This window comes from Streptomyces sp. NPDC029164, from assembly GCF_055563995.1.
Window position 1 is genome coordinate 1 of record NZ_JBVHWW010000047.1, and the last position, 46822, is coordinate 46822.

Below are 46822 nucleotides of genomic sequence, written 5' to 3' on the forward strand. Positions count from 1 at the left end.
ACCCGCGCCTACGTCGAACAAGACCTCCACGAAATCTACGAAGGCGAAGTCCGCTACGCCCGCGACGCCTTCGAAGGCCTGCGCCTCATGGACGCCCTCATCGCCGTCAAGCGCGGCGTCCCCGGCGCCTCCCTCCCCGAGCTCAAGCAGCGCCGCGTCGCCAAGCGCGACACGCCCGTCCTCCAGGTGGAGGAGCCCGAGGAGCCGGGCGGCCGGTCCGACGTGTCCGTCGACAACCCGGTCCCCACCCCGCCGTTCTGGGGCACCCGCGTCGTCAAGGGCATCCCGCTCAAGGACTACGCCTCCTGGCTCGACGAGGGCGCCCTCTTCAAGGGCCAGTGGGGCCTCAAGCAGGCCCGCGCGGGCGGGGCCACGTACGAGGAGCTCGTCGAGAGCGAGGGCCGCCCGCGGCTGCGCGGTCTCCTGGACAAGCTGCACACCGAGAACCTCCTCGAGGCTGCGGTCGTCTACGGGTACTTCCCCTGCGTGTCCAAGGGCGAGGACCTGATCATCCTCGACGACGACGGCAACGAGCGGACCCGCTTCACCTTCCCGCGCCAGCGCCGCGGCCGCCGCCTGTGCCTCGCGGACTTCTTCCGTCCGGAGGAGTCAGGCGAGACCGACGTCGTCGGCCTCCAGGTCGTCACCGTCGGCTCGAAGATCGGCGAGGCCACGGCCAAGCTCTTCGAGTCCGACTCCTACCGCGAGTACCTGGAGCTGCACGGCCTCTCCGTCCAGCTCGCCGAGGCCATGGCCGAGTACTGGCACGCCCGCGTCCGTGCCGAGCTCGGATTCGGCGGCGAGGACCCGGCCCAGGTCGAGGACATGTTCGACCTCAAGTACCGCGGCGCCCGCTTCTCGCTCGGTTACGGCGCCTGCCCCGACCTGGAGGACCGCGCCAAGATCGCCGACCTCCTGCAGCCGGAGCGGATCGGCGTCCACCTCTCGGAGGAGTTCCAGCTCCACCCGGAGCAGTCCACCGACGCGATCGTGATTCACCACCCCGAAGCGAAGTATTTCAACGCACGCTGAGGTCAACCGACGTACACTTGTCGGTCCCATACAGGCCGGTCGCCTGTTCCCAGGGGAATGCCCCGCGGGAAGAGGTGACCGGCCTTCTCGTCCCTTCCGAGAGGTACGCGCATGACGAGCACCATTCCCGCCCCCGTCGCCCGTACGGCCGACGGTTCGGCCCTGCAGGCGGTACTGCTCGACATGGACGGCACCCTGGTCGACACCGAGGGCTTCTGGTGGGAGATCGAGGCGGAGATCTTCCAGGAGCTCGGCCACCGGCTCGAGGACTCCTGGCGGGACGTGGTCGTCGGCGGCCCGATGAGCCGCAGCGCGACCTTCCTGATCGAGGCGACCGGCGCCGTCATCGGCCTCGCCGAGCTGAGCGTGCTCCTCAACGAGCGCTTCGAGGCCCGCATCGCCGACCGGGTGCCGCTGATGCCCGGCGCCGAGCGGCTGCTGGCGGAACTGGCCCGGCACAACGTGCCCACCGCCCTCGTCTCCGCCTCGCACCGCCGGGTCATCGACCAGGTCCTGCTCACCCTGGGCCGCGACCGCTTCACGATGACGGTCGCCGGGGACGAGGTCGCCCGTACCAAGCCGCACCCCGACCCGTACCTGCTCGCGGCGCGGACGCTGGGCGCCCACCCGTCGCGCTGCGCGGTCATCGAGGACACCAGGACCGGGGTGGCGGCCGCCGAGGCCGCCGGCTGCCGGGTCGTGGCGATCCCCTCGGTGGGCATGATCGAACCCGCTCCGGGGCGTACGGTCGTGCGCTCGCTGGAGGACGTGGACCTGGCGTTCCTGCGCTCCCTCATCGCCCCGCTGAACTGAGCGGGCACCCCCCGCCGCCCGCCCCACCTCCCGGTTACCCACGGCAACCTCGGCACGCACGGCCGCGCGCCGATACGCACCGGCATGCCCTGAGCACACTCCGTACCGAACGGAACGCCTGTGGGATCGAGATTCAGCGGAAGGATCTTCCGTCACGGGCCCCGGAGGCTGAAATTCCATCCCGCTCCGGTCAGTTGCTCAGAGTGAGCTTGGTCACCCATCACACCCCCTATGGGCCTGTCCCAGGACCCCTGCGCCTTCCCTTGTGTCCGGATTGATCAGTCCCTGACCGAATCTGCGCACCCCTGCGCATGAACAGGCAGTTCGCTCCCATCACGGTGCGATTACACCCCAAGTCCGGCCAGTTCCAGCCATCCCGTCCCGGGCCACTAGTGTCAGCGCGGGCACTACGCCGCACCTCTGCCGTCCCGGACGCACACCCCTGCGCCGGGACCGCGTGGACCGATCGTCACTACACCGGCCCGATCGTTCCGCCCTGAACGGGCGACCGCCGCGAAGTGCCCTTTACGCCGCTTTGAGCAAGTGCCGGTTACAGGGAGTACTTCCAGCATGAACCGCAAGACCTTGGTGCTGACGGCCGCGGCCGGACTGCTCACCCCCGTGCTCGCCGCATGCGGCAGCGCGAGCGGCGGAGGAGCAGGATCCGGAGCGATCGTCGTCGGGACCACCGACCGGTTCGAGGCCGCAGACTTCGCTCCCGCCCCCTTCGACCCGGCCTACGCCTACGACGCCGGCGCCTGGAACGTCCTGCGCCAGACCGTCCAGACGCTGATGCACACCCCGCGCGGCGGCGGCCAGCCCGTCCCCGAAGCGGCCTCCGCCTGCCGCTTCACCGACGCCGGCAACGAGAGCTACCGCTGCACCCTGCGCCCCGGGCTGAAGTTCGCCGACGGCGAGCCGCTCACCGCCAAGGACGTCAAGTTCTCCATCGACCGCGTCCGCGCCATCAAGGACGAGAACGGCCCGTCCTCGCTGCTCTCCACCCTCGACAACGTCGAGGTCAAGGGCGCCGACACCGTCGTCTTCCACCTGAAGACCCCGGACGCGACCTTCCCGTTCAAGCTCTCCACCCCCGCCGCCGGCATCGTCAGCGCGAAGAACTACGACGCCAAGAAGCTCCGCGAGGGCTTCGCCGTGGACGGCTCCGGCCCGTACACGATGAAGGCCGAGGTCAAGGGCGACCAGCTGGTCCGCGCCGTCTTCACCAAGAACCCGCACTACAAGGGCGACCTCAAGCTGCAGAACGACAAGGTCGAACTGCGCACGTTCGCGGACTCCCCGGCCATGGGCAAGGCACTCACCGACGGGAAGATCCACATGGTCTCCCGCACCCTGTCGCCCGCCCAGATCGCCGAGTTCTCCGCGCAGCCGCCCAAGGGCGTCAAGCTCGTCCCCATGCCCGGCCTGGAGATCCGCTACATCGGCTTCAACACCGACGCGCCCGTCGTCAAGGACAAGGCCGTACGCCAGGCGCTCGCCGCCGCCGTCGACCGCGGCGCCCTGATCTCCAAGGTCTACGGCAAGTCCGCGCAGCCGCTGTACTCGCTGGTCCCCACCACCGTGACCGGCCACGTCAACTCGTTCTACAACAAGTACGGCGAGGCCAACACGGCCAAGGCCGCCGCGCTGCTGAAGGACGCCGGAATCAAGACCCCGGTCAAGCTGACGCTGCACTACACCAACGACCACTACGGCGACGGCACGGCCGCCGAGTTCGAGGCCCTCAAGGCCCAGCTCAACTCCACCCAGCTCTTCGACATCACCGTCCAGGGCAGCGAGTGGGCCGACTTCCGTCCCGCGCAGAAGAAGGGCGACCACGCCGCCTACGGGCTCGGCTGGTTCCCCGACTACGCGGACGCCGACAACTTCCTCGCCCCGTTCCTGGAGCAGGACAACTTCCTGGGCACGCCGTACGCCAACAACACGGTGCGCACCAGGCTCATCCCCGAATCGCGGCGCGCGGCCGACCGAGGCGTCGCCGTCCCCGCGATCACGGAGATGCAGGACATCGTCGCCGACGACGTGCCCGTCCTGCCCCTGTGGCAGGGCAAGCAGTACGTCGCCGCACGCGACGGGATCACCGGAGTGGAGTGGTCGGTCAACGCCATCTCCGACCTCCAGCTGTGGGAGCTCGGCCGCGGCGTAAGCGGCTGAGCAAGGCAACGACCGGCAGCGGGTGTCGCGAGCCGGGCAACGAAACAGTTCGACTGTGAAGGACGTTCGCGTGAATCGACGTAACCAGTGGCTGGCGGCCCCGCTCGGCGCAGCCACCGCCGCCGCGCTGCTCAGCGGTTGCGGTTCGACCGATGGCTCCAATGCCGGCAGCGGCAAGGGCGTGGTCATGGGCATATCAGACAAGGTGAAGTCCACCGACCCCGCCTCCGGCTACGACCCGGGCTCCTGGCTCCTCTTCAACAACGTCTTCCAGTCGCTGCTGAGCTTCCCCAAGGGCGGTACCACCCCCGAGCCCGACGCCGCACAGTCCTGCGCCTTCGAGGGCGGCGACAGCAAGCTCTACAAGTGCACCCTGCGCGACGGCCTGAAGTTCAGCAACGGCCACAGCCTCACCTCGAAGGACGTCAAGTTCTCCTTCGAGCGCACGCTGAAGATCAACGACGAGAACGGCCCGGCCGTGATGCTCTCGTCCATCGCCGGCATCGACGCCCCCGACGACAAGACCGTCGTCTTCCGCCTCAAGACCTCCGACGCGACCTTCCCGAGCAAGATCGCCTCCGGTGCGGGCTCCATCGTCGACCACAGCGAGTACCCGGCGGACAAGCTGCGTACGGACAACAAGGCGATCGGCTCCGGCGTCTACAAGCTCGACTCGTTCAGCGAGAAGAGCGCCACCTTCTCCGTCAACGAGTCCTACAGCGGCAAGGCCAAGGCCAAGAACACCGGCGTCACGCTGAAGTTCTTCAACGGCGACCAGAGCGGCCTGAAGAAGGTCCTCGAGAGCGGGGACGTGGACTTCGCGTTCCGCGGCCTCGCCGCCAAGGACATCGCCGCCCTCGCCTCGACCAAGACCGGCGACAACAAGGTCGACGTCGTCCAGGGCACCGGCGCCGAGGTCGAGCACATGGTCTTCAACGTCAACGACCCCGTCGTCGGCAAGCTGCCCGTCCGCAAGGCCATCGCCTACCTCGTGGACCGCGAAGCCCTCGTCCGGGACGTGTACGCGGGCACCGCCACCGCGCTCTACTCCATCGTCCCCACCGGCATCGCCGGACACACCACCCCGTTCTTCGACCGCTACGGCGGCACCCCGCAGCCCGAGAAGGCCAAGGCCGTCCTCAAGGCCGCCGGCATCAACGGCAAGGTCAAGCTGACCCTGTACTCCACCCCGTCCCGCTACGGCCCCTCCACGGACCAGCAGTTCGAGGTCATCGCCAAGCAGCTCAACGAGAGCGGCCTGTTCGACGCCGACGTCAAGTCCGTCGAGTTCGAGCAGTACGAGAAGGACATCCAGGACGGCAAGTACGGCGTCTACGTGAAGGGCTGGGTCCCCGACTACCCGGACGCCGACAACTTCACGCAGCCGTTCTTCGGCCCGGACAACGTCCTGCACAACAACTACGACAACAAGGAGATCACCGGGACGATCATCCCGTCGACCTCCGCGAAGTCCGACCGCACCGCGGCCAACACCGACTACAACCGGCTCCAGGACATCGTCGCCGACGAACTCCCGATCCTCCCGCTCTGGCAGGGCAAGCAGTACGCCGTCACCCGCCAGAACGTGAACGGCCTCCAGTGGTCCCTCGACGCCTCGACCGTCTTCCGCTTCTGGGAGATCAGCAAGGGCTGACCCCGACCGGGCCACGCACAACGGGCCGGCAGCCGCACCACGCGGCTGCCGGCCCGTTCCGCTTCCCTGGGCCCCTACTGGGCGCCGGGACGCACCAGACCGCTCTCGTACGCGTACACGGCCGCCTGTACCCGGTCGCGCAGCCCCAGCTTCGTCAGCACGTGCCCCACATGCGTCTTGACCGTCGTCTCGCTCACGAACAGGTCCGCCGCGATCTCCGCGTTCGACAGCCCCCGGGCCACCAGCTTCAGCACCTCGACCTCGCGCTCGGTCAGGGTCCCCAGCGTGTCCGGGACGCTCTCCTCACCCGACGGCAGATGCCCCGCGTACTTGTCCAGCAGCCGCCGCGTGATGCTCGGCGCGAGCATCGCCTCCCCGCCCGCCACCACCCGGATCGCCTGCACCAGCTCCGCCGCCGGCGCGTCCTTCAGCAGGAACCCGCTCGCCCCCGCCCGCAGCGCCTCCACCACGTACTCGTCCAGATCGAACGTGGTCAGCACCAGCACCTTCGCCGGACCGTCCCGGCCCGGACCGGTGATCTGCCGGGTCGCCTCCACCCCGTCCATCCGCGGCATCCGGATGTCCATCAGCACCACATCGGGCTGCAACGCCCGCACCTGGTCCAGCGCCTGCAGACCGTCCCCGGCCTCACCGACCACCGCCAGATCCTCCTCGGCCTCCAGGATCATCCGGAAGCCGGTGCGCAGAAGTGGCTGGTCGTCGACCAGCAGGACGCGGATGGCCACGGGGTCTACCTCGTATTCGTCGGACGGCTACGGCGGGCCCGTCCATTCTGCCCTGATCCGACGATCATGATTCCGCCGGGCGCTCCGACCCCGGCCGGGGCACGATGACCAGCGGATACGGCGGGGGAGTCCCCCCGAACTCCGGACACACCGCCTGATGATCACACCAGCCGCACAGCTTCGTCGGCCGCGGCCGCCACTCACCCGACTCCGTCGCCTCCCGGATCGCCTCCCACAGCGCCAGCAGCTTCCGCTCCACCCGCTCCAGGTCCGCCACCACCGGGTCGTACGTCAACACGTCGCCACTGCCCAGATACACCAGCTGCAGCCGCCGCGGCACCACCTGCTTCAGCCGCCACACCACCAGCGCGTAGAACTTCATCTGGAACAGCGCACCCTCGGCGTACTCCGGCCGCGGCGCCTTGCCCGTCTTGTAGTCGACGATCCGCACCTCACCCGTCGGCGCCACGTCCACCCGGTCGATGATCCCCCGCAGCCGGAGCCCCGACTCCAGCTCCGTCTCCACGAAGAACTCCCGCTCCACCGGCTCCAGCCGCGTCGGGTCCTCCAGCGTGAACCAGCGCTCGACCAGCGCCTCCGCCTCCGTCAGCCACCGCGCCAGCCCCGCCCCCTCATCACCCTCCGGGAACAGCCCCGTCAGCTCCGGCTTCGCCTCCAGCAACCGGTCCCACTGCCCCGGGACCAGCGCCTTCGCCCGCGGAGCCGTCCGCTCCGACGCCGGATGATCGAAGAGCCGCTCCAGCACCGCATGCACCAGCGTCCCGCGGGTAGCAGCAGCACTGGGCTTCTCCGGCAACTTGTCGATCACCCGGAACCGGTACAGCAAGGGGCACTGCATGAAATCGCTCGCCCGCGAAGGGGAGAGCGAAGCGGGCGCCACAGCGCTCGGCGTCGCGGCATCGGGTGCGTCAGGCACGGCACCGGGGCTCGTCGTCATGGACAAAACCCTACGACCCGCCACCGACAGCACGCGCATACCATCGACGCCGGACCCCCTCGCACTGCATGATCGGAGCATCACAGCCCGCTTACGCACTGCGGACCACACTGGAAACACCGATCCCCGGGACTCCGTCCGGGGGAACCCCGAGGAACGAAGGACAGCCGTGGCAGACACCGACGAAACCGGCGAGCGCGCGGGCCGGCGCTCAGGACCGGGCGGCGGACTCCTCATGGGCCGCCCCTTCGGCGTGCCCGTCTACGTCTCGCCCAGCTGGTTCCTCGTCGCCGCCCTCATCACCTGGGTCTTCGGCGACCAGCTCGACCGCATCCTGCCCGACCTCGGACCCGTCCGCTACCTCGTCTCCCTCTTCTTCGCCGTCGCCTTCTACGCCTCCGTCCTGGTCCACGAACTCGCGCACACCGTCGCCGCCCTCCGCTTCAAACTCCCCGTGCGCCGCATCCAGCTCCAGTTCTTCGGCGGAGTCTCCGAGATCGAAAAGGAATCCGAGACCCCCGGCCGCGAATTCGTCCTCGCCTTCGTCGGCCCCCTCCTCTCCCTCCTCCTCGCCGGCGCCTTCCACCTCGGCATGAAAACCGTCGAACCGGCCAGCGTCCCCGGCGTCCTCCTCGCCGGCCTGATGATCTCCAACCTCCTCGTCGCCGCCTTCAACCTGCTCCCCGGCCTCCCCCTCGACGGCGGCCGCATGCTCCGCGCCGTCATCTGGGGCATCACCGGCAAACCCATGGCCGGCACCATCGCCGCCGCCTGGGTCGGCCGCGCCCTCGCCATCGCCGTCCTCCTCGGCCTGCCCCTGCTCACCCACACCGGACTCCTCGGCAACCGCACCCAGGACATCGGCGGCATGAACACCGTCATGGACGCCCTGCTCGCCGCCATCCTCGCCGCCATCATCTGGACCGGAGCCGGCAACAGCCTCCGCATGGCCCGCCTGCGCGCCCACCTCCCCGAACTGCGCGCCCGCACCCTCACCCGGCGCGCCATCCCCGTGGAGAACGCCACCCCCCTCTCCGAAGCCCTCCGCCGCGCCAACGAAGCCGGAGCCCGCGCCCTCGTCGTCGTCGACGGCCACGGCGAAGCCACCGCCATCGTCCGCGAGAGCGCCATCGCCTCCGTCCCCGAACACCGCCGCCCCTGGGTCGCCGTCAGCACCCTCGCCCAGGACCTCACCGACGGCATGAAGGTTTCCGCGGAACTCACCGGCGAAGAACTCCTCGAGCGCCTCCGCGCCACCCCCGCCACCGAGTACCTCGTCCTCGAACCAGGCGGCGCCATCTACGGCGTCCTGTCCACCCTCGACGTCGAAAAGGCCTTCGTGAAGGCCATGGCACGGCCCCAGTCCTGAAGCCAATACACTGGTCACATGTCCGAACCGACCGGTGCCGCCCGCCGACGCGGGCCCTTCGAGGTCGGGGACCAGGTTCAGCTCACCGACCCCAAGGGCCGCCACTACACGTTCACGCTCGAAGCCGGGAAGAATTTCCACACCCACAAGGGTTCCTTCCCCCACGACGAGCTGATCGGTGCCCCCGAGGGCAGTGTTGTCCGCACCACGGGCAACGTCGCCTACCTCGCGCTGCGTCCCCTGCTCCCCGACTATGTCCTGTCCATGCCCCGCGGCGCCGCCGTGGTCTACCCCAAGGACGCCGGCCAGATCCTGGCCTTCGCCGACATCTTCCCCGGCGCCCGCGTCGTGGAAGCAGGTGTCGGTTCCGGCTCCCTGAGCAGCTTCCTGCTGCGCGCCATCGGCGACCAGGGCATGCTCCACAGCTACGAGCGCCGCGCGGACTTCGCCGAGATCGCCACCGCCAACGTGGAACGCTACTTCGGCGGCCCCCACCCGGCGTGGAAGCTGACCGTGGGCGACCTCCAGGACAACCTGGACGAGACCGACGTCGACCGCGTCATCCTCGACATGCTCGCCCCCTGGGAGTGCCTGGACGCGGTCAAGAAGGCCCTCGTCCCCGGCGGCATCCTCTGCTGCTACGTGGCCACCACCACCCAGCTGTCCAAGACCGTCGAGTCCATCCGCGAGATCGGCTGCTTCGCCGAACCGCAGCCCTGGGAATCGATGATCCGCAACTGGCACGTCGAAGGTCTGGCCGTCCGCCCGGACCACCGCATGATCGGCCACACCGGCTTCCTCGTCACCGCCCGCCGCCTCGCGGACGGCGTCGAGCCCCCCATGCGCCGCCGCCGCCCCGCCAAGGGCGCCTACGGCGAGGACTACGACGGCCCCGGCAGCGACCGCTCCGCGTAACCGCACCGCCGACCCAACACGACGGCGCTGTGGCGCAGTTCCCCGGACCGACCGGGAACTGCGCCACAGCGCCTTTTCGTTGTCCCCGTGCCGACCCCGTCCCGCCCGGGCCGCACGCGGTCACCCGCCCCGGACCCAACAGCACCGGACCCGGCCGTTCCACCTCCGTGTGAGGTATGGCACGATGCTGGCTCCCCGTCACCCTTCGCACAGGAGACACCCCGCGTGCTGCACAGCCCCGCCGAGCTGACGCCGACCCCGGACACCCTGGCGCACAGCATGGCCAGGCCCCTCCACTGGCTCGCCACGGCCACCGCCATGGCCGCCGTCATAGCCACAGCGGGACTCGTACAGCCGGCCACCGGCACCCCCGCCGCCACGCCGGGCCCCACCGCGAACGGTCCCCAGGCAGCCGCTCCCGACGCCGCGGCCGCCACCTACCCCCTCGACTGCAACGGCGCCCCGCAGACCGTCACGGCCACCGCCCAGGGCGACCTCGACGGCGACGCCCGCCCCGAGACCGTCGCCGCCGTCCGCTGCGAAGCAGGCTCCGGCACCCCGCCCCACGCGGTCTACGTCCTCACCCAGGACCCCGCCGAAGGCGCCCGCCCCCGCGTCGTCGCCACCCTCCTCGACACCGGAAAGCGACAGACCGCCACGGAACTGACCGTGCGCGACCGCGTCGTCACCGCCACCCTCCTCGGCTACTCCGCACCCGGCGTACCGCGCTGCTGCCCCGACACCAAGCAGCTCGCCAAGTGGCGCTGGAGCGACGGAAAATTCCGCCAGGAGCTGACGGACTCAGCCTCCAGGAGTGTTTGAAACGTCACTCGGCGTCAGGACCGAAGACTTCCACCCTGTCCGAAACGCGCCTTACGTGAATGCAGTCCCCCGGGCATTCCTTCGCCGAGTCGACCACGTCCTGGAGCAGCGTCAGCGGAACCGGAGCGGTCGCCCCCGCGTCCTGCAGCAGCTCGTCCTCCGGGCTCTTCACGTACGCCAGACCATCGATGTCCAGCTCGAACACCTCGGGGGCGTACTGCGCACAGATGCCGTCCCCGGTGCAGAGGTCCTGGTCGATCCAGACCTCAAGCGGCTCGCCGGCCTCACCGGCCGCGCCCGTCGGAGCCTCGTGCTGCACGGTCATATCTCCTGCCGTTCCCTGCGCTGAGTGATCCATCCCGGTCACAACCCGCAGCAAGTCGCGCGAGCCCTGACGGGTGTTGAACAGTTCGACCTTACAACCGGCCGCTTCCCGAGTTTGATGGGTGGGTATTTCCTTGGCGTGAGGGAGTACGCAAGGGTGAAGATCGGACACACCTCTACCGTCTTTGTGATCTAGGGGTTTCAATCACCACCAGCCCAGGTAGGGTCAGGAAGCGTCCAGCTCCCCTTGGAGGAGGTGAGGACCGTGGCAGCCCACGACGACGACATCAACCGCGGCATCCGGCCCGGGCGAGGGTCTGAGGACCCCGCCGGCCAGGTTGCCTATCTCGAGCAGGAAATCGCCGTCCTGCGACGTAAGCTCGCCGACTCTCCGCGACACACGAGGATTCTCGAAGAGCGGATCGTCGAGCTGCAGACAAATCTTGCCGGCGTATCCGCACAGAACGAACGACTCGCGAATACCCTCCGTGAGGCCCGGGACCAGATCGTGGCCCTCAAGGAAGAAGTCGACCGGCTCGCCCAGCCGCCGGCCGGTTTCGGTGTCTTCCTGCAGGCCAACGAGGACGGCACCGTCGACATCTTCACCGGAGGCCGAAAGCTCCGCGTGAACGTCAGCCCCAGCGTCGACCCGGAAGACCTCCGGCGCGGCCAGGAGGTCATGCTCAACGAGGCCCTCAACGTGGTCGAGGCCATGGAATTCGAGCGGGCCGGGGACATCGTCACCCTCAAGGAGATCCTCGAGGACGGCGAGCGCGCCCTGGTCGTCGGGCACACCGACGAGGAGAGGGTGGTGAGGCTCGCCGAGCCGCTCCTGGACATCACCATCCGCCCCGGCGACGCCCTCCTGCTCGAACCCCGCTCCGGCTACGTCTACGAGGTCGTCCCCAAGAGCGAGGTCGAAGAACTCGTCCTCGAAGAGGTCCCCGACATCGACTACGACAAGATCGGCGGCCTGGGCGACCAGATCGAGCTGATCCGCGACGCGGTCGAGCTCCCGTACCTCTACCCGGACCTCTTCAAGGAACACGAACTGCGGCCCCCGAAGGGCATCCTGCTCTACGGCCCGCCCGGCTGCGGCAAGACGCTCATCGCCAAGGCCGTCGCCAACTCCCTTGCCAAGAAGGTCGCCGAGGTCACCGGCCAGCCCGCCGGGAAGTCCTACTTCCTGAACATCAAGGGCCCCGAACTCCTCAACAAGTACGTCGGCGAGACCGAGCGGCACATCCGCCTCGTCTTCCAGCGTGCCCGGGAGAAGGCGAGCGAGGGCACCCCCGTCATCGTCTTCTTCGACGAGATGGAATCCCTCTTCCGCACCCGCGGATCCGGAGTCAGCTCGGACGTGGAGAACACCATCGTCCCCCAGCTGCTCGCCGAGATCGACGGCGTGGAAGGCCTGGAGAACGTCATCGTCATCGGCGCCTCCAACCGCGAGGACATGATCGACCCGGCCATCCTGCGCCCCGGCCGGCTCGACGTGAAGATCAAGATCGAGCGCCCGGACGCCGAGGCCGCGAAGGACATCTTCGCGAAGTACCTCAAGGCCTCGCTGCCCCTGCACACGGACGACCTGTCCGAACACCAGGGCTCCAAGGACGGCACCGTCCACAGCATGATCCAGACCGTCGTCGAGCAGATGTACGCCGAAACCGAGGAGAACCGCTTCCTCGAGGTCACGTACGCCAACGGCGACAAGGAAGTCCTCTACTTCAAGGACTTCAACTCGGGCGCCATGATCCAGAACATCGTGGACCGTGCGAAGAAGATGGCGATCAAGGCCTTCCTCGAGCACAACCAGAAGGGCCTCCGGGTCTCCCACCTCCTCCAGGCGTGCGTGGACGAGTTCAAGGAGAACGAGGACCTGCCCAACACCACCAACCCGGACGACTGGGCCCGAATCTCCGGAAAGAAGGGAGAGCGGATCGTATTCATCCGCACCCTCGTCACCGGAAAGCAAGGCGCGGACACCGGACGCTCCATCGACACGGTGGCGAACACCGGCCAGTACCTCTGAAGCGGAGCGGCTGCGGATGCCCTCCCCGGGCATCCGCAGCCGACTGCTTTACCCGACCGCTTTACCGGCCGCTTTTCAGCCGGTGAAAGGGCGGATTCAATGACGGAAATGATCTCCCCACGAGCGCGCAGTGGTTCTAGGCTCTTCCGTACCGCCGGACGCGCAGTGCGGGGACGGGCACCGCACAGTCACACGCACCGGAGCACCAGCGGTACTTGAGCGCCGCTCCCGAAGGGGAGCGCCGCCGGGCAAGGAGGGCCGCATGACCGTACGGCGAGTAATGGGGATCGAGACGGAGTACGGGATCTCCGTCCCGGGGCACCCGAACGCCAATGCCATGCTCACCTCGTCCCAGATCGTCAACGCCTACGCGGCGGCGATGCACCGGGCGCGACGCGCCCGCTGGGACTTCGAGGAGGAGAATCCGCTGCGGGACGCCCGCGGCTTCGACCTCGCCCGCGAGGCCGCCGACAACAGCCAGCTGACCGACGAGGACATCGGCCTCGCCAACGTCATCCTCACCAACGGCGCACGGCTCTACGTCGACCACGCGCACCCCGAATACAGCTCGCCGGAGATCACCAACCCGCTCGACGCCGTGCTCTGGGACAAGGCCGGCGAGCGGATCATGGCCGAGGCCGCCGTACGGGCGGCCCAGCTGCCCGGCGCCCAGCCGATCCACCTCTACAAGAACAACACCGACAACAAGGGCGCCTCCTACGGCACGCACGAGAACTACCTGATGAAGCGGGAGACCCCCTTCTCGGAGATCGTGCGCCACCTGACCCCCTTCTTCGTCTCCCGGCAGGTGGTGACCGGCGCCGGCCGCGTCGGCATCGGCCAGGACGGCCGCGAGCACGGCTTCCAGATCAGCCAGCGAGCGGACTACTTCGAGGTCGAGGTCGGCCTGGAGACCACCCTCAAGCGGCCCATCATCAACACCCGGGACGAGCCGCACTCCGACGCCGAGAAGTACCGCCGGCTGCACGTGATCATCGGCGACGCGAACCTCTCCGAGATCTCCACGTACCTGAAACTCGGCACGACCGCACTTGTCCTGTCCATGATCGAGGACGGGTTCATCAACGTCGACCTCGCCGTCGACCAGCCCGTACGCACCCTCCACCAGGTCTCCCACGACCCCGACCTGAAGCACCTCATCACGCTGCGCAGCGGCCGGACACTCACCGCGGTGCAACTGCAGATGGAGTACTTCGAGCTGGCCCGCAAGTACGTGGAGGAGCGTTTCGGTTCCGACGCGGACGAGCAGACCAAGGACGTGCTGGTCCGCTGGGAGGACGTGCTGGGCCGGCTGGAGAGCGACCCGATGAGCCTGTCGGGGGAGCTGGACTGGATCGCCAAGCGGGAGATCCTGGAGGGCTACCGGCGCCGGGACGGGCTGGGCTGGGACGCGGCGCGGCTGCACCTGGTGGACCTCCAGTACTCGGACGTACGGCCCGAGAAGGGCCTCTACAACCGCCTGGTGGCCCGGGGCAAGATGAAGCGACTGGTGGAGGAGCCGGCCGTCGAGCGGGCCCAGAGCAAGCCTCCGGAGGACACCCGGGCCTATTTCCGCGGCCGCTGCCTGGAGCAGTACGCGGACGACGTGGCCGCGGCCTCCTGGGACTCGGTGATCTTCGACCTTCCCGGCCGGGACTCGCTCCAGCGGGTCCCGACGCTGGAACCCCTGCGGGGGACCCGCAACCACGTCAAGGAGCTCCTGGACCGCTGCCGCACGGCGGAGGACCTGGTGCGGGTGCTTTCGGGGCAGTGAGCGGTGCCATCGGGGCCTGAAAGGGCCCCGGTCCGGGAATCATGTGGAGAACCGGACGTTGTGAAAGTGCGGGGACGAATGTCGGACCCTCCTAGTAAGGTCCGACATAGGGTCTGATCTTGAGAGATCCCGAGTCCCGGGGTCTCTCGACGTGAGCGTGCGAACCGAGCGGGGTGAGGTAGACATGGCGACCAAGGACACCGGCGGCGGACAGCAGAAGGCGACGCGCTCGACCGAGGAGGTCGAGGAGGCGGCGGTCGAAGAATCGACCGACCTCAAGGAGCGCCAGGAAAAGCTCTCCGACGACGTCGACTCCGTACTTGACGAGATTGACGATGTCTTGGAGGAGAACGCCGAGGATTTCGTGAGGTCATTCGTGCAAAAGGGCGGCCAGTAGGGATCGTCGAGGCCATTGAACCTTCGAATCGAAGGTCGGGGGCGCGGTGGCCGAGGTGGCACCTGAGGGCATGAAGCGTTGCTCGCGATGCAGGCGCGTTCAGTTATGTGAGGCCTTCGCTAGTAACCGCGCAATGCGGGATGGTCTCCAGGCGTATTGCCGTGAATGCCAGGCTGAGCATTACAAGCGGAAGCAAGAGGCGCAGGGGCGGACGGTGCGGGTGAAGGTTCCCGTGCCGTCCGGGCACAAGCGATGTCCCCAGTGTGGGGAGATCAAGCCCCACTCGCAGTGGGAGCGGAACAAGACGAGTTCGGACGGCTGGGCCAGCTACTGCAAAGAGTGCCGGGCCCAGCGGAACCGGGCCTCGTACTTCAAGCGCCACTACGGCATCACCGAAGACGAACGCGACGCCATGATCGAGGCCCAAGGCGGGACCTGCCTGCTCTGTCGGAATGCTCCAGCGGAACATGTGGATCACGATCATCAGACGGGTAAGGTCCGAGGCGTACTGTGCTTCAGCTGTAACGCAGCCCTGGGGCAGTTCAAGGATCGGCCGGACGTCATGAGGCGTGCAGCCGCTTACGTGGAAGGAAACCTGTGGAACCCAACACTCGTAGCACAGGGCGTCTACCGGCAGCCTTCCTGACGCCGGGGTCGTCGTCCTTCATGGACTTCCTGGGCGCGCACTCGCCCGAGATGCTGCCCGGCAACCGCAGGCTGCCGGAGGGCGTGGTCGAGGCGCCGCACGGGACGACCATCGTGGCCGCCACCTTCCCCGGCGGGGTGGTCCTCGCCGGTGACCGGCGGGCGACCATGGGGAACATGATCGCGCAGCGGGACATCGAGAAGGTGTTCCCGGCGGACGAGTACTCCGCCGTCGGCATCGCCGGTACGGCCGGCCTGGCCGTGGAGATGGTCAAGCTGTTCCAGCTGGAGCTGGAGCACTTCGAGAAGGTGGAGGGGACGACCCTCTCCCTGGAGGGCAAGGCCAACCGGCTGTCCACCATGATCCGGAGCAACCTGGGCATGGCGATGCAGGGGCTGGCCGTCGTGCCGCTGTTCGCGGGGTACGACGAGGCCAAGGAGAAGGGCCGGATCTTCTCCTACGACGTGACCGGCGGCCGCTCCGAGGAGCACGGCTTCGCCGCCACCGGGTCGGGTTCGATCTTCGCCCGGGGTTCGATGAAGAAGCTCTTCCGCCCCGATCTGACGGAGGAGCAGGCCACCACGCTGGTCGTGCAGGCGCTGTACGACGCCGCCGACGACGACTCGGCGACCGGTGGGCCGGACCTGTACCGCCACATCTATCCGATCGTCACCGTCATCACCGACGAGGGATTCCGCAGGCTGACGGACGCAGAGTCGCAGGAGCTCGCCCGTACGGTCACCAACCGTCGTCTGGAGCAGCCCGACGGCCCGCGCGCCGCCCTGCTCTGACCGTTCGTCGCCCTGTAGGAGCCCAGAAGAAAGGGACGGAAAGCCGGTGTCGACTCCGTTCTATGTGTCACCCCAGCAGGCCATGGCCGACCGGGCGGAATACGCCCGGAAGGGCATCGCCCGCGGTCGCAGCCTTGTCGTGCTGCAGTACGCCGACGGCATCGTGTTCGTCGGTGAGAACCCGTCCCGTGCGCTGCACAAGTTCAGCGAGATCTACGACCGGATCGGCTTCGCGGCCGCCGGCAAGTACAACGAGTACGAGAACCTGCGGATCGGTGGTGTGCGGTACGCGGATCTGCGCGGGTACACCTATGACCGTGACGATGTGACGGCCCGTGGGCTGGCGAACGTGTACGCGCAGACGCTCGGCACGATCTTCTCCAGTGCGGGTGAGAAGCCGTACGAGGTGGAGCTGGTCGTCGCCGAGGTCGGTGCGACGGCGGCGGGGGACCAGATCTACCGGTTGCCGCACGACGGGTCGATCGTGGACGAGCACGGTTCGGTCGCGGTCGGTGGCAATGCCGAGCAGATCAGTACGTTCCTGGACCAGCGTCACCAGGACGGGATGACGTTGTCCGAGGCGCTGAAGCTGGCGGTGCAGGCGCTGTCGAGCCAGGCGAACGGTGCGGACAAGGCGATTCCGGCCGAGCGGCTGGAGGTGGCGGTGCTGGACCGTACGCGGGCGCAGCAGCGCAAGTTCAAGCGGATCCGGGGCCGGCAGCTGTCGCGGTTGCTGGAGGCGGATGTGCCGGCGGCCGCGCAGGCGGATGCCGTGTCGAATGACGAGGCGCCGGAGGACGACGCCGAGTAGGAGCTTGATGTCCGGAGCCCCGGTTCGCCGTTTTCGGTGGGCCGGGGCTTCGTCGTGTCCGGTTCCGGGGTGGTCAGGGGGTGGGGGCGGGGCCGGTGGAGTCGCGGACGACGAGGCGGACGGGGATGTCGGGGGCGGTCCAGGGGGTGCCTTCGAGGACGGCGAGGAGTGCGGTCATGCCTTGTTCGCCGACGTGTTCGGCGGGGAGGTGGACGGTGGTGAGTTCGGGTTCGACGGCGGTGGCGAGGGCGAGGTCGTCGAAGCCGGTGACGGAGAGGTCCTCGGGGACGCGCAGGCCGAGGCGGCGGGCGGCCTTGCAGGCGCCTGCGGCGAGGATGTCGTCGTCGCAGACGATGGCGGTGGGCCTGTCCTGGGGGGTGGCGAGGGCGGCTTCCGTGGCCGTACGGGCGCCGTGGACGGTGAGGGGGGACCGTACGGTGCGCAGTTCGCTGTCGGGGCCGAGGAGGGCGGCCAGGGCTTCGGCGCGGGTGTCGAAGGTCCAGGAGTCGACGGCGGAGGCGAGGTGGAGGTAGCGGCGGTGGCCGAGGGCGAGGAGGTGTGCGGTGATCTGGCGCATGCCGTCGGCCATGGCGAGGTTGACGTGGGCGGCGGCGGTGCCGGCGGTGGGGTCGCTGTCGAGCATGACGAGGGGGAGGGTGTTGCCGCCGATGGCGTCGAGGGCGTCGGCGGCCATGGAGGAGGCGATGACTCCGTCGAGGGCGGCGCGGGCGGAGGCGAAGGGGTCGCGGGCGGGGCCGGTGCCGTCGGGGGAGGGGTAGAGGACGACGCCGAAGCCGTGTGCGGCTGCGACGCGGGCGGCGCCGGTGTAGACGCGGGCGAAGAATTCGTTGGTGAGGGCGGGGACGACGAGGAGGGCGGTGCGGGTGGAGCCGAGGCGGAGGTTGCGGGCGGCGAGGTTGGGGCGGTAGCCGAGGCGGGTGGCGGTTTCGCGGACGAGGGTGGCGGTGCGTTCGGAGACGCGGCCGGGCCATTTGTCGCCGAGGACGAGGGAGACGGTGGCCTGGGAGACCCCGGCGGCGGTGGCCACGTCGCGGCTGGTGGGTCTCGTCACAGGTGGCTCCTGAAGTGCGAGGTCGGGGGTGGTGTCGGGGGTGGTGCGGGGTCTGGGGGGTGGACCCGTGGACTGCGGCCATGGTACGTATGACCCGTCACGTTATACGTATTACCCCGGCAGGGTCCGGGCGGAAGGGGGCGGACATGGCCGCGGGATACGCGGAGCTGTTGCGGACCCGGCACGCCGCGAGGCTGCTGGTCGGCACGCTCGTGGGGCGGCTGCCGAACGCGACCGCGCCGATCGCGATCGTGCTGTTCACGCGCGCGGAGGGCGGCAGCTACAGCCTCGCGGGGGCCCTCGCCGCCGCGTACGGGGTGGCCAACGCGGTGGGCCAGCCATTGCTGGGCCGGGCGGTGGACCTGTTCGGGCAGCCGCGGGTGCAGCTGCCGGCGGCCGTGGTCTCGGCGCTGGGCGTGGTGTGGCTGGCGCTGGCGGGCACGGGGTCGGCGGCGGCCGCGTATGCCGCGGTGGTCGTCGCGGGGCTCTTCACGCCGCCCCTGGAGGGCGGGCTGCGGGCGTTGTGGCCGGGCGTGCTGGGGGGCCGTGAGGAGAAGGTGCACGCGGCGTACGCGATGGACGCGGTGGCCCAGGAGGTCATGTTCACGGTCGGTCCGCTGCTGGTGACGCTGTTCGTGGCGCTGTGGTCGCCGGCCGGGGCGCTGCTGGCGCTCAACGCGATCGGGGTGCTGGGCGCGCTGTCGGTGGTGGTGAGCGAGCCTTCGCGCGCGTGGCGTTCGGCGCCGCGGGAGGCCCACTGGCTGGGCGCGTTGCGTTCGCGGGGGCTGCTGGCGCTGCTGGGTGCCTTCTTCTTCGTGGGGATGGCGCTGGGTTCGATCACGGTGGCGGGTGTGGCGTACGCGGACGATCACGGGGGCCAGGCGGTGTACGGGTGGCTGATGGCGGCGCTGGGGCTGGGTGCGCTGATCGGCGGGGTGACGTACGGGGCGCGGCAGTGGGCGGGTGCGCCGGAGCGGCGGCTGCGGATGCTGGTGGCGTTGCTGGCGCTGGGCTATCTGCCGCTGATGCTGACTCCGGGGCCGGTGGCGATGACGGGTCTGGCGGCGTTGTCGGGGGTGTTCCTGGCGCCCGCGCTGGCGTGTGCGTTCATCGTGGTGGACCGGCACGCTCCGGCGGGCACGGTGACGGAGGCGTTCTCGTGGCTGGTGACGTTCTTCGGGGTGGGTGCGGCGATCGGTACGGCGGCGGCGGGGCCCGCGGTGGAGCTGGGCGGTACGTCGGCGAGCTTCGGGGTGGCGGGCGTGGCGGGGATCGCGGCGCTGCTGGTGCTGATGGTCACTCAGCGGGTGCTGGCAACTGCGGGGCCGGGACGGACGGTGGCGGGTTCGTCTGACGGGGTGTCGGAGGGTTCGTGTGAGGTGGGGTCGGGGGCCTCGTAGGCGGGGTGGTGCGGGGGCGCCACGCCGGTCGGGGGGCCTGTTCGGCGGCGGGTCGGCGGGCGCGCTCGGGGGAACTGATCGAAACGGCGCTCCCGAACCCGGTTTCAGAAGAGGGCAGAAGGCGTAATGTTCAGTCATGGACCGCCGCATTTTCGGGCTGGAGAACGAGTACGGCGTCACGTGCACGTTCAGGGGACAGCGCCGACTGTCTCCTGACGAAGTGGCGCGCTACCTCTTCCGCCGTGTTGTGTCATGGGGCCGCAGCAGCAATGTCTTCCTGCGGAACGGCGCCCGCCTGTACCTCGATGTGGGTTCGCATCCGGAATATGCAACTCCCGAATGCGACAACGTGACCGAACTGGTCACCCACGACAAAGCGGGCGAGCGCATTCTCGAAGGACTGCTCGTCGACGCCGAACGCCGCCTGCACGAGGAGGGAATCGCGGGCGACGTCTATCTCTTCAAGAACAACACCGACTCGGCGGGCAACTCGTACGGCTGCCACGAGAACTACCTGGTGGCCCGGCACGGGGAATTCTCCCGCCTGGCGGACATTCTCATTCCGTTCCTTGTCACGCGGCAGCTGATCTGCGGCGCGGGCAAGGTGCTGCAGACGCCCCGGGGCGCGGTCTACTGCGTGAGCCAGCGGGCCGAGCACATCTGGGAGGGTGTCAGTTCCGCCACGACCCGTTCGCGGCCGATCATCAACACCCGGGACGAGCCGCACGCGGACGCCGAGCGCTACCGCCGGCTGCACGTCATCGTGGGTGACTCGAACATGTCCGAGACGACCATGCTGCTCAAGGTCGGGGCCACCGACCTGGTGCTGCGCATGATCGAGGCGGGCACGGTGATGCGCGACCTGACCCTGGAGAACCCGATCCGGGCGATCCGCGAGGTGAGCCACGACATCACGGGTCAGCGCAAGGTGCGCCTGGCGAGCGGCCGGGAGGCCTCGGCGCTGGAGATCCAGCGGGAGTACTACGACAAGGCGGTGGACTTCGCCGAGCGCCGGGGGATCCGTACCGGTGTGGTGGACCAGGTGCTGGAGCTGTGGGGTCGCACGCTGGACGCGATCGACGCGGAGGACCTGGACCGGATCGGGACCGAGATCGACTGGGTCATGAAGTACCAGCTGATCGAGCGGTACCGGGCGAAGCACAACATGACGATGTCGAATCCGCGGGTGGCTCAGATAGACCTCGCGTATCACGACATCCACCGCCGGCGCGGGCTGTACTACCTGCTGGAGCGCAAGGGGCAGGCGGCGCGGATCTGCAACGACCTCAAGATCTTCGAGGGCAAGTCGGTGCCCCCGCAGACGACGAGGGCGCGGCTGCGCGGGGACTTCATCCGGCGGGCGCAGGAGCAGCGGCGGGACTTCACGGTCGACTGGGTGCACCTGAAGCTCAATGACCAGGCGCAGCGGACGGTGCTGTGCAAGGACCCGTTCCGGTCGGTGGACGACCGGGTGGAGAAGCTGATCGCCGGCATGTAGGACCGCAATGTGACATCGCACTCCTTACCGGGGCCCCGTACGTCTCTCGTACGGGGCCCTGTGCACGGCTTAGAGTGGCGAGCGACCGCCTTGCCGTCTGAGATCTGAGGAACCCGTGCGCCGACTTGCCGGCCTGCTTGTCGTACCCCTTCTGCTGCTGACGACCGCAGCGTGCGGCGACGACAGCGGCTCCGACTCCGCCCAGATGAAGAACGGGGCGCCCGCGATCACCAAGGGTGCCAAGTTCGGGGAGACGCCCACCCTGTCGAAGGGGAAGGGCGAGCCGCCCAAGGAGCTGAAGGTGGTGACCATCAGCGAGGGCACCGGGCAGGTGCTGAAGAAGAACGACATCGCGCAGGTCAATTACCTCGGCCAGGTGTGGGACGGCAAGGAGCCGTTCGACCAGAGCTTCGGCCGGCCCGCGCCGTTCGACCTGACCATCGGTGCCGGGGCCGTCATCAAGGGCTGGGACCAGGGCCTTGAGGGCCAGAAGGTCGGCAGCCGTGTCGAGCTCGTGATCCCGCCGGAGCTCGGTTACGGGGCGCAGGGCTCGGAGCCGAAGATCAAGCCGAACGCCACGCTGGTCTTCGTCGTGGACATCGTCAAGGGCGCCACCGTCCCGGCCTCGGCCACGGGCAAGGAAGTCGCCCAGGAGAACAAGGACCTGCCCAAGGTCGGTACGAACACGGACGGCCAGGAGGTCTCGGTGTCCGTCCCGAAGGACACCGCCGAGCCGGCCAAGCTGGTCTCGAACTACGTCCTGGAGGGCGACGGCGCGGTGGTCAAGGACACCGACTCCGTGGTGGTGAAGTTCAACGGCAAGACGTGGAAGGACGACAAGACCTTCGAAAGCACGTACACCTCCGGTCAGACGGTCACGTGGCCGCTGAAGGAGCTCTCGGTCGCGGGCCTGAAGGACGGCCTGATCGGCAAGAAGGTCGGCAGCCGCATCCTGCTGGTCATCCCGCCGGACCAGGCCTTCGGTGACAAGGAGCAGGGCACCATCCCGGCCAAGTCGACGCTGGTCTTCAGCCTCGACATCCTCGCCGTGATGTAAGACTGTTCCGGTTGACCGTTTCGTACGTATGAGGAGCAGTTCCGTGAGCCAGAAGCTCGAGAAGCCCGAGATCGACTTCCCCGAGGGCGAAGCCCCGAAGGACCTCGTGATCGAGGACATCTGGGAGGGCGACGGCGCCGAGGCCAAGGCCGGTGCCATGGTCTCCGTTCACTACGTGGGCGTGGCCTTCTCCACCGGCGAGGAGTTCGACGCTTCGTGGAACCGCGGTTCCGCGCTGCAGTTCCCGCTCGGTGCCGGCCGCGTCATCGCGGGCTGGGACCAGGGCATCGCGGGCATGAAGGTCGGCGGCCGCCGCAAGCTGACGATCCCGGCGCACCTCGCCTACGGTGACCGTGGCGCGGGCGGTGCGATCGCCCCGGGCGAGACGCTGATCTTCGTCTGTGACCTGATGGCCGCCTGATCCACCGGCAGCCGCTCCGAGGGCCCCCGCCGTGAGGCGGGGGCCCTCGCTTTTGTCCGGGACCGCCGGGGCGGTACGGTCAACGGTCACGAGTGTGTCGAGAACGGGGGAAGGGCGTCGATGGCGATTGCCAAGGCCGAGCGGCTGATGAATCTGGCGCTGTGTCTGCTGGGGACCCGCCGGCCGCTGAGCAAGCGCGAGTTGCGCGGCTCCATCGAGGCCTACATGGAGGCCGGCAACGACGAGTCCTTCAACCGCATGTTCGAGCGGGACAAGGACGATCTGCGCGAACTCGGTCTGGTCATCGAGACGGTGGAGAACCTGGACGGCGAAACCGGCTACCTGGCGCGCCGGGACAGCAACCGGCTGCCTCCCGTCTCGCTGGACGCCGAGGAGGCCGCCGCCCTGGGGCTGGCGGCCAAGGTCTGGCAGCAGGCCCGCCTGGCGGGAGCCGCCAGCGGGGCCCTGCAGAAGCTGCGCGCGGGCGGGATGCCCGAGGCGGGCGACCCGTACGAGGGCCAGCACAGTGCCATCGAGCCGCGCATCCCGGTCCACGAGGCGGCCTTCGAGCCGCTGATGCTGGCCTGCCGGGACCGTCGGCCGGTGGTCTTCGACTACCGCAAGTCCACCGCCGCGCGGCCCGAGACGCGGCAGGTGGAGCCCTGGGCGCTGGAGTGCTGGCGCGGCCACTGGTACCTGGCCGGCTACGACCGCGACCGCGGGGCGGAGCGCGTGTTCCGGCTGTCCCGGATCACCGGCAAGGTCAAGTCCCGGGCGGCCCAGTACACCGCCGAGGTCCCGGACGTGGTGACCGTACGGGAGACCGTGGCGAGCTGGGCCGGGGAGAGCGCGGACCGCTCCGCGCTGATCCGGCTGCGCGCCGGGGCGGGCTACCCGCTGCGGGCCAAGGCCACCGCGGTGCGCGAGGGCGCGGACGGCTGGGACGAGCTGGAGATCCCCTACGGGCACGGGCTGGACGCCTGGCTGGTGGAGTTCGGGCCCGACGTCGTCGTGGTCGGGCCGGCCGACCTGCGGGCCGACGTCGTGGACCGGCTGAGGGCCGTCGCCAAGGCCTGAACCGGATCCGCCGCATTCGAGAGACCGCCAGACCGCCACCTTCGAGACCGCCGCATTCGCGACCGCCCCATTCGAAGACGTGCCCTGAGGGGGAGACGTACCAGCATGGCTGCCAACGCCATCGACCAGACCCGCCGGATGCTGTCCCTGGTGACGTACCTGCGCGAGCGCCCGGGGGCACACGTCGCCGACGTCGCCCGCGCCTTCGGGATCACCGAGGACGAGCTGATCTCGGACCTCGACGTGCTGCCCATGTGCGGGACCAGCTTCCGCGGCGGGGACCTGCTCGACATCGACACCGACGGGGAGCGCATCTGGTGGCGCAACCCCGACGCCTCGGGGGAGTCCACCGCCGAGCCGCTGCGGCTGGCCGCCGACGAGGCGACCGCGCTGCTGGTCGCCGCCCGGGCCGTGGCCACCCTGCCGGGGCTGCGCGAGGGCGACCGGGACGCCCTGCTGCGGGCCACCGCCAAGCTGGAGGCCGCGGCCGGCGAGGTCGCCGGGGCCAGCTCCCGGCTGTCGGTGACCTTCGAGTCCGAGGGCGGGGTCTTCGCGGACGTCGACCGGGCCATCGCGGAGCGCCGGCGGCTGTGGCTGCGCTACTACTCGCCCGCGCGGGACGAGCTCACCGAGCGCAAGGTCGACCCGATCCGGCTGTTCGCGGTGGGGCACACGTACATGGAGGGGTGGTGCCACCTCTCCGAGGCCAGGCGCACCTTCCGCCTCGACCGGGTGGCGGAGATCCGGCTGCTGGACGAGCGGGCCGAGCCGCCGGCGATCGAGCCGCGCGATCTGTCCGAGGGCCTGGTCCAGCCGGCCGCCGAGGACCCGGAGGTCGTCGTCGAGGTCGGTCCCGGCGGGCGCTGGGTCGCCGAGTACTACCCGCACGACAGCGCGGAGGAGCTGGCCGACGGAGGCCTGCGGATCACGCTGCGCAGTCCGGATCCGGCTTCGCTGCGCCGGCTCGCGCTGCGGCTCGGGCGCGAGGGGCGGATCGTCGCCCCCACAGAGCTGGCGGAGAGCGCGCGGAGCGCCGCTCGAGAAGCACTCGCGGGATACGGGGAACAGCTCTGAGGGGAGCGCGGCCGATGTCGCCAACGTCCGGGCCCGTCGCCTTCAAGGCCTCCTGCCCCGACTGCCGGGCCCGCTTCGAGCTGGACGCGGGAGCCCTGCGGCTGGCCATCGGCGGCAGCCGGCGGGCCACCTTCTACTCCTTCACGTGTCCTGAATGCGGGGCCTCCGTCCGTAAACCTGCTGGTGAGCGCATCGTGGAGCTGCTGATGGGCGGGGGCGTGAGCACCCTGCGCAGCATCTGAGGCGGGCGGTGGCCTAGGCTCGCCCCATGCTGTGGCCGATGTTCGCAATTGCCCTGGGCTTCCTCGGAGTCGCCGTGCTCGCCGTGCTGGCCGTACGGGTCTACGCGGAGGTCCGCAGACTCTCCGCGCAGGTCGAGCAGGCCAGCCGCCGGATCACCGACGCGTCGGGCGATCTGGAGCGGGCGGCCGCGGACCTGGCCAGGGCGGGTCGCGGCGTGCGACCGTAGCGAACGAGACGGGCGTGTGACGGGGGGATTGACAACCGGCCAGGACGCAAGACGGGGTACGCCGGGGGATTGCCGGGCGTTAACCCCCTGGGGTTACGATCCTCGGTAGAGAAAGTCCCAGGCGCCCGTATCGGTGCGCTGTGAACCTCGGAGAAAAGGAAGATTTCTATGGGCAACCTCAGGGGTTGGGAAATCCTCGTCATCGTTGGCGTGATCATCCTGCTGTTCGGCGCCAAGAAGCTTCCTGACATGGCTCGCTCCCTCGGCAAGTCGGCCCGCATCCTCAAGAGCGAGGCCAAGGCCATGAAGAAGGACGGCGAGGCCGAGGACGCGGCCACCGCGACCACCGCCGCGGACCAGTCCGCGCAGCAGCCCGCCGCCCCGCGTACCATCCAGGCCGCGCCCGGTGATGTCACCAGCTCCCGCCCGGTCAGCGAGCCGAACCGCGCCGCCCAGGGCTGACGCACGCCGTACGCGCCAGTCATCTGCAACGAGACAAGGGACGTGGGTTGCTCAAGTCTGCCCGCAAGCAGGGGAAAGCGGACAAGGACGCCGAAGGGCGGATGCCTCTTGTCGAGCACCTGCGTGAGCTGCGAAACCGTCTGCTGAAGTCGGTCCTGGCGATCCTGGTGATCACCATCGTTTCGGCCTTCTTCTACAGGGACATCATCAACTTCCTGTTGAAGCCGATGCTGGATTCCGTCGGATGCACGAACGGTGTGGTGACGCAGCGCAACGGCCGGCCCTGCGCCGACATGACCGTGAACGGTCTCATCTCGGCGTTCTCGATCGCCCTGAAGGTCTCGCTGACCGCCGGTGTGGTGCTGTCCGCGCCGGTGTGGCTGTACCAGCTGTGGGCGTTCGCCGCGCCGGGGCTGCACCACCACGAGAAGAAGTACGCGCGGAGTTTCGTCGCGGTCGGTGCGCCGCTGTTCGGTGTGGGCGCGGTGCTCGCGTACAAGATCCTTCCGCAGACCGCGACGCTGATGCTGGAGTTCACGCCCGACCACGCGCGCAACCTGCTCCCGGTCGACGACTACCTCGACCTGGTCACCCGCATGGTGATCGTGTTCGGCCTGGCCTTCGAGCTGCCGCTCCTGCTGATCCTCCTGAACTTCACCGGTGTCCTCACCGGCAAGCGGCTCGCCGGCTGGTGGCGGGGCATGGTCCTCGGCATCACGATCTTCGCCGCGTTCGCCACCCCCACGGGTGACCCGCCGACCATGCTCGCGCTGGCCCTGCCCATCGTGGCCCTGTACTTCCTGGCCCTCGGCATCTGTCTCCTCAACGACCGCAGGCGCCGGCGCAACGACCCCGACGCCGCTTTGAGCGACGACGAGGCCTCCGAGCTGGACCTGACCCCGACGCCGATCGGCGAGCTGGAGTCGGTGCCCGCCCCCGCCGCGCTGCCCGGTCAGGCCGACGGCGGACGCCGGCGGATCAACGGTTACGACGACGCCACCTGACAGGTACGCCCCCGGCCACCGCCGGGAGGTGCCCCCGGCGCGGGTGAGCTCTGAGGTCACCCTCTTCGTCCATCCCACCGCCGGACGCGGCCGGGGCGCGCACGCCGCGCAGCCGGCCGCTTCCGCGTTGCGGGCGGCCGGCTTCTCCGTACGGGCGGTGGCGGATGGCCGCCGAGGCCCTCAAGGAGAGCCGGATCCGGGAGATCGACCCGGGCCGGGTCGGCGCCGGCTGTCACCCCGGAGGCGCCGGGCCTGACCGTGTACGCGGACGGCGAGCCGATCGGGGCGCTGCCCGTGACCGCGGAGTGCGTCCCCGGAGCGGTCCGCCTGCTCACTTAAATGATCGCGACTGTTGTCAGAGCCGGCGGGTAGGCTCGACAGCAAGATGACCGAAGAACTCTCCCCCGCCGAGCGGTACGCCGCTGCCCGGATCCGCGCCGCCGAAGAGGCCTCTGCCCTGGCCCCCTTCCGCGAGATGTACGCATTCGATCTGGATCCGTACCAGATCGAGGCCTGCAAGGCCCTGGAGGCGGGCAAGGGCGTCCTCGTCGCCGCCCCGACCGGCTCGGGCAAGACCATCGTCGGCGAGTTCGCCGTGCACCTCGCCCTCCAGCAGGGCCGCAAGTGCTTCTACACGACGCCGATCAAGGCGCTGTCGAACCAGAAGTACGCCGACCTCGTCAAGCGCTACGGCGCCGACAAGGTGGGCCTGCTGACGGGCGACAACAGTGTGAATTCCGAGGCGCCGGTGGTCGTGATGACCACCGAGGTGCTCCGCAACATGCTGTACGCGGGCTCCCAGTCGCTGCGCGGTCTCGGCTACGTCGTGATGGACGAGGTCCACTACCTCTCCGACCGGTTCCGCGGGGCCGTCTGGGAGGAAGTGATCATCCACCTCCCCGAGTCGGTGACCCTGGTGTCCCTGTCGGCCACCGTGTCGAACGCCGAGGAGTTCGGCGACTGGCTGGACACCGTCCGCGGGGACACCGAGGTGATCGTCTCCGAGGAGCGGCCCGTCCCGCTGTGGCAGCACGTCATGGCCGGCCGCAAGATCTACGACCTCTTCGAGGAGGAGTCCGACCACGGCGGCCGCGGCTCCGCGCGCCGGGAGGTCAACCCCGACCTGCTGCGCATGGCGCGCGAGGAGAACAGCCGCACCTACAACCCGAAGGACCGGCGGCGCGGCAAGATGGTCCGCGAGGCCGACCGCGAGCGCGAGCGGCGCTCCCGCGGCCGGATCTGGACTCCGTCCCGCCCGGAGGTCATCGCCCGGCTCGACGGCGACGGGCTGCTGCCCGCCATCAACTTCATCTTCAGCCGGGCCGGATGCGAGGCCGCGGTCCAGCAGTGCCTGTACGCGGGCCTGCGGCTCAACGACGAGTCCGCGCGGCTCAGGGTCCGCGAGATCGTCGAGGCGCGGACCGCCTCCATCCCCACCGAGGACCTGCACGTCCTCGGGTACTACGAGTGGCTCGAAGGCCTGGAGCGGGGCATCGCCGCACACCACGCGGGCATGCTGCCCACCTTCAAGGAGGTCGTGGAGGAGCTGTTCGTCCGCGGTCTGGTGAAGGCCGTCTTCGCGACCGAGACCCTGGCGCTGGGCATCAACATGCCCGCGCGCACGGTGATCCTGGAGAAGCTCGTCAAGTGGAACGGCGAGCAGCACGCCGACATCACCCCCGGCGAGTACACGCAGCTGACCGGCCGGGCCGGGCGGCGCGGCATCGACGTCGAGGGCCACGCGGTGGTGCTGTGGCAGCGGGGCATGGACCCGGCGGGCCTCGCCGGCCTCGCGGGTACCCGTACGTATCCGCTGCGCTCCAGCTTCAAGCCCTCGTACAACATGGCCGTGAACCTGGTCAGCCAGTTCGGGCGGCACCGCTCGCGCGAGCTGCTGGAGACCTCCTTCGCGCAGTTCCAGGCCGACCGCTCGGTCGTCGGGATCTCCCGGCAGGTGCAGCGCAACGAGGAGGGGCTGGAGGGCTACCAGGAGGGCATGACCTGCCACCTGGGGAACTTCGAGGAGTACGCGCAGCTGCGCCGCGACCTGAAGGACCGTGAGACGGAGCTCGCCAAGCAGGGCGCCGCCCAGCGCCGGGTGCAGGCGGTCGGTTCGCTGGAGAAGCTCAAGCCGGGCGACATCATCCACGTGCCGACGGGCAAGTTCGCCGGGCTCGCGCTGGTCCTGGACCCGGGCGTGCCGGCCGGGCGGGTCCACGGGCACCGCGGGTACGAGTACGCGGAGGGCCCGCGCCCGCTCGTGCTCACCGCCGAGCGGCAGGTCAAACGGCTCGCCGCGATCGACTTCCCGGTCCCGGTGGAGGCCCTCGACCGGATGCGGATCCCCAAGACCTTCAACGCGCGTTCGCCGCAGTCCCGTCGGGACCTGGCCTCGCAGCTGCGGAGCAAGGCCGGGCACATCGCTCCGGAGCGGCGTGCGCGTGGCCGGGCCGCCGCGGCCGACGACCGCGAGATCGCCCGGCTGCGGTCCGAGCTGCGGGCGCACCCCTGCCACGGCTGCGACGAGCGCGAGGACCACGCCCGCTGGGCGGAGCGCTACCACCGGCTCAAGCGGGACACCCAGCAGCTGGAGCGGCGGATCGAGGGCCGGACGAACACCATCGCCCGCACCTTCGACCGGATCCACGCGCTGCTGACCGAGCTGGACTACCTGCGCGAGGACGAGGTCACCGTGCACGGCAAGCGGCTCGCCCGGCTGTACGGGGAGCTCGACCTGCTGGCCTCCGAATGCCTGCGGGCCAAGGTGTGGGAGGGACTCAGCCCGGCCGAACTGGCCGCCTGCGTCTCGGCGCTGGTCTTCGAGGCGCGGCAGTCCGACGACGCGGTCGCGCCGAAGGTGCCGGGCGGCGCGGCGAAGGAGGCGCTGGGCGAGATGGTCCGCATCTGGGGCCGGCTCGACGCGCTGGAGGAGGAGCACCGCATCAACCAGGCGGAGGGCGTGGGCCAGCGCGAGCCGGATCTCGGCTTCGCGTGGGCGGCGTACCAGTGGGCCTCCGACAAGAGCCTGGACGAGGTGCTGCGCGAGGCGGAGATGCCGGCCGGTGACTTCGTGCGCTGGTGCAAGCAGGTCATCGACGTGCTCGGGCAGATCGCGGCGGCGGCCCCCTCGTCCTCGGGCGAGAGCGGGAGCACGGTGGCGCGCAACGCCCGCAAGGCCGTGGACGCGCTGCTGCGGGGCGTAGTGGCCTACAGCTCGGTCGGCTAGGCGGTCTTGGGGCTTCCTCCGAGAGTGGGGGCGGCCTGATCTGATCTCTTGCCATGATCGATCCGTCGTGCTCTGTGCGACGATCGGTCGATGAGTGGGGGAGCGGACGAGGGTCCGAGACGGGTCGGCCGGCCACGCGCCGACCGGCTGAGACCGGAGAGCGGCCGGCCGCCGCGCGAGGAACTCCTCTGCGCGGCGGCCGAGTTGTTCACCGTCCGGGGGTACGCGGCGACCACCACGCGGGCGGTCGCCGGGCGGGCCGGAATGCGTCAGGCCACGATGTACCACTACTTCGGCGGCAAGGAGGAACTCCTCGCCGAACTGCTGGAGTCCACCGTCGCGCCCTCCCTGGTCCTGGCCCGCAGGCTGCTCGCCGAAGCCGGCCGGCCCGCCGCGCGCCGGCTGTGGGAGCTGTGCCGCTCGGACGTGCTCCTGCTGTGCGGGGGCCCGTACAACCTGGGGGCGCTCTACCTGCTGCCCGAGGTGGGCGGCGCGCGCTTCGCGCAGTTCCGCCGGATGCGCGCGCAACTCAAGGACGCCTACCGGGTGTTGCTCGACGGGACCTGCGTCGGCGCCGAACTGGCCGGGGACGGGGCGGGGCTGACGCTCCGCAACGACCTGGTCTTCGGGCTCATCGAGGGCGTCATGCTGATCCACCGGGCCGATCCGGCGCGGCCGGTGACGGCCTTCGCGGAGGCCACCGCCGACGCGGCGCTGCGGATCGCGGGGGTCCGCCTTCCCGGGGTCTAGGCCGTCTCCTCCCGGGAACCGGCCTCCCAGGCCGCGCGGTCGTCCCAGGCCCGGAGGGTGCGGCCGCTCTCGAAGCGGTGGACGGCTCCGGTGACCGGATCGGTGAACTCCAGGACCCGGGCCAGGAGCTGCAGGGGCCGGCGGTAGTCGTCCGGGGCCGGATCGGTCACCTCCGGATACACCGGATCCCCCAGGATGGGCAGGCCCAGGCCGTTCATGTGCACGCGCAGCTGGTGGGTGCGTCCGGTGCGCGGGGTCAGCCGGTAGCGGCCCAGGTCCCCCCGGATGCCGGTCAGTTCGATCAGGCTCTCGGCGTTGGGCTCGGCGCCCGGCACCTCGGTCGCCGCGATCACCCCGCGGGCCTTCTCGATCCGGCTGCGGACCGTCCGCGGCAGGGCCAGTGCCGGGTCGTGGACCGCCAGGGCCTCGTACTCCTTGTGGACCTCGCGCCGCTGGAAGAGGAGCTGGTACGCACCGCGGTCCTCGGGCCGGACGCTGAACATCACCAGGCCGGCCGTCAGCCGGTCCAGGCGGTGCGCCGGGCTGAGCGCGGGCAGGCCCAGCTCCTCGCGGAGCCGGGCCAGGGCTGTCTCGGTGATGTGGCTGCCGCGCGGGGTGGTCGCCAGGAAGTGCGGCTTGTCCACGACCAGCAGGTGCGGGTCCCGGTGGACGACGCGGACCGCGAAGGGCACCGGTGGCTCGGGCTCCATGTCCCGGTGGAACCACAGGTAGCCGCCCGGCTCGTACGGGTCCCGGGCGTGCAGGACGCGCCCGCCGGGGCCGAGCACCCGGCCGGCGGCCAGCAGGCGCGCGATGGAATCGGCGCCGCGGGTGCCGGCGTAGCGGTCGGTGAGGTAGCGGCCGAGGTCCGGCCAGTTCCCGTCCGGGTCGGGTGGCAGCCGCAGCCGGACCGGGTCGATGCCGGCCCGCTGGGGGAGGGGCGAGGGGGGTGCCTGGGCTCTGCGTCTCATCGGGGGACAGGCTATGCGGCTACTGCTGGGTGAAGGTGCCCAGGTGCTCGGCGTCGAGGTACTCGACGCGGAGGGTGCCGTCGGCGAAGAACGCCCCGGTGCGGCCGACCGCGTTCTCGCCCGAGGTCACGAAGCTGAAGGTGTCGCCGTCGTAGTGGGTGAGCGGGAAGCGCAGCGGCTTCGGGCCCAGCGCCAGGGTGAGCGCGCCGTCGTCGGCCGCGGTCACGGTCGCCTTGCCGTAGTAGGGGTTGTCGTAGGTGCCGGTGTACGCGGCGCTGTCCCGGGCGGGCTTCGCACCGGCGGGCGGGTGGGCCCAGTCGGTGGTGGAGGCGCCCTGCGGGGCGAGCGCGGTGGCGTAGGCGGACGCGGCCAGCGCGAGCCAGTCGGTGCTGACCTTGCCGTGCTCGGCGAAGTCGAAGAAGTCCAGGGCCACGGCGTCGGGGAGGCCGACCGGGGCGCCGTTGGTCAGGACGATGATGCCGAGCTGCTCCAGCGGGAGCATGGTGACGTTGGTGTTGGCTCCGAGTTCGAAGCCGCCGGAGTGGCTCAGGCGCAGGCGGCCGGCGCTGTCGTAGCCGACGTTCCAGCCGAGCCCGTAGAAGCCGGTGGTGCCGACGGCGTTGGCCGGCTGGGAAACGATCTCGGGCAGGTGGGTTCGGGCGAGGGTGTCGGCGGGGATGATCCGCTTCCCGTCGAGGGTGCCGCCGGACAGTTGCAGCCGCAGCCAGCGGGCCATGTCGGTGGCGGTGGAGCTGACGCCGCCGGCCGGGGCCTGGGCGTCCGGGTCGCGGACGAAGCGGGGGCTCCAGGTGCCGTCCGGGTTCTTGACGTGGGTCGACGCGCGGTCGGGGGCGTTGACGTAGGCGGAGAATTCGGTGCTGGTGTGGGTCATGCCGGCGGGCTTGAAGAGGGTGTCCGCGCTGAGCTTCTGCCAGCTGGTGCCCTTGGCGCGGGCCACGGCCTCGGCGGCCGCGGTGAGCCCGAAGTTGGTGTAGGCGTAGCTCGCGCGGAACGGGGAGAGGGGTTCGAGGCGCAGGTGGTCGAGGATGTACGCCTGGTCGTAGCCGAGGTCTTCGAGGAGGTCGCCGGCGTGGTCGGGCAGGCCGCTGCGGTGGGAGAACAGGTCGGCGGTGGTGACGTGGTCGGTGACCCAGGGGTCCTTGAGGGAGAACCCGGGGAGGGTGGTGCGGCGGTCCCACTCGGCGGGGTCGGTGAGGGCGCCGGCCACGACCGTGGAGGAGACGGGCTTGGACACCGAGGCGAGCTGGAAGACGGTGTCGGGGCCGATCTTGGCGCTCTCGCCGGTTCTGCGCAGCCCGTACCCCTTGATGTGGACGACCTTGTCGTCGTGGACGACGGCCACGGAGACGCCGGGAACGCCGGTGCGGCGCATCATGTCCGCGACGGTCTGGTCGAGGCGGGCGACGGCCTTGTCGACTGCGTCGTCGCTGATCAAGGGGCGGGGTGGGGGCGGGGGGCTGGGCGCCGCTGCTGCCGCCGTGGCGGTGAGGAGGGTTGCGACGGCGGCTGCCCCCAGTGCGCGGAGCGTACGCATGGGGCCATTGTCCTGCCGGACGGGTGGGGACGCGCGGCGTGACTCCCGCCGGGGGTGCGGGGGTGCGGGTGCGTGGCCGCGGGTGCGTGCGCTGGTGCGGCGCCGCTGCTGGGGCTCCGCCCCAGACCCCGCGCCTCAAACGCCGGCGGGGCTGGGGTGGTGCGGCGGGGCGGCAGTGGTGCGGGCCCCCGGAGGGGTCAGGCCGCTGCGGCGTGGTCCTGTTCGGCTTCGATCGTGGCGTTCCAGTCGCGCTTGATCGCGCGCCAGCCCTCGTCCGTTTCGCCCAGGCGCCAGTAGCCCGAGATCGAGAGGCGTTCGCGGGGGATGCCGCGTTCGAGGCGGAGGTGGCGGCGGAGGTCCTTGACGAAGCCGGCCTCGCCGTGGACGAAGGCGTGGACGTCCGTGGAGGGGAACTCCAGGGCGGTGACCGCCTCCACCAGGGCCTCGCCGATCGGGCGGCCGGCGCGGTGGAGCCAGACCGGGACGACGCCGTCCGGGGTGACGGCCTTCAGCTCGTCCTGCGGGCCCTCGATCTCCACGAAGGCGTGGACCCGGGCGCCCACCGGCATCCGCTCCATGGCCGCGGCGATCGCCGGGAGCGCGCTCTCGTCGCCGACCAGGAGGTGCCAGGAGGCCGTCGGGTCCGGGGCGTAGGCGCCGCCGGGGCCGAGGAAGCGCACGCGCTCGCCCGGCTGCACCCGCGCCGCCCAGGGGCCGGCCACGCCCTCGTCGCCGTGGACGACGAAGTCGAGGGTCAGCTCCAGGTGCGCCGGGTCCCAGCTCCGTACGGTGTACGCGCGCTGGCGCGGCCACTGCGCCCGCGGGAAGTGCGCGCGGATCTGCTCCAGGTCCCAGGGCTCGGGATAGACGACGCCTGTCGGGGGAAACAGGATCTTGACGTAATGGTCGGTGTACTCGCCCGCGCCGAATTCGGCCAGGCCCTCACCGCCCAGCACGAGCCGCACCATGTGCGGCGAGAGCCGCTCGGTGCGTACGACGACGGCGGTGCCGACGGTGCGGGCGCGTCCTTCTGCCACGGTGTCTCCCCTGACTCCCCTGAAACTTAGCCTTACCTAAGTTAGCACTTCAGCGGAGCAGCGCGCTGCTCAGGCGGGAGACTGCTCCACCGAGGCCCCACCGATGGGCTAGTGCCTCGACCAGTTCGGGCTGCGCGGGAGCCTTCGGAAGGGCCGGATCGAACTGCGGCAGCGGCACGTCCGAGGCCACCTGGACCACCTTCGGGGCCACGGCCAGATACGGTCGGGACTCGTCCAGCCGCCTGCGCTGAGCGGGGGTCAGCTTCGACTTCGGGTCGTCGACCGCCGCGATGATCCCGGCCAGGCCGCCGTACGCGGCGAGGAGCTTGGCGGCCGTCTTCTCGCCGATGCCGGGGACGCCCGGCAGGCCGTCGCTCGGGTCCCCGCGCAGCAGCGCCAGGTCGGCGTAGCCGGGGCCGTCGACCCCGTACCTCTCGCGCAGCCAGGCCTCGTCGGTCACCTGGAGGGTGCCGACGCCCTTCAGGGGGTACAGGACCCGGCGCTGCCGGGCGTCGTCCACCAGCTGGTAGAGGTCGCGGTCCCCCGTGACGATGTCCACCGGCCCGCCGGCGCGGGCCGTCAGCGTGCCGATCACGTCGTCCGCCTCGTATCCGGCGACGCCCACCCGGGCGATGCCGAAGGCGTCCAGCGCCGCCTCGATGATGGGGACCTGGGGGGCGAGGGTGTCCGGGGTCTCCTCGACGTCGGGTCCGCTCTCGGTCTCCTCGGCGACCCGGTGGGCCTTGTAGGAGGGGATCAGCTCCACCCGCCAGTGCGGCCGCCAGTCGGCGTCCATGCACGCCACCAGATCGTCCGGCCGGTGGTCCTGCACGAGCCGGCCGATGAAGTCGAGCAGCCCGCGCACCGCGTTGACCGGGGTGCCGTCGGGGGCCTTCACGGAGTCCGGCACGCCGAAGTAGGCGCGGTAGTAGAGGGAGGCGGTGTCCAGGAGCATCAGGCGTCGTGTCGTCACGGACACGATGATGCCGCAAGCCTCGGCACGGACCGTGAGCGGTCGGGTACGGGAAGAGCCGTGCACGCGAAACCGGGGGCGGTTGCTGCGTAAGGTGCTTACAGCACACCGATGTGCGACGGACATGGGGAGGGCAGCCCCGACATGAACGACAGGGACGGCACCGACGGTACGGACGGTACGGACGGCCTGCGCGACAAGCTGACCGACAGGGACGAGAAGAGCAAGGACAAGGACGGCAAGGAGCCGCTGCGCGTGGGAGTCGCCGTGCGCAAGCGGCGCCGCGCGCTGCACCTCACCCTGGCCGCCGTGTCGGCGCGCAGCGGTCTGTCGGTGCCCTTCCTGAGCCAGATAGAGAACGAGCGGGCCCGGCCCAGCATGCGGTCCCTGGAGCGGGTCGCGGACGCGCTGGAGACCACGGCCGTCGAACTGCTGGCCGCCTCCGACACCGCGCGCACCGTGGACCTCGTACGGGCCGGCGACGAGCCCGGGCCGGGCCCGGTGCAGGGCGTACGGCCCCTGGTGCGCGGGCACCACCAGCTGCACGCGCTGGAGTTCACCGGGGACCAGCACGCCGGCCGCGAGTACCAGCACCGCAACGACGAACTGATGTACGTCGTCGAGGGCGCCTGCCAGGTGGAGGCGGAGGGGCGGGCGTACCGGCTGGAGAGCGGGGACGCGCTGTTCCTGTCGGGGGGCGTGCGCCACCGCTGGCGGGCCGTCACCGAGGACACCCGGATCCTGGTGGTCGCGGTGGGCGAGCACATCCACGCCACCTCCGAGCCGCCCTCGCCCGAGCACTGAGCCGGTGCGCGTCGTCTCGCTGGTGCCCTCGCTGACGGAGGCGGTGGCCGTGAGCGCCCCCGGCCTGCTGGCCGGGGTCACGGACTGGTGCACGCACCCCGCCGGCCTCGGGGACGCGGTGCGGATCGGGGGGACGAAGAACCCCGACGTACGGAGGATCGCGGAGCTGCGCCCCGACCTGGTCATCGCCAACGAGGAGGAGAACCGGGCCCCGGACCTCGCGGCCCTGCGGGCGGCCGGGCTGGAGGTGCTGGTCACCGAGGTACGGGACCTCCCGCAGGCGGTGCGCGAGCTGGACCGGGTGCTGGTGGGGGCGCTGGGGCTGACGAGGCCGGGGTGGCTGGCGGACGCGGAGCGTGCGTGGGCCCGGGCCGAGCCGGTCGGAGCGCTCACCGCTTTCGTGCCGATCTGGCGGCGGCCGTGGATGGTGCTGGGCCGGGACACCTTCGCGGGGGACCTGCTGGCGCGGCTGGGCGTCCGCAACGTGTACGCCGGGCACCCGGAGCGGTATCCGCGGGTTCCGGTGGAGGAGCTCGCGGCGGCCGGCTGCGATCTGGTGGTGCTCCCGGACGAGCCGTACCGCTTCACGGCCGGGGACGGCCCGGAGGCCTTCCCCGGCCTGCCGGCCGCCCTGCTCAGCGGCCGCCACCTCACCTGGTACGGGCCTTCGCTCGCCGAAGCCCCGGCCGTACTGGCCGGGGCCCTGCGGGCGGCGCGCTGACGGGGGTTCCGTACCCTGCGGGGATGCGTACCGGAAGAACGTTTGCCCTGGTCACCGGAGCGGCGCTGCTCGCGGCCGGCTGCACCGCGCCCGCCTCGTCCCCCTCGGCCGCCCCGTCCGCGGCGGCGCCGTCGTCCCAGGCCCCGTCCGCCCAGGCCCCGTCGTCCCAGGCCCCGTCCGCCGCGGCGGGGGCCGGGCGGCTCGACGGCGCCGAACTCCAGGCCCGGTGGTGGAACTGGGCCGCTTCCAGCCCCGCGCGTTCCAATCCCGTGAAGGACCCGGACGGGACGTTCTGCGCCGAGAACCAGCCCGGCGACGTCTGGTTCCTCGCCGGCAGCTTCGGCGAGAAGCGGCAGCGCACCTGCTCGGTGCCCGCCGGGCGGCCGGTGGCCTTTCCCCTGGTCAACCTGATCGCCGGCGCGTCCGACTGCGCGAGCTGGATGAAGGGGGCGAAGGGCGCCGCGGTGCTGGACGGCAGGCCCCTGACGGCGGAGCGGTTCGAGGGGTCCGAGATCCGGCTGACGGGCGTCGAGGGGAATCCGGTGACGGCCGGGGCGGGCAGCTTCAGCGGTCTGGCCTGCGGCCTGTGGGTGCAGATCGACCCGCTGTCGCCCGGCCCCCACACCCTGCGGATCGAGGGCTCGTCCGGGTCCTTCGGCCTCTCCGTGGGGTACGAGCTCCAGGTCGGCTAGCCCTCGGCTAGCCCCCTGGCTAGCCGGCGAGGAGGCGGCCGGTGAACAGGCCGCGCAGGGTGTGGGCGGCGGCGAGCAGCCAGGCGGTCACCAGGGCCAGGAACAGCGCGGTGGCGAGCCAGGCGAAGGCGGTCAGGCCCGTGTGGTGGGCCAGGCCGGTGGCGCCGGTGACGCAGGTGCCGACGGGGAAGGTCAGGGCCCACCAGGTCATGGCGAACCCCATGCCGCCCCGGGCGGCGCGGACCAGCATGGCCGCGGCGAGGGCCAGCCACAGCAGCGCGAATCCCATCACGGGGACCCCGTAGACGACGGCGAAGGCGCTCAGCGCTCCGGCGTAGGGGGCGCCGATCGACTGGTGGGCGACGTCGGCGAGCTGGTTCACGGCGGTGGTGGACTGGCCGAGGGGGCCGAGGACCAGGAAGAGGGTGGGGGTCAGGGCCAGGGGGAGGGGCCCGCCGACGATCAGCCGGCCGAAGATCAGGGGGAGCATCAGCAGGGTGGCGAGCAGGCTGATGCCGAACATGGCGTAGCAGGCGAGCAGCAGGGCCTCGCGGGGCTGGCCGGCGGGCAGGTGGGGGACCAGCAGGGGGCCGAGGGCCGCGGAGACCATCGGGGCGACCAGGGGAAGCAGCCAGACGGGGGTGGCCTGGCGGGGCTCGACCTTGTGGCGCACCACCATCAGGTAGGGCACGACCACGGCCATGACCAGGCCGATCGCGGTGCCGACGGTGAAGAGGACGGCGTCCACGGCGACGGCCGCGCCGGTCCCGATCAGGTCCTTGCCGACGATGAGGGTGCCGCCGCCGACGGCCAGCAGTGCCATCGACAGGCAGCCGTAGAAGGGGGCGACGGCGGGGTCGAGGAGATGGGCGCGGGCCTGGTCGCGGTGGTGTATCCAGTGGCCGGCGCGGGCGGTGAGCAGGACGGCGAGGACGGCAGCGGACAGGGCCCAGACGAGCTGGCAGGCCACGCGCTGGCCGGGGAGCTGGTACGGGAGGGTGGCGCCGGCGTTGGCGATGATCGCCGTGCCCATGACGGACGCGTACCAGTTGGGGCCGAGGTGCCGCAGCGCGGGTGCCTTGTGGGCCCGGACTGCGGGGGTGACGGGGGTGCGGGGTCGCACGAGGGTGGTGGCCATGGACCCAGCCTCGCGCCGGGGCGGTCGGGGCGGCAGAGGTCATCCCTCTATGAGGCCATAAACTGATGTTATGGGTAATGAGGAGTGGGTTCCGCTGGCGCACCGGGTGCCGGACCTGGGCGCGCTGGAACTGCTGCTCGCGGTCGCGCGGGTCGGCAGCCTGAGCGGCGCCGCCCGGCGGCTGGGCATCACCCAGCCCGCGGCGAGCAGCCGGATCCGGGCGATGGAGACGCGGCTCGGCGTGGCCCTGGTGGACCGTTCGCCCCGGGGGTCGACGCTCACGGCCGAGGGCGCGCTGGTCACGGACTGGGCCCGGCGGGTGGTGGAGGCGGCGGAGGCCTTCGACGCGGGGGCGCAGGCGCTGCGGGGCCGGCGGGACTCGCGGCTGCGGGTGGCCGCCAGCATGACGATCGCGGAGTACCTGCTGCCGGGGTGGCTGATCGCGCTGCGCGGGGAACGGCCCGACACGGCGGTGTCCCTGCACGCCGGGAACTCGGCGGTCGTCGCCGAACGGGTCCTCACGCACGAGGCCGACCTCGGTTTCGTGGAGGGACTGACGGTGCCGGAGGGACTGGACTCGGCGGTGATCGCGCAGGACCGGCTGGTGGTGGCGGTGGCGCCGGGGCACGCGTGGGCGCGGCGCACCCGGGGGGTGGAGGCGGCGGAACTGGCCGCGATGCCGCTGATCCTGCGGGAGCGGGGGTCGGGGACGCGGCAGGTACTGGACGCGGCGCTGGCCGGGTGCGGGGGGCTGGCGGCGCCGCTGCTGGAACTGGCCTCGACCACCGCGGTGAAGGCGGCGGCGCTGAGCGGTGCGGGGCCGTGTGTCCTGTCGGAGCTGGCGGTGGGGGACGAGCTGGCGGCGCGGCGGCTGGTGGAGGTGCCGGTGTCGGGTGCGGGGCTGGGCCGGGCCCTGCGGGCGGTGTGGCCCGCCGGGTCCCGGCCGGCCGGCCCGGCCCGCGACCTGCTGTCGCTGACCCGCCGCCTGCCCTAGGGGCGGAGCCCCGTCACGCGGCTCCGCGTGACGGGGCTCCGCGTGACGGGGCTCCGCGTGACGGGGCTCCGCGTGACGGGGCTCCGCGTGACGGGGCTCCGCGTGACGGGGCTCCGCCCCGGACCCCGCTCCTCAGGCGCCGGAGGGGCTGAAAGGCAAGCTAGGCGACAGGCACCGCGACCCTGGCGGTGGCAGCCTCGATCAGGGACTCCATCACCCGGGTGTCCTTGTCCCGTTCCGGGTGCCACTGGACGCCCAGGATCCAGCGGTCGGGGTCGGGGACCTCGATCGCCTCCACCGTGCCGTCCAGCGCGTGGGCCGAGACGACCAGGCCGCGGCCCAGGCGGTCCACGGCCTGGTGGTGGTAGGTCGGGACCTGCGCCTCCTCCGGGACCAGCTCCGCGTACCGGGTGCCCGGGACCGGGCGGACCGGGTGCCAGGACGTGCCGCCCGGTGCGTCGACGTGGCCGTCGATGTGCTGGATCAGGGTGCCGCCCAGGGCCACGTTCAGCGCCTGCATGCCCCGGCAGATGCCGAGCACGGGAGTGTCGGACGCGAGCGCGGCGGCGATCAGGGCCAGTTCCCAGTGGTCGCGGACCGTCGCGGGGGCACCCGTACGGGGGTCGCGCGCGGCGCCGTAGTGGACCGGGTCCACGTCCGGGCCGCCCGCCACCACCAGGCCGTCCACCCGGCTCAGCACCTCCGCCGCCGACCCGGGTTCGTCCGGCGGGAGCAGCACGGCCGCGCCGCCCGCCGCCTGGACGAGCTCGTAGTACCCGGTCGGTACGAGGGACGTCGGGAGGTCCCACACCCCGTAGCGGGTGGATTCCTCGACGTAGGTGGTGATGCCGATGAGCGGCCTGGGCACGTTCGTTACCTCCAGCAGGGGGCAGGGCAGGGCAGGAACAGGGTTTCAGTCACGGCTCAGTTCCGCCTCGGCTTCCGCCAGAGCCGCGAACTCCTCCTCGGGGGCCGAGGCCACGAGGTGGTGCCGACTGTAGATCGCGAAGTAGGCGAGGGCGACGGCGTACACGGCCAGGGCGATGAATGCCGCGTCCTTGTCCACCAGGAAGGTGGCGACCAGGGCCGACAGGGCGAGTACGAAGGCCACCGAGGAGGTCAGGATCCCGCCCGGGGTGCGGTACGGGCGCTCCAGGTCCGGCTCCCGGCGGCGCAGCACGATGTGCGAGAGGGCCATCAGGGCGTAGGAGATGGTCGCGCCGAACACCGCGATGTTCAGCATGCGCGCGCCGTTCCCGGTGGCGGCGGCCAGTGCGAAGCCGATGGCGCCGGGGATGACGAGGCCGAGGTACGGGGCCTTGCGCTTCGAGGTGAGCGAGAGGAAGCGGGGCAGGTAGCCGGCCCGCGAGAGGGCGAAGAGCTGGCGCGAGCCCGCGTAGATGAGGGAGAAGAAGGAGGCCACGAGGCCGGCCAGGCCCGCGTAGTTCACGAAGCGGCTGAGCGCGGTCGGGCCGTCGTCCCCTTCCAGGGCGACGACCAGCGGGTTGCCGGCCGCCTTGACGGCGTCGGCGCCCTGGGCGCCGGTCGCGGCGAAGAAGGTGATCAGCGCGAGCAGGGCGAGGATGCCCATGGAGATGGCGAGCGCCTTCGGCATGGAGCGGACCGGGTCCTTCGCCTCCTCGGCCGCCAGCGGTACGCCCTCGACGCCGAGGAAGAACCACATCCCGAAGGGGAACGCGGCCCAGATGCCGAGGACGCCCAGCGGCAGCCAGGAGTTCGAGCCGAAGGCGCTCGCGTCCACCGGGATGTCGTTGAGGCCGTCGGCGCTGAACTCGGTGAAGGCGCCCACGGCGAAGATGAGCAGCGCGGCGACGGCGATCGCGGTCACGACGAGGCTGAAGCGGAGCGCTTCGCCCACGCCCCAGAGGTGGACGCCGATGAAGACCACGAAGCAGCCGAGGTAGACCGGCCAGCTGGAGGTGAGGCCGAAGAGGCCGAGGGATTCGACGTAGTCGCCGATGAAGATGACGATCGCGGCCGGGGCCAGGATGTACTCGATGAGGATGGCGGTGCCGGTGAGGAAGCCGCCCCAGGGGCCCAGCGCACGGCGGGCGAAACCGTAGCCGCCGCCCGCGGTCGGCAGGATGGTGGACAGCTCCGCGAGGGAGAAGACCAGGCAGGCGTACATCGCGCCCATGAGGACGGTGGCGATGGCGAGGCCGCCGAAGCCGCCCTTGTCGAGGCCGACGTTCCAGCCGGAGAAGTCGCCGGAGACGACGTAGGCGACGCCGAGACCGGTCAGGAGCAGCCAGCCGGCGCTGCCGCGGCGCAGTGTGCGGCGCTCCAGGTAGTCGTCCGTGCCTGGGTCGCCGCCCTCGGCGGACTTGGTGGGTGCGGGTACGGCTGCCAGCCGTGCCTCGATGTCGTCGGCCATCGTGCGCTCCTGCCTCAGGGCAATGGTTGTGGGGCGTACCTTTGCTCTTGTGGAGTGGAGAGCGCAAGACCTCTGCGTTAAACAGAAGTTACGAAACCCTCCCGAGCCCCTCGTTCCGGTTCCGCTTCCGGCCCCCCTTCCGGCTCGCTCCCGGCCCCCTTCCGGTTCCGCTCAGGCCAGGAAGCCCCGCAGCAGCGCCGCCGTGCCGCAGCAGTGCTCGCGCATCGTCTCGCGCGCCCCGGCCGCGTCCCGTGCCAGCACCGATTCCACCAGCGCGGTGTGCTGCTGCTGCGAGTGCTCCAGGTTGCGCACGAGCAGCGGGATGCAGTCCAGCAGGTCGTTGACGGTGGCGCGGACGGCCGCGTACTGGGCCGTGAGAGTGGCCGATCCGGCGAGCTCGCACAGGGTGAGGTGGAAGAGGGTGTCCTGGCGGCGGTAGTCGGCGAGCGGGGCGTCGTGCGTGGCCGCCAGCGCGGCGAGCAGCCGTTCGGCTCCCTCCTCGGTCAGCCCCTGGGAGGCGCACAGGCCGGCCGCCCCCACCTCCAGCACCTCGCGGAACCGCAGCGCGTCCTCGATGTCCACCCCCGCGACGCGCCGGCGCAGCTCCTCCTCGGCGCCGCCCGCCGGGGTGTCGGGGCGGGGCAGCACGAACGTTCCGCCGTACCGCCCGCGCCGGGCCTCCACCAGGCCCTGGTCCTGCAGTACCTTCAGCACCTCGCGCAGCGTGACCCGGCTGATGCCCATCCGCTCCGCCAGTTCGCGCTCGGGCGGCAGCCGTTCGCCGCCCGGCACCAGGCCCAGCCGGACCACCTGGAGGATCTGCTCCAGCGCCTCCTCGAACCCGTTGCCCGCCCGCACCTGCCGCAGCACGGGATTCAGCCGCGCGATCGCGTCGCCTTCACTCGCCGTATCGGTCATCTCGGCTCCGCCCCTTCCCAAGCAATGGTTCTATTCAATACCTTAGGCGCACTCGGCTCACCGAAGGAGAGATTCCCGTGGTAGACCGCACGCCGCCGCTCGCGACCGAGGAGCTCCGCTCCCTCGTCGCCAGCGGCGAGATCGACACAGTGGTCCTGGCCTTCCCCGACATGCAGGGGCGGCTCCAGGGCAAGCGGTTCGCCGCACAGTTCTTCCTCGACGAGGTCCTCGAACACGGCACGGAGGGCTGCAACTACCTTCTCGCCGTCGACACGGACATGAACACCGTCGACGGGTACGAGATGTCCTCCTGGGACCGGGGCTACGGCGACTTCGCCATGCACCCCGACCTCGCCACCCTGCGCCGCATCCCCTGGAACCCGGGCAGCGCCTTCCTCCTCGCCGACCTCGCCTGGAACGACGGCTCGCCCGTCGTCGCCGCGCCCCGGCAGATCCTGCGCCGCCAGCTGGAGCGCCTCGCCGAGCACGGGTTCACCGCGATGGTCGGCACCGAGCTGGAGTTCATGGTCTTCCAGGACACCTACGAGCAGGCCTGGAACGCGGGCTACCGCGATCTGACCCCCGCCAACCAGTACAACATCGACTACTCCGTCCTCGGGACCGGCCGCATCGAACCCCTGCTGCGCCGGATCCGCAACGAGATGCAGGCCGCGGGCCTGATCGTGGAGTCGGCCAAGGGGGAGTGCAACCTCGGCCAGCACGAGATCGCCTTCCGCTACGACGAGGCGCTCACCACCTGCGACCAGCACTCCGTCTACAAGACCGGGGCGAAGGAGATCGCTTCCCAGGAAGGCGTCTCGCTGACCTTCATGGCGAAGTTCGACGAGCGCGAGGGCAACTCCTGTCACATCCACCTCTCGCTCGCTGATGCCGACGGACGCAACGCCATGGCCGGGGACGGACCAGGCGGAATGTCACCGGTGATGCGGCACTTCCTGGCCGGCCAGCTGGCCGCGCTGCGCGACTTCTCCCTTCTCTACGCCCCCAACATCAACTCGTACAAGCGTTTCCGGCCGGGTTCCTTCGCGCCGACCGCCGTCGCCTGGGGCGTGGACAACCGGACCTGCGCCCTCCGGGTGGTCGGCCACGGCCGCTCGATGCGCTTCGAGAACCGCCTCCCCGGCGGCGACGTCAACCCGTACCTCGCCGTCTCCGGCCTCGTCGCGGCCGGGCTCTACGGCATCGAGAACCGGCTGGAGCTGCCCGAGGCGTGTGGCGGCAACGCCTACACCGCCGATTACGCGCACGTGCCCGCCACCCTGCGCGAGGCAGCCGAGCTCTGGGAGAACAGCGAGATCGCCAAGGCCGCCTTCGGCCCCGAAGTGGTCGCCCACTACCGGAACATGGCCCGCGTGGAACTCGACGCGTACGACTCCGCGGTCACCGACTGGGAGCTGCGCCGCTCCTTCGAACGCCTCTAACCCGCCCCGCCGAACCACCGAAAGTCTGTGAGGCAACACGTGTCCGATGAGCTGGCCCCACTCCATCTGCGAGTGCTGAATCCGGCCACCGAGGAAACCGTCGCCCTCGTCCCGGCCGCCACACGGGACGATGTCGACGCCGCCGTCGCCCGTGCCGCCGCGGCCCAGCGCGCGTGGGCGGCCGCCGCCCCCGCCGACCGGGCCCGGCTGCTGCGCCGCTTCGCCGCGGTCGTCGACGGCCACATCGAGGAACTGGCGCAGCTGGAGGTCCGCGAAGCCGGCCACACCATCGGCAACGCCCGGTGGGAAGCCGGCAACGTACGCGACCTCCTCGACTTCGCCGCCGGGGGAGTGGAGCGGCTCTCCGGCCGCCAGATCCCCGTCGCCGGCGGCATCGACGTCACCTTCCTCGAACCCCTCGGCGTCATCGGCGTGATCGCCCCCTGGAACTTCCCGATGCCGATCGCCGCCTGGGGCCTGGCCCCGGCCCTCGCCGCCGGCAACGCCGTCATCCTCAAACCCGCCGAGACCACCCCGCTGACCGCGCTGCGCCTCGCCGAGCTCGCCCTCGAAGCCGGGATCCCCGAGCACCTCTTCCAGGTGCTCCCCGGCCACGGGGCGGTCGCGGGCGACGCGCTCGTCGAACACCCCGGCGTCGCGAAGATCGTCTTCACCGGCTCCACCCGTGTCGGCAAGCAGATCATGGCCAAGTGCGCCGACCGGGTGAAGCGCGTCACCCTCGAACTCGGCGGCAAGAGCCCCAACATCGTCTTCGCCGACGCGGACCTGGAGGCCGCCGCGGCCGCCGCGCCGATGTCCTTCCTCGACAACACCGGCCAGGACTGCTGCGCCCGCACCCGCATCCTCGTACAGCGCTCCGTCTACGACCGCTTCCTGGAGCTCGTCGCCCCCGGCATCGCCGCGGTGGCCGTCGGCGACCCGCTCGACGAGAAGACGCAGATGGGCCCGCTGATCTCGCGGACCCAGCTGGAGCGCGTACGGTCCTTCGTCACCGACGACCTCACCGCGATCCGCGGCACCGCCCCCGAGGGCCCCGGCTTCTGGTACCCGCCGACCCTCGTCACCGACGTCGCCCCCACCGCGCCCGTGGCCGCCGAGGAGGTCTTCGGACCGGTCGCCGTCGTCCTGCCCTTCGAGGACGAGGAGGACGCCGTACGCCTGGCCAACGCGACCGATTACGGGCTCTCCGGTTCCCTCTGGACCCGCGACATCGGCCGCGCCCTGCGCGTCTCGCGGGCCGTCGCCGCCGGCAACCTGTCCGTCAACTCCCACAGCAGCGTCCGCTACTCGACCCCCTTCGGCGGCTACAAGCAGTCCGGCCTCGGCCGCGAGCTCGGCCCCGACGCCCTCACCGCTTTCACCGAGACCAAGAACGTCTTCATCAGCACGGAGGCCTGAAGAACATGACCAGCCAGACCCCTGAAGAGATCGTCTGCCGCCGCCTGGTCGGCCGGACCGCCGTCATCACCGGAGCCGGCAGCGGCATCGGCCTCGCCACCGCCCGGCGCCTCGCGTCCGAGGGCGCCGACATCGTCTGCGGCGACATCGACGAGACGGCCGGGAAGGCCGCCGCCGAGGAGGTCGGCGGGACCTACGTGAAGGTCGACGTCACCGACAAGGAGCAGGTCGACGCCCTGTTCAAGACGGCCTTCGACACCTACGGCTCCGTCGACATCGCCTTCAACAACGCGGGCATCTCGCCCCCGGACGACGACTCCATCCTCACCACCGAGCTCGACGCCTGGCGGCGCGTCCAGGACGTCAACCTCACCTCCGTCTACCTGTGCTGCAAGGCCGCCCTGCCCTACATGCAGCGCCAGGGCCGCGGCTCGATCATCAACACCGCCTCCTTCGTGGCGATCATAGGCGCGGCGACCTCCCAGATCTCCTACACCGCCTCCAAGGGCGGCGTCCTTGCCATGTCCCGCGAGCTCGGCGTGCAGTTCGCCCGCGAGGGCATCCGCGTCAACGCCCTGTGCCCGGGGCCGGTCAACACCCCGCTGCTCCAGGAGCTGTTCGCCAAGGACCCCGAGCGCGCCGCCCGCCGCCTCGTGCACATCCCGCTGGGCCGCTTCGCCGAGCCCACCGAGATCGCCGCCGCGGTGGCCTTCCTCGCCAGCGACGACTCCTCCTTCATCAACGCCACCGACTTCCTCGTCGACGGCGGGATCTCCGGCGCGTACGTGACCCCGCTGTAGACCCACCCCCGCTGTAGACCGACCCCCGCCGTAGACCAACCCGCCGTGGACCACCCGCGGTGGACCACACCCGTTCCCGGCCGGGGGGGGGGCCCCAGGGGAGCGGTCGTTTCCTGGCCAAACCCCGGAGAGAAGAACGCGGAAGAAAAAAAACACCGACCCCATCCCTACCCCAGGTTCTTGCTTCGGGATTC

The 46822-nt window shown here is 70.8% G+C and carries 44 protein-coding genes and 1 pseudogene; 33 read left to right on the forward strand and 12 right to left on the reverse strand.

Annotated features, from left to right (window positions below; genetic code table 11):
• From ACZ4VT_RS33405 to ACZ4VT_RS33420, 4 genes are all read left to right on the forward strand, one after another.
• The coding region (locus ACZ4VT_RS33405; protein ID WP_351594752.1) for a vitamin B12 dependent-methionine synthase activation domain-containing protein at positions 1-1032 on the forward strand (1032 nt) is incomplete at its 5' end.
• Between the two features lie 111 nt (positions 1033-1143).
• The gene (locus ACZ4VT_RS33410; protein ID WP_467955162.1) at positions 1144-1845 is read left to right on the forward strand and encodes an HAD family hydrolase; all 702 of its coding nucleotides are present in this window, start codon (positions 1144-1146) and stop codon (positions 1843-1845) included.
• 570 nt (positions 1846-2415) lie between these two features.
• Positions 2416-4020 carry an ABC transporter substrate-binding protein gene (locus ACZ4VT_RS33415; RefSeq protein WP_467955163.1) on the forward strand — a complete coding sequence of 535 codons (1605 nt, stop codon included), beginning with the start codon at positions 2416-2418 and terminating at the stop codon, positions 4018-4020.
• 70 nt (positions 4021-4090) lie between these two features.
• A complete protein-coding gene (locus ACZ4VT_RS33420; protein ID WP_362811544.1) occupies positions 4091-5674 on the forward strand; it encodes an ABC transporter substrate-binding protein in 1584 nt (527 codons plus the stop codon).
• A 74-nt stretch (positions 5675-5748) separates the two neighbouring features.
• On the opposite strand, the gene ACZ4VT_RS33425 is transcribed toward ACZ4VT_RS33420, so the two are convergent.
• Positions 5749-6420, reverse strand: coding sequence for a response regulator (locus ACZ4VT_RS33425; RefSeq protein WP_030722859.1), 672 nt, complete (start codon positions 6418-6420; stop codon positions 5749-5751).
• Positions 6421-6484: 64 nt separating this feature from the next.
• A complete protein-coding gene (locus ACZ4VT_RS33430) occupies positions 6485-7378 on the reverse strand; it encodes a RecB family exonuclease (protein ID WP_467955164.1) in 894 nt (297 codons plus the stop codon).
• Between ACZ4VT_RS33430 and ACZ4VT_RS33435 the strand changes: the two genes are divergently transcribed.
• The 3 genes from ACZ4VT_RS33435 (at position 7377) to ACZ4VT_RS33445 (ending at position 10484) form a co-directional block, all read left to right on the forward strand.
• Positions 7377-8747, forward strand: a complete 1371-nt coding sequence (locus ACZ4VT_RS33435) for a site-2 protease family protein (RefSeq protein ID WP_467955165.1) — start codon at positions 7377-7379, stop codon at positions 8745-8747. The two genes, ACZ4VT_RS33430 and ACZ4VT_RS33435, sit on opposite strands and share 2 nt — an antisense overlap.
• A gap of 18 nt (positions 8748-8765) precedes the next feature.
• Positions 8766-9662 carry a tRNA (adenine-N1)-methyltransferase gene (locus ACZ4VT_RS33440; RefSeq protein WP_053785960.1) on the forward strand — a complete coding sequence of 299 codons (897 nt, stop codon included), beginning with the start codon at positions 8766-8768 and terminating at the stop codon, positions 9660-9662.
• Between the two features lie 279 nt (positions 9663-9941).
• Positions 9942-10484: a hypothetical protein gene (locus ACZ4VT_RS33445; protein ID WP_467955194.1), complete on the forward strand. Its 543-nt coding sequence runs from the start codon at positions 9942-9944 to the stop codon at positions 10482-10484.
• 4 nt (positions 10485-10488) lie between these two features.
• On the opposite strand, the gene ACZ4VT_RS33450 is transcribed toward ACZ4VT_RS33445, so the two are convergent.
• Positions 10489-10809, reverse strand: coding sequence for a ferredoxin (locus tag ACZ4VT_RS33450; protein ID WP_467955166.1), 321 nt, complete (start codon positions 10807-10809; stop codon positions 10489-10491).
• A 264-nt stretch (positions 10810-11073) separates the two neighbouring features.
• Here ACZ4VT_RS33450 and arc point away from each other — a divergent pair, with 264 nt between their 5' ends.
• The 6 genes from arc (at position 11074) to prcA (ending at position 17259) form a co-directional block, all read left to right on the forward strand.
• Complete coding sequence (gene arc, locus ACZ4VT_RS33455) at positions 11074-12840, forward strand: proteasome ATPase (protein ID WP_319730019.1); 1767 nt, start codon at positions 11074-11076, stop codon at positions 12838-12840.
• A gap of 262 nt (positions 12841-13102) precedes the next feature.
• Entirely contained in the window at positions 13103-14614 is a 1512-nt protein-coding gene (gene dop / locus ACZ4VT_RS33460) for a depupylase/deamidase Dop (RefSeq protein ID WP_319730022.1), read from the forward strand.
• A gap of 184 nt (positions 14615-14798) precedes the next feature.
• Entirely contained in the window at positions 14799-15011 is a 213-nt protein-coding gene (locus ACZ4VT_RS33465) for a ubiquitin-like protein Pup (protein WP_030016348.1), read from the forward strand.
• A gap of 133 nt (positions 15012-15144) precedes the next feature.
• Positions 15145-15657, forward strand: coding sequence for an endonuclease VII domain-containing protein (locus tag ACZ4VT_RS33470; protein ID WP_467955167.1), 513 nt, complete (start codon positions 15145-15147; stop codon positions 15655-15657).
• Positions 15609-16448 (forward strand): proteasome subunit beta, encoded by an 840-nt coding sequence (gene prcB / locus ACZ4VT_RS33475; protein ID WP_319730030.1) that lies wholly within the window; start codon positions 15609-15611, stop codon positions 16446-16448. Before ACZ4VT_RS33470 ends, prcB begins: the two co-directional genes overlap by 49 nt.
• A 46-nt stretch (positions 16449-16494) precedes the next feature.
• A complete protein-coding gene (prcA, locus tag ACZ4VT_RS33480; RefSeq protein WP_351295700.1) occupies positions 16495-17259 on the forward strand; it encodes a proteasome subunit alpha in 765 nt (254 codons plus the stop codon).
• A 73-nt stretch (positions 17260-17332) separates the two neighbouring features.
• Here the strand turns inward: prcA and ACZ4VT_RS33485 are convergent, their stop codons facing one another.
• Positions 17333-18331, reverse strand: coding sequence for a LacI family DNA-binding transcriptional regulator (locus tag ACZ4VT_RS33485; protein WP_467955168.1), 999 nt, complete (start codon positions 18329-18331; stop codon positions 17333-17335).
• A gap of 146 nt (positions 18332-18477) precedes the next feature.
• Here ACZ4VT_RS33485 and ACZ4VT_RS33490 point away from each other — a divergent pair, with 146 nt between their 5' ends.
• From ACZ4VT_RS33490 to ACZ4VT_RS33550, 13 genes and pseudogenes are all read left to right on the forward strand, one after another.
• On the forward strand, positions 18478-19731 hold the full coding sequence (locus ACZ4VT_RS33490; RefSeq protein WP_467955169.1) for an MFS transporter: 1254 nt from the start codon (positions 18478-18480) through the stop codon (positions 19729-19731).
• A 136-nt stretch (positions 19732-19867) separates the two neighbouring features.
• A complete protein-coding gene (pafA, locus tag ACZ4VT_RS33495) occupies positions 19868-21229 on the forward strand; it encodes a Pup--protein ligase (RefSeq protein ID WP_030016332.1) in 1362 nt (453 codons plus the stop codon).
• 115 nt (positions 21230-21344) lie between these two features.
• A complete protein-coding gene (locus ACZ4VT_RS33500) occupies positions 21345-22286 on the forward strand; it encodes an FKBP-type peptidyl-prolyl cis-trans isomerase (protein ID WP_467955170.1) in 942 nt (313 codons plus the stop codon).
• Between the two features lie 28 nt (positions 22287-22314).
• Positions 22315-22707, forward strand: a complete 393-nt coding sequence (locus ACZ4VT_RS33505; RefSeq protein ID WP_030722817.1) for an FKBP-type peptidyl-prolyl cis-trans isomerase — start codon at positions 22315-22317, stop codon at positions 22705-22707.
• Positions 22708-22827: 120 nt separating this feature from the next.
• Complete coding sequence (locus tag ACZ4VT_RS33510; protein ID WP_467955171.1) at positions 22828-23784, forward strand: helix-turn-helix transcriptional regulator; 957 nt, start codon at positions 22828-22830, stop codon at positions 23782-23784.
• Between the two features lie 105 nt (positions 23785-23889).
• Positions 23890-24858, forward strand: a complete 969-nt coding sequence (locus ACZ4VT_RS33515; protein WP_467955172.1) for a helix-turn-helix transcriptional regulator — start codon at positions 23890-23892, stop codon at positions 24856-24858.
• Positions 24859-24872: 14 nt separating this feature from the next.
• A complete protein-coding gene (locus ACZ4VT_RS33520) occupies positions 24873-25100 on the forward strand; it encodes a hypothetical protein (RefSeq protein WP_467955173.1) in 228 nt (75 codons plus the stop codon).
• 26 nt (positions 25101-25126) lie between these two features.
• Positions 25127-25327 carry a hypothetical protein gene (locus ACZ4VT_RS33525; protein WP_467955174.1) on the forward strand — a complete coding sequence of 67 codons (201 nt, stop codon included), beginning with the start codon at positions 25127-25129 and terminating at the stop codon, positions 25325-25327.
• Between the two features lie 168 nt (positions 25328-25495).
• Positions 25496-25789, forward strand: a complete 294-nt coding sequence (gene tatA / locus ACZ4VT_RS33530; RefSeq protein ID WP_362811575.1) for a Sec-independent protein translocase subunit TatA — start codon at positions 25496-25498, stop codon at positions 25787-25789.
• Positions 25790-25836: 47 nt separating this feature from the next.
• Positions 25837-26793: a twin-arginine translocase subunit TatC gene (gene tatC / locus ACZ4VT_RS33535; RefSeq protein WP_467955175.1), complete on the forward strand. Its 957-nt coding sequence runs from the start codon at positions 25837-25839 to the stop codon at positions 26791-26793.
• 43 nt (positions 26794-26836) lie between these two features.
• A pseudogene (locus tag ACZ4VT_RS33540) lies at positions 26837-26953 on the forward strand (sphingosine kinase); the annotation flags it as partial.
• A gap of 225 nt (positions 26954-27178) precedes the next feature.
• Entirely contained in the window at positions 27179-30019 is a 2841-nt protein-coding gene (locus ACZ4VT_RS33545) for a DEAD/DEAH box helicase (protein WP_467955176.1), read from the forward strand.
• Positions 30020-30109: 90 nt separating this feature from the next.
• On the forward strand, positions 30110-30769 hold the full coding sequence (locus tag ACZ4VT_RS33550) for a TetR/AcrR family transcriptional regulator (protein ID WP_467955177.1): 660 nt from the start codon (positions 30110-30112) through the stop codon (positions 30767-30769).
• On the opposite strand, the gene ACZ4VT_RS33555 is transcribed toward ACZ4VT_RS33550, so the two are convergent.
• The 4 genes from ACZ4VT_RS33555 to ACZ4VT_RS33570 all read right to left on the reverse strand — a co-directional run bounded on the left by ACZ4VT_RS33555 (position 30766) and on the right by ACZ4VT_RS33570 (position 35287).
• Positions 30766-31740: an RluA family pseudouridine synthase gene (locus ACZ4VT_RS33555; protein ID WP_467955178.1), complete on the reverse strand. Its 975-nt coding sequence runs from the start codon at positions 31738-31740 to the stop codon at positions 30766-30768. The genes ACZ4VT_RS33550 and ACZ4VT_RS33555 overlap by 4 nt on opposite strands.
• 19 nt (positions 31741-31759) lie before the next feature.
• Entirely contained in the window at positions 31760-33295 is a 1536-nt protein-coding gene (locus ACZ4VT_RS33560) for a serine hydrolase (protein ID WP_467955179.1), read from the reverse strand.
• A 197-nt stretch (positions 33296-33492) separates the two neighbouring features.
• On the reverse strand, positions 33493-34332 hold the full coding sequence (locus ACZ4VT_RS33565) for a siderophore-interacting protein (RefSeq protein ID WP_467955180.1): 840 nt from the start codon (positions 34330-34332) through the stop codon (positions 33493-33495).
• Between the two features lie 49 nt (positions 34333-34381).
• Positions 34382-35287 carry a 5'-3' exonuclease gene (locus tag ACZ4VT_RS33570; protein WP_467955195.1) on the reverse strand — a complete coding sequence of 302 codons (906 nt, stop codon included), beginning with the start codon at positions 35285-35287 and terminating at the stop codon, positions 34382-34384.
• 273 nt (positions 35288-35560) lie between these two features.
• Between ACZ4VT_RS33570 and ACZ4VT_RS33575 the strand changes: the two genes are divergently transcribed.
• Genes ACZ4VT_RS33575 through ACZ4VT_RS33585 form a run of 3 tightly spaced genes read left to right on the forward strand, consistent with a single transcriptional unit; the run spans position 35561 to position 37522 of the window.
• Entirely contained in the window at positions 35561-36109 is a 549-nt protein-coding gene (locus ACZ4VT_RS33575) for a helix-turn-helix domain-containing protein (RefSeq protein WP_467955196.1), read from the forward strand.
• Positions 36110-36113: 4 nt separating this feature from the next.
• The gene (locus ACZ4VT_RS33580; RefSeq protein WP_467955181.1) at positions 36114-36830 is read left to right on the forward strand and encodes a helical backbone metal receptor; all 717 of its coding nucleotides are present in this window, start codon (positions 36114-36116) and stop codon (positions 36828-36830) included.
• Positions 36831-36853: 23 nt separating this feature from the next.
• Positions 36854-37522, forward strand: coding sequence for a signal protein (locus tag ACZ4VT_RS33585; protein ID WP_467955182.1), 669 nt, complete (start codon positions 36854-36856; stop codon positions 37520-37522).
• A 19-nt stretch (positions 37523-37541) separates the two neighbouring features.
• Here the strand turns inward: ACZ4VT_RS33585 and ACZ4VT_RS33590 are convergent, their stop codons facing one another.
• Complete coding sequence (locus tag ACZ4VT_RS33590; RefSeq protein ID WP_467955183.1) at positions 37542-38660, reverse strand: TDT family transporter; 1119 nt, start codon at positions 38658-38660, stop codon at positions 37542-37544.
• Between the two features lie 70 nt (positions 38661-38730).
• Between ACZ4VT_RS33590 and ACZ4VT_RS33595 the strand changes: the two genes are divergently transcribed.
• Positions 38731-39654 (forward strand): LysR family transcriptional regulator, encoded by a 924-nt coding sequence (locus tag ACZ4VT_RS33595; protein ID WP_467955184.1) that lies wholly within the window; start codon positions 38731-38733, stop codon positions 39652-39654.
• 160 nt (positions 39655-39814) lie between these two features.
• Here ACZ4VT_RS33595 and ACZ4VT_RS33600 read toward each other — a convergent pair whose 3' ends face one another.
• The 3 genes from ACZ4VT_RS33600 to ACZ4VT_RS33610 form a co-directional block, all read right to left on the reverse strand.
• The gene (locus tag ACZ4VT_RS33600; protein WP_467955185.1) at positions 39815-40522 is read right to left on the reverse strand and encodes a gamma-glutamyl-gamma-aminobutyrate hydrolase family protein; all 708 of its coding nucleotides are present in this window, start codon (positions 40520-40522) and stop codon (positions 39815-39817) included.
• A 45-nt stretch (positions 40523-40567) separates the two neighbouring features.
• Positions 40568-42049, reverse strand: a complete 1482-nt coding sequence (gene eat, locus ACZ4VT_RS33605) for an ethanolamine permease (RefSeq protein ID WP_467955186.1) — start codon at positions 42047-42049, stop codon at positions 40568-40570.
• A gap of 171 nt (positions 42050-42220) precedes the next feature.
• A complete protein-coding gene (locus ACZ4VT_RS33610; RefSeq protein ID WP_351302858.1) occupies positions 42221-42967 on the reverse strand; it encodes a FadR/GntR family transcriptional regulator in 747 nt (248 codons plus the stop codon).
• A 77-nt stretch (positions 42968-43044) separates the two neighbouring features.
• Here ACZ4VT_RS33610 and ACZ4VT_RS33615 point away from each other — a divergent pair, with 77 nt between their 5' ends.
• The 3 genes from ACZ4VT_RS33615 to ACZ4VT_RS33625 all read left to right on the forward strand — a co-directional run bounded on the left by ACZ4VT_RS33615 (position 43045) and on the right by ACZ4VT_RS33625 (position 46628).
• Positions 43045-44409, forward strand: a complete 1365-nt coding sequence (locus ACZ4VT_RS33615; RefSeq protein ID WP_467955187.1) for a glutamine synthetase family protein — start codon at positions 43045-43047, stop codon at positions 44407-44409.
• A gap of 72 nt (positions 44410-44481) precedes the next feature.
• Entirely contained in the window at positions 44482-45828 is a 1347-nt protein-coding gene (locus tag ACZ4VT_RS33620) for an aldehyde dehydrogenase family protein (RefSeq protein WP_467955188.1), read from the forward strand.
• 5 nt (positions 45829-45833) lie between these two features.
• A complete protein-coding gene (locus ACZ4VT_RS33625) occupies positions 45834-46628 on the forward strand; it encodes a 3-oxoacyl-ACP reductase (protein ID WP_467955189.1) in 795 nt (264 codons plus the stop codon).
• Positions 46629-46822: the final 194 nt, after the last annotated feature.

Excerpts from the sequence above, each read along its gene's own strand:
- ACZ4VT_RS33465 (WP_030016348.1), top strand. The coding sequence starts at position 14,799 with ATGGCGACCAAGGACACCGGCGGCGGACAGCAGAAGGCGACGCGCTCG.
- ACZ4VT_RS33410 (WP_467955162.1), top strand. The coding sequence starts at position 1,144 with ATGACGAGCACCATTCCCGCCCCCGTCGCCCGTACGGCCGACGGTTCG.
- ACZ4VT_RS33570 (WP_467955195.1), bottom strand. The coding sequence starts at position 35,287 with ATGCTCCTGGACACCGCCTCCCTCTACTACCGCGCCTACTTCGGCGTG.
- ACZ4VT_RS33550 (WP_467955177.1), top strand. The coding sequence starts at position 30,110 with ATGAGTGGGGGAGCGGACGAGGGTCCGAGACGGGTCGGCCGGCCACGC.
- ACZ4VT_RS33585 (WP_467955182.1), top strand. The coding sequence starts at position 36,854 with ATGCGTACCGGAAGAACGTTTGCCCTGGTCACCGGAGCGGCGCTGCTC.
- ACZ4VT_RS33415 (WP_467955163.1), top strand. The coding sequence starts at position 2,416 with ATGAACCGCAAGACCTTGGTGCTGACGGCCGCGGCCGGACTGCTCACC.
- dop (WP_319730022.1), top strand. The coding sequence starts at position 13,103 with ATGACCGTACGGCGAGTAATGGGGATCGAGACGGAGTACGGGATCTCC.
- ACZ4VT_RS33430 (WP_467955164.1), bottom strand. The coding sequence starts at position 7,378 with ATGACGACGAGCCCCGGTGCCGTGCCTGACGCACCCGATGCCGCGACG.
- ACZ4VT_RS33610 (WP_351302858.1), bottom strand. The coding sequence starts at position 42,967 with ATGACCGATACGGCGAGTGAAGGCGACGCGATCGCGCGGCTGAATCCC.
- ACZ4VT_RS33505 (WP_030722817.1), top strand. The coding sequence starts at position 22,315 with ATGAGGAGCAGTTCCGTGAGCCAGAAGCTCGAGAAGCCCGAGATCGAC.
- ACZ4VT_RS33520 (WP_467955173.1), top strand. The coding sequence starts at position 24,873 with ATGTCGCCAACGTCCGGGCCCGTCGCCTTCAAGGCCTCCTGCCCCGAC.
- ACZ4VT_RS33470 (WP_467955167.1), top strand. The coding sequence starts at position 15,145 with ATGCGGGATGGTCTCCAGGCGTATTGCCGTGAATGCCAGGCTGAGCAT.
- tatA (WP_362811575.1), top strand. The coding sequence starts at position 25,496 with ATGGGCAACCTCAGGGGTTGGGAAATCCTCGTCATCGTTGGCGTGATC.
- ACZ4VT_RS33450 (WP_467955166.1), bottom strand. The coding sequence starts at position 10,809 with ATGACCGTGCAGCACGAGGCTCCGACGGGCGCGGCCGGTGAGGCCGGC.
- ACZ4VT_RS33560 (WP_467955179.1), bottom strand. The coding sequence starts at position 33,295 with ATGCGTACGCTCCGCGCACTGGGGGCAGCCGCCGTCGCAACCCTCCTC.
- ACZ4VT_RS33525 (WP_467955174.1), top strand. The coding sequence starts at position 25,127 with ATGCTGTGGCCGATGTTCGCAATTGCCCTGGGCTTCCTCGGAGTCGCC.
- ACZ4VT_RS33510 (WP_467955171.1), top strand. The coding sequence starts at position 22,828 with ATGGCGATTGCCAAGGCCGAGCGGCTGATGAATCTGGCGCTGTGTCTG.
- ACZ4VT_RS33625 (WP_467955189.1), top strand. The coding sequence starts at position 45,834 with ATGACCAGCCAGACCCCTGAAGAGATCGTCTGCCGCCGCCTGGTCGGC.
- ACZ4VT_RS33445 (WP_467955194.1), top strand. The coding sequence starts at position 9,942 with ATGGCCAGGCCCCTCCACTGGCTCGCCACGGCCACCGCCATGGCCGCC.
- eat (WP_467955186.1), bottom strand. The coding sequence starts at position 42,049 with ATGGCCGACGACATCGAGGCACGGCTGGCAGCCGTACCCGCACCCACC.
- ACZ4VT_RS33545 (WP_467955176.1), top strand. The coding sequence starts at position 27,179 with ATGACCGAAGAACTCTCCCCCGCCGAGCGGTACGCCGCTGCCCGGATC.
- ACZ4VT_RS33595 (WP_467955184.1), top strand. The coding sequence starts at position 38,731 with ATGGGTAATGAGGAGTGGGTTCCGCTGGCGCACCGGGTGCCGGACCTG.
- ACZ4VT_RS33490 (WP_467955169.1), top strand. The coding sequence starts at position 18,478 with ATGGCCGCGGGATACGCGGAGCTGTTGCGGACCCGGCACGCCGCGAGG.
- ACZ4VT_RS33590 (WP_467955183.1), bottom strand. The coding sequence starts at position 38,660 with ATGGCCACCACCCTCGTGCGACCCCGCACCCCCGTCACCCCCGCAGTC.
- ACZ4VT_RS33435 (WP_467955165.1), top strand. The coding sequence starts at position 7,377 with ATGGACAAAACCCTACGACCCGCCACCGACAGCACGCGCATACCATCG.
- ACZ4VT_RS33515 (WP_467955172.1), top strand. The coding sequence starts at position 23,890 with ATGGCTGCCAACGCCATCGACCAGACCCGCCGGATGCTGTCCCTGGTG.
- pafA (WP_030016332.1), top strand. The coding sequence starts at position 19,868 with ATGGACCGCCGCATTTTCGGGCTGGAGAACGAGTACGGCGTCACGTGC.
- ACZ4VT_RS33440 (WP_053785960.1), top strand. The coding sequence starts at position 8,766 with ATGTCCGAACCGACCGGTGCCGCCCGCCGACGCGGGCCCTTCGAGGTC.
- ACZ4VT_RS33555 (WP_467955178.1), bottom strand. The coding sequence starts at position 31,740 with ATGAGACGCAGAGCCCAGGCACCCCCCTCGCCCCTCCCCCAGCGGGCC.